Origin of the sequence: Sebaldella sp. S0638 (assembly GCF_024158605.1) — a bacterium.
Lineage (GTDB): Bacteria > Fusobacteriota > Fusobacteriia > Fusobacteriales > Leptotrichiaceae > Sebaldella.
On record NZ_JAMZGM010000027.1, the window covers coordinates 1 to 45,400 of the forward strand.

The following is a 45,400-nucleotide window of genomic DNA, read 5'->3' on the forward strand; positions in this document are numbered from 1 at the left end:
CATTTCGGACACCTGCCTTCTCTCAATTAGTTTACACAATCAAGATTTTTGTGTCCACTTTTTCATACTAACACCAATCCAACTGCCAAAACATTTTTTTACCGCTGTTATTCCACAGGTATCTTTATCTTTAGAAAAACTCTTCATTGTTATTTTTCCGTTTTTTTCATAATGATCTCTCATTTGCTGAATTATCTCTTTTTCACTATATAATATCATTCCAATCTCCTTAAGGCTTTTTATTTTATAAAAAGATTTATTTTCAGCATAATTCAGGTTTTGTGTTCTCCTTCATCTTACTTCAGATTGAGAAATATCCCGATATTATTTATCATATAAAATTTAGCTGAATATTTATATACAGTGATTTTCCACTTTGAAAATCATCTTTTTTCTATGCTCTTAAAATATATATTATTTTATTATCTAAATTTTACTTTCTAATATTTCAAAAATAAATTATATCTGGATCATTATCCCTTTATTAAACTGAAAAATATAAATCAATAAATAATTTTATTGTGACGGCGTATTCAGTCCTCTCATTTAGTTTCTGTTATCAATGTTAATAAATAATTTTTTTCATCAAATATTTTTACACGAGCTCTTTCCTTAGTTTTTTCTCAATTAATTACTGTTTTATTATGTTAATTCCAAGAGCATTTTTCTCATTTGACTTGTTATGAATAGTTTTCTATAGTACCAGAATTGAAAATAATAATATCGGAAATACTGCCGGATCATTACTATCCCTTATATCGGCAATATTCTATATTCAATTTACTTTATAACCCTCTCCCAATGATCAGAACCTTATTTACTCCGATCGACGTTATTGTACCGGTATATTCTTTTATTTCTAAGTTTCGTAAGATATTTCTCCTAGTTTCAAAGTTCTTGAATATATGTCCTACAATTTCTTTTTTTTCTATACCTCTGTATGCGATATTACTGCTATATTTATTATTTTTCCTATAATTTGTAATAATATTTTCAACTTATTGTTTACTTTAAGATTTTTACTGCAATTGTTCCGTTTTTTCAAAATAACAACTGATTTTGGAACCACACTGTTTAAAATATCATTTGTTAGATAAACATAAATCTTATACATGATTTTTTGATATTTTCAGATATTTTTTGGCTATTTTACTGTGATTAATAAAAAATCTATATTATTCATAAAATAAATTTTTTATTTAATTTATCGTACGTTTAATTATTATTTTTTACTAATTACTTACTTTTTACAAATCTTTATTTAAATTTATCAATACGTTTTTATTAGTTTCAAAAATTGTTTTACTAGATGTGTGAATATAAAAGAATAAAATGGTTATACTGCTTTTTGTTAAAAAATATGTTAAAAATAATACTTAATCATAAAATATAAAACTATGATAATTCTTACTGCTTCTTTGGCTGTTTCCTCTTTACCCGCTTTGTTTCCTTATTTTTCGGTTCTGTTTCTGATGAGCATTCTCAATATTTCAATATATAAATTTTAATTACACCTCCCTCATTAAAATTATTTATTTCCTATATAAACAAATATAAATATTGTACACAAGCTTTTAATTCTATCGCCACCACTTTTGTATACCGATTATATTACATTTCTATATTTAATGTCAATATTTTTTTCCCTGATAAAAAATCTATCAACCCGTTACTATATATGCATTTGAAAAATTATACATGTCAAAAATCCAGTTTTTCCAGTCTTTCCAGAACATTTAGTGATATTTTATCCTCATATTTTCTAAGGTAAATATTATTTTACATGCGACAATTAACAAAAAAACCTTGAAAATCAAGCACTTTTTCAAAAACTTTTTTTAGAAAAAACGTTCTAATGTCATTATTCATTAACTTATTCTACATATTTAATTTTTTAAAAAATTATTTTTTGACAAATTTGAAATTATATTTTTTTTTAAAAAAAGAGCGTAAAAAATCTAATATCCAGATAATAAAATATACATTTTTTCCATATTTATTTACATATAAAAAAAAGAGAAATCTTCAAGATCAAAATCTATAAAGCTCTCTCCTGTAATTAATATTCCATCATCAATGCTTCATCCGACCCCGGTTCCACACCATTTTTCACTAACTCTTTCACTACATTTTCTATATCTTCTTTTATTTTCTCTATATTTTCTTGTTTTTTTCCTCTGTAATAAATATTTGCAGGAAATAAACCTATAAATTTCTCCAGACAATTCATGTATATATTCACATTTTCCCTGCTGTTTCTTAAAATATCATAAGTAAATCTCAGTCCGTCATACGGTCCGGGATTATGCCACACTTCTGTTTTCTTAATAAGCGGTATGATCCACAAAATAATATCATCGCCAAAATCATAATTTTCATTTGGAACAGCGAAAAAATCATCAGACTGTTCTATTCCCAGATCAGCCAATTTCAAAAAATTTTCATTTTTCATGGGAAATTTTGAATCTTCTATGCCTGTCATGGCCAGCAGATCACCAAATACAGGTTTTTCCCCTATGAAGCTGATATCAGTTATTATCAGACATTTATCAGTAATTTCTTTATCAAGTTCTTTCATGCTCATACCTCCGGTTTATAATTATTTTTATCTGATGTATTGCCGGATATTCTATTCCGGCTCTTTTACAACTAGAAAATTCCTTATCATTAATATAATAAGGAATTTTGCTTTTTATTTTAAAATATATTCTGAATTATACGGTCCTTCTACCAAATTAAAAGTTACCTCTTTAGGATTATCTAAAAGAGATTTATAACTAAAGAATATACTTCCCTTTACATTTGAAAAATCTCTGTTAAAATAAATCTGGTTTATCAGCTCATCTGAATTTTTCCATTCTTTTACCTTATAAGCTGCCTGCCCTATGTACAGGTCAGTTTTTGATCCTGCCACAACATCACTCCACCATTTTACAAGAGTATTATATTCTGCAAGATTAAATCCCTGATTCCAGTATATCTGAGGTGCCACATAATCTATCCAGCCTTTATCTACCCATAATAGTATATCTGCATATAAGTCATCATAATTCTGAACTCCGGCTCTTGTGTCAGAACCTCTCTCAGGATCAGTACTTTTATTTCTCCATACTCCGAAAGGACTTATTCCAAACTTCACATTAGGCTTTGACTTTTTTATTTCTGCTGATAATTTTTCTACAAGTTTATTAACGTTATCTCTTCTCCAGTCATTTTTGCTGTAAAACTTACCGCCGTACTGTCTGTATGTGCTTTCATCAGGATACTCCTGATTCTTCACCTTATAAGGATAAAAATAATCGTCCATATGCACAGCATCTATGTCATAGTTCTTTACTACTTCCATAATACTATCCACTACATAATCATCTACATCGGGAACACCCGGGTTAAGATAAAGTTTTCCTCCGTATTCTACTATCCATTCTGGTTTTTTGAATACGATGTTATCTCTTGACAGTCTGCTTCTGTCGCTGTTCATTGATAATCTGTACGGATTGAACCATGCATGAAATTCTATTCCACGTTTATGTGCTTCATCTACCATAAATTTCAACGGGTCATATCCGGGATCTACTCCCTGTTTTCCTGTAAGATATTCTGACCACGGACTGTATTTTGACGGATAAAAAGCATCTCCTGTAGGTTTCACCTGAACTACAACTGCATTCATGTTCCATCTTTTCAGATTATCTAATATATTCAGATACTCTCTTTTCTGCTGTTCTGCACTAAGTCCTTTTTTCGAGGGCCAGTCTATATTTGCCACACTTGCTACCCACACTGCTCTAAATTCTTTTCTCGGCTTTGCAGCTGCCGTTTCTGTTTTCTTAGTATTTGCTGCCGGTTTTACAGCTGAAAAACCTGTGCAAAATATAAACAAACTGATTAACAGTATTATTTTTGATTTCATTATTCCTCCACTTTATTACAATGTAAAAAATTTAAAAAGTTATAAAACAAGATATCCTTGCATTATAACTTCTTCATTTTACCTTATTAACCTTAGAAACATCTTAGCCTGCACGTCTAAAAAAATCCAAAACCTTATAATCAGTCCAGTAATAGTCTTTATTAAATTTGGCAAAACCAACATGTCCTCCATATTTTGGATAAAGTATATTTAAATTTTCATTTATTTTTTTTAAATGTTTCGGATAACATTTATTTGACAATATTGGATCATCTTTTGCATTTATTATCAAAGCCGGAATCTTTATATCAGGAAGAAAATTTATTGCACTTTCTTTTTTGTAATAATCTTCCGCATCCTTAAACCCGTTTAATTTTGCAGTATATTTATTGTCCATTTCATTGAAGTCAGTCATCTTATCTATTCCGTCAATATTGATCTTATTCGGCATCAGCTTATGTTTTTCCTTTATCTTTTTTCTGAAACTCAAAATAAATTTCATTCTGTACACATAGTTTCTTCTTTTATTAAGAGTGAATGAAGAATCATAAAGATCCAGCGGACAGGAAATAGCCACACCGGCCTTTAGCTTTTTGTCTCTGCCGGCATCTACACCCATATATTTGAGTATCAGATTTGCTCCCAGACTGTATCCCACCAGATACACCTCATTATATTCAGGCTCTATATGATTTATTACCTCTTTCAAATCATCAGTTGCCCCTGCATGATAAAACTTAGGGAGTCTGTTTAATTCCCCGCTGCACGATCTGTAATTTACAGCAGTTATATCAAATCCGTTTTTGCTCAAAAAGCTCGCAGCAGCTCTGATATAGTTACTGTTTGAGGAACCTTCAAGCCCGTGGCATAAAACTGCCACTTTTTTATTTCCGTTTTTTATTCTGTCTATATCCAGAAAATCGCCGTCTTTCAGCTCAATTCTTTCTCTCTCATAGTCCACTTTTACATTTCTGAAAAAAGTCGGATATACAGTATTTACATCCCCTAATTTAAATAAAAAGTTAGGTTTATATGTTTTCATTTTATCCCTCCTGTGCTAAAACAAGATTCTAAATTGTTTCAAAGTCCACATACAGCGGCAGATGATCCGAGAGTCTCACATCCAGTACTTTAAAATCATTAATTTTTATCCCTTCGGAATATATGATAAAATCTAGTACTTTTTTTGGTTTCCAGCTTGGATATGTGGGAATATTCTTTACATTTGCATTTTTCAGGTTTAATGCTCTCAGAAATAACTCTATCTCTTCCTCACCCCAGAATAAATTAAAATCACCGGCTATAATAAACGGTTTTGTACATGAATCTATTACTTCATACAGTTCCACTATCTGCTTTAGCCGTGTTTTTGCTCCCAGTGCAAGGTGTATCAGAAATATGGAAAAATCTTTTGTTTCCAGTTCTATTACCAGTTTTTTCATTCCATTATTAAAATAATGAAATTTCTGCCCTTCTACCTGAAGGCCTGATAAGAATGCATTTCCCTGTCTTCTCAAGACAGGAACTTTCATAAGACTGGAATTCTGGGAGTATTTATGTTCATAAATCCCATAATGACCCAGCTGTTTTCCCAAAAATGTTGCCTGATTTTTCCTTCTTGTTCTGTAAGAACCAAGGTCGACCTCTACAAGTCCTACTACATCAGGCTTGTATTTCTTTAAAAAATCCCCGATTTTATCAGTCTGTTCTACTGACTTGCCCAAATAACCCCTTATGTGTTTTAAAGGCTGGTGTAAGTATTTTCCTGTTCCATACCGGATATTATATAAAATAAATTTCATATTCTCATCACCATTCTGCGTTTATATTATTATATTACTCCTTTTAAAAAAATTTTACAAGAATCAAATTCAAAATTATTCTGTCTTAGAGAGTTCTAAGTATTTGTTCCGTTAATGAAAGCCCTGAATTCCCAATGCTTTTCACAAATAAAAAATGAGGCTGGTATAATTACATTTTCAGAGTCTTTTTTGATATTACCCTGAATATCTTCATTACCCTTTATAAAAATTATACCACCTCATTAAAAATTATATCTCATTGGTAAGCCTGAAATTTCCTTTTTATATAAAGCAGGAATACAGTGTCAGTTTACCAGTCTCTTTCGCCTATTGCCGTTTCTGTGTCAATATCAATATCGAAATACTTTAATATATAGTCCACTGTTTCCCCTATGGATTCTCTGGCTCCGGTTTCTATCTCGCTGTCGTTTTCATCGAATTCTTCCTGAAGGTCATTTATTGCTATAGTCATATTATCAAATTTTTCCTGTATCTCCTCTGTTTTATGCCCTTCTTCCTCAAGATATTCCACTACTTTTATTATCTCATCCCTTACTTTATCGACTAAAAACTTCGGGAAATAACTGTCATTATACATATCTTTCAAATAGATATAATTTTCGTCGAATTTTTTCATTATTTCTCCTTTTATTACAAAATATCAGATTACTCTACAATAAATTTTGATAAATCCAGATTTTCTTCTTCCGGAGTAAGTACAAGATCTTTGTAAGTATAGTGTTCTACTATATTTACAGCATGATCGCCTATTCTCTCTATATCCGAAATTATATCCACATATATTACTGCCGCACTTCCCACACATTTTCCTTCTCTTGTTCTGTTCATGTGGTTCTTTATGGCTTTTCTTTCCAGCTTATCTATATACTCTTCTTTTTCATTAACAGAAGCACCGAATTTCAGATCTCTTTGTAAAAACATATTTATGGTATCTTTTACTGCAAGATAACATACATCAAGCATTTTCACTATTTCTCCCACTGCTTCGTCAGTTATTTTTTCTTTTGTGCTGTATATATTCTGCATTTTTATAACTGTATTCTGTGCAAGATCAGCTATTCTCTCATAATCTCTAAGCGAATACATAATTACGTTTAATTTTTTTGTATCTTCATTTGATAAAACCGCACCTGATAATTTTATACAGAAGTTATGCAGCTTTTTATCTATTGAGTTTACTGCTGTTTCTATACTAAATACTGTTTTTGCATTTTCCTGATTTTTAGTTTTTATATATTCATTTGTCTCTTCGAGCATTTCCACCACGAGGTTCGCCAGAGCAAGCAGAGTCTTTGAAGCCTGTTCTGTTGCCAGTACAGGTGACTGTACTATTAATTCCTCACTTAGCAGTTTTTCATTAAATTTAGTTTCTCTTTCACCTTTTTTAGATGGTATTATTTTCTTAACTGTTCTTTCCAGTAACGATACAAACGGAAGCAGCATTAATGTCACGGAAAAGTTAAATAATCCGTGTGTAAATGCCAGCTGCATTTCGGGATTCAGATGAAGTACACCTGTCACCAGATATTCATACGGTATAATAGCCTGAAACAGGAATAATACAATACCAAATACTACAGCACCGAATATATTAAATATTACGTGTGCAGTTGCTGCTCTTTTTGCTGCTGTAGCTCCGCCCAGTGCAGATAAAACCGCTGTTATCGTTGTCCCTATATTGTCTCCCAGAAGTACCGGTATCGCACCGACAAATGATATAGTATGCTGTGCATAAAGAGTCTGCAGTATCCCTATAGTAGCAGATGAAGACTGTACTACCATTGTAAGTGCTGTTCCTGTTAATATCCCTAATATTGGATTGTGTGATAATTTTACCATATATTCTGCAAATATTGGTAAGTGTGCCAATGGTTCCAGAGCTTTACTCATTATATCAAGTCCGAAAAACAAAGCACCGAATCCGAAGAAAATCTGCCCCAGGGAGTTTACTTTATTCCCCTGTGCAAACATATATATTATCGCACCAACAAACATTATGGGTAATGCGTAATCCTTTATTTTCAATCCTATTAAAAATGCCGTTATTGTTGTTCCTATATTGGCTCCCATTATTACCCCTATGGCCTGCCGCAGATCCATTAGTCCTGCTCTTACCAGCGATATCGTAAGTGCGGTAGTTCCTGAACTGCTTTGTATCAGCATTGTTGAAAACGTTCCTACCAAAACACCTTTCACCGGCGTATCAGTGTATTTATTTATCAGGTCTCTCATTTTATCCCCGGCGTAATTCTTTAGTGCTTCGCCCATAAATTTAATTCCAAATAAAAAAATACCCAATCCTCCTAATAACATCATCAGAGTCTGCGGGCTGATTGCCCCTTCGTTTCCATCCAGCATATTTTTCTCCCTTCATCTTTCAAAAAGCTTTTACTTTGTAACTAGTCCTACCCCGTCACCAAACGGAAGAAGCACAAAATTGTGATTATCATTCAGATAATTAATGAATTCATTTAATTTTCTTACTATTGTTTTGTATCTTTTCGGTATCTCTGCTTCTGCTACCAATCCTTTGAACATTATATTATCGATAAATACAATACCATTTTCCGATAGTTTCGGATATGCGAGATCAAAAAACTTTTTGTATTGTCCTTTAGCTGCATCTATAAAAATAAAGTCAAACTTTTCATCTATTTCACTTATTTTTTCCAGCGCATCACCTAAAATCAAATTCACATTTTCAAAACTAAATTTTTCAAAATTCTTCTTTGCCTTGCTGTATCTTTCATTGTCTATCTCAATTGTATAAAATTTTCCCCCGTTTTGTTCAGAAATCTCTGCTAAAAATATTCCCGAATAACCAATAGCAGTTCCTATTTCCAAAATATTAGCAGCTTTTCCTGTTTTAGCTGAAAAAATCATAAAGTTCAAAACTTCCTCGGTTATTATGGGAACTTTATTTTCTTCCCCGTATTTTTTTATCTCAAGTATTTTTTCATTATTTATTTTCAGCAATTTTCTGGTATACTCAGAAGCTTTATCAAAATCGACTATCATGCCCACCTCCTCATATTATAATATTTTTTTTCTGATTTTCCTAACATTTTATTTTTTGCTGCCCTTATTATCTGCTAAAATTTTCCTTAATTTTTCCAAATCGCCTTCTATCTCGGAATATTCGAATAAAAAGCACTTATATCTTTGGATATAGAATAAAATTCCATATTTAATTTCTTTTATTTTGAAAAATTCTCCATATTTCAATATTAAAATTTCTGCTTTTGACTTATTTATTATTTCTGCCCTGTCCTGATAAAAAAGCACTCTTGCTCTCAAAAATCTGTTATTCATTGATTTCAGCGTTTTTTTCGGTGTTATAAAATAATTATATAAATATTGAATAGAAGTTCCCAATGCTATTAATATATATAATAATTTAGAAGTATTATTCTTTCCTAAAAATAATCCTGATATCAGAATTACATATGCTGTGATTACTAATAAAAGCCTGTGATTAAACACTCTTTTAAACATTATCTTTCTTATTTTATCTTCTGTATATTCAGAATTTTCTATTTTTGCTATGATTTCTTCCTTTTCTGTTTCATAATATGGTTTCAAAATTTCATCGAGTTTTTTCAGACTCTCAGGCTCAAACTCATCAAACCCATAGAAAAGAAGGCTGTCTTTAGTTACATAAAACAAATATCCTATATCTGTTTTATCTACAGCATATAATTCATTATATAAAAAAGTTGTTTTTTCATCTTTTACAATATTTTGGGAAATAACTCTGTCATCAAAAAATACATCTGAATATTCTTTTTCGCTGTCAGATCTGGAATCATAAATTTCTTGTGAGAATTCTTTATAATTCACCTTATATCTGGCGTAATACAGGCGCATAAGCCTGTCTGCGGTTACTGTATACCGTATCTCTGCTATTTCTTTCACAAAGTATCTCCCCCTTTCATATCCTGACGCTACATGTATCCGGATAAAGCGCTGTTAAGTTTTTCCAGTTCATTCTCTTTGAATTCATCATAAAAAAAGAAATAAAAACTGTATTTTTGAATTAAAAATATATATCCTTTTTTTGTCTTTTTTATTTTATAAAATTCATTATAATAAATCTCTGTAAGTCCCATTTTTCTTTTGGCTATTACTTCTATCTTATCTTCATAAAATAATATTCTGGCATATAAAAAATTCTTATTGGTAGACTTTATTATCCTTTTCCCTATATTTTTGTAATAAAATTTAAGAAAAAACAATATAAAAACTGTATATAATACAATTGTAAGAATACTTATCCAAATACTGCGGTATATCAATTGATGGAGTAATGTTAAAACAATTCCCAATATCAAAAATACAATATTCAGACTTTTATATATAATTTTACTTGCAGCAATGACTCTTTTTTCGTTAAGCTCATAATTTTCCAGTACTGCAAGAACTTCTCCCTGAGTTTTTTCATAAAAATTTTTTAGTATGTCATCTATTTTACCAAGATCTTCAGAAGAAAAATCACTGAATTTAAAGTAAAAAAACTGAACTTTACTTATAAAAAATAAATAACAGTCTTTTTCTTTTTTTATATTAAAAATTTCCTTATACATATAAGTATTTTTCTCATTTTTATCAATAGTTTTTATAACTACTTTTTCATTATCAAACTCTGCTTCGATATTCCTCATTCTGTCTGCTATTGATCTGTCAAGCTCATGCAGATACTCTTCACTTGTTGCACCATATGCTAATAAATATGTATCTTTCAGCCTGTTAAAATCCAGTCTGTATTTTATTTTTATAATATCTTCCACTCTTATATCTCCTTAGCGATTATCCATTCATGTGATGCACCCGCAGAATAATCCGAAATAAAATTATCCTTATATTCCTGCAAACGATTTTCAAGAATTGCAGTTCTTGCTCCTTTCATAAGCTTTATCAGAAAATAAAGATTATGATATGTAGTCAGTCTCTGACCGAGCATTTCTTCTGCTTTAAATAAGTGTCTTATATATGCTCTTGTATAATTTCTGCACACATAACAGTCACAGCCCTCATCAAGGGGTCTTGGATCCCTGAAATACTTGGCATTTTTTATTACAAGTCTTCCGTACTTTGTAAAAACTGTACCATGTCTTCCTATTCTCGTAGGCTGTACGCAGTCCATCATATCCACGCCGTCTTCCACTGCTTCGAGCATATCTACAGGCTCTCCCACACCCATTAAATATCTGGGTTTATTTTCAGGAAGTCTCGGAGTCATATATTCAAGTATTCTGTACATATCCTCTCTGGGCTCGCCGACAGCAAGTCCCCCTATTGCATATCCCGAAAAGTGTTCATCCATCTCATAAAGCTCATTAAAACTCTTGTCACGGAGATCTTCGTATATTCCGCCCTGAAAAATCCCGAAAAGTCCCTGTCTGTCTTTATTTCTGTTAGCCTCTATACATCTTTTTGCCCATCTTGTAGTTCTCTCTATTGAAGGAATCAGATATTCCCTTGTAGAAAGCCCGGGAGGACATTCATCAAGAGCCATCATTATATCGCTCCCCAGATTATTCTGTATATCTATTGACTTTTCCGGTGTAAGAAAGTGTTTTGATCCGTCAATATGCGATCTGAAATGCACACCTTCCTCTGTTATCTTTCTCAGATCACCGAGACTAAAAACCTGAAATCCTCCGCTGTCTGTGAGTATTGGTCTGTCCCAGTTCATGAATTTATGCAGTCCTCCAAAGTCATCTATTAGTTTATCTCCCGGTCTTAAATACAAATGATATGTATTACCTAAGATTATTTCCGCTCCTATTGTTTCCAGTTCTTCTCTTGTCATTGTTTTTACAGTTGCCTGAGTTCCCACAGGCATAAAAACAGGTGTTTCTATTTTGCCGTGAGGTGTTTCTATAACTCCTGCCCTTGCATTCCCGTCTTTTTTCTCTAAAGTATACTTTACAGGTAATTCCATCTGTTTCTCCTTTTATCTTATTATATCAACGATGTCTTTCATTGACTTTAGGTTATTCGCCAGTCTGTCAAAGTCATCACGTTTTTTTATCATAATATCAAATTTCATAAGTGAATATTCTATGCCGTTTTCCTTTGTTACAGTGGTATTCACATTTATCAGATCCATTTTAAAGTCATTAAGCACTTTTATTATATCCATAAGAATATTTGGTCTGTTCAATGCCTTTGCCGTAAATACGAATTCATACTTTGATGTGGATTTTCCTATTTCATCTACATCCCATTCCACGTCAATTGCTCTGTCCGGATCATTTTTCAAAAGATTATGAAGATTTTTGCAGTCTTTTCTGTGGATTACTATCCCTCTTACCTTTGTTACAAAGCCTTGTATTTCATCTCCCGGAAGCGGAGTACAGCATTTTGCGAACTTATACATTGTGTTGTCAGTCCCGCTTATTCTAATACCGCCTGTACTTTTTTCCTTTCTTTTGTTTCCTTTCAGAGTTTCTTCCTCAAGAACCTGTTTCTCGTTAAGCTCTTTCTTTACTTCAAATCTGTTTGTGAATCCTTCCAGAGAAAGCTCCCCTGTTGCAAATTTATAAAATAAAGATTTTGTATCATTAATATTATATTTTTTCATATATAGAAAAAGTTTTTCATCTTCCTCTATATCTTTAAATTTGAGATTTATTTTTTCCAGTTCACGTTCAAGAAGCAGTTCCCCGTCTTTTGTTCTTTCCTCGAATTCCTTATCCTTGAACCATTTTCTGATTTTTACTTTGGAGCTGTTTGCCTTTACCATGTTTATCCAGTCTTTTCCCGGACCCTTGCTGTTTTTTGAGGTAAGTATCTCTATCTTATCTCCGTTTTTCAGCTCATAATCCAAAGGCACGATTTTATCATTTACCTTGGCTCCTATTGTTTTATATCCGATCTGTGTATGTATATGAAAAGCGAAATCTAACGGTGTTGCCGCATTTTGCAGCTCCACTACGTCACCTTTCGGAGTAAATACAAATATTGTCTCGTTTAATACATTATCAGTTACTTCTTTTACAAAACTGTCTACATTCTCATTACCGGCTATTATTTTCTTTACAGCTGCGTAATAATTCTCATCTTTGCTCTTACTCTTTTTCTCTTTGTATTTCCAGTGTGCAGCGACTCCTTCTTCTGCTATCATATGCATAGCATAAGTTCTTATCTGCACCTCTATATTCTGTTTGTCAGGCCCTTCTATAGTCGTATGTATAGATTGGTAGCCATTCGACTTCGGAACGGCTATATAGTCCTTAAAACGACCTGCTACAGGTGTATACAGACTGTGTATTATCCCGAGAACGTTATAGCACTCCACTTCCTTATTAACGAGAATTCTGATTGCAATAAGATCATGAAGATCATTAAAATTTTTCTGTTTCTCCACCATTTTTTTATATATACTGTAAAGATGTTTCGGTCTCCCTGTAACTTCTCCCTGAATATTAAATTTTTTCAGTTCGCCGGATATTTTCTCTATTACTTCATTAGTGTATTTTTCACGTTCTTTCCTCTTTGTTTTTACCAGAGTGCTTATTTCTTTATATTTCTCCGGATAAAGATATCTGAAACTTATATCTTCAAGTTCCCATTTTATCTTTGCCATCCCTATTCTGTGTGCTATAGGTGCATATATTTCCAGCGATTCTTTCGCCTTTTCTATCTGCTTTTCCGGTTTCATATATTTAAGGGTTCTCATATTATGAAGTCTGTCAGCAAGCTTTATTAGTACCACTCTGATATCTTCCGACATGGCTACTACCATTTTTCTTATATTTTCTATTCTTTTGCTGCTGTCTGTTCTGGGAAGATTACGTAATTTTGTCACTCCGTCCACCAGTCTTGCCACTTCTTTTCCAAAATTATATTCTATATCCGGAATTGTAATCAGCGTATCTTCTACCACATCATGCAAAATTCCCGCCACTATAGTGTCGGTATCAAGTCTCAGATCTACCAGAATTTCTGCTACTTCAATAGGATGCAGGATATAATCTTCCCCGCTTTTTCTCTTCTGTCCCACATGTGATTCATATGCCAGCACAAAGGCATTTTCAATTTTGTCTACATCTACATCCAGATTATTTTCTTTAATCTTTTCTTCCAGTTTCGCAAATTTCTCTTTTATTCCCATTTTATCTCCCCAGATTTTAAAAAAAACGACATATTACATGTCGTTATTAGTATTTTAAGATAGAATAAACACTATGACCATCTAATAAATTTCTACCATTTAAATCGTCTAATTCAATTAAGAAAGCCAGCTCATATACTTTTGCCCCGAGTATTTCCACCAGCTTTACCATAGCTGCCGCAGTACCTCCTGTAGCTAATAAATCATCTACTATAAGTACGTTGGCACCATCTCCAAAGGCATCCTTATGAACTTCTATTGTATTTGTTCCATATTCAAGATCGTATTCCACCCGTGCAGTTTCTCCGGGTAATTTTCCAATTTTTCTCGCAGGTACGAATCCCGCACCAATATTATATGCAATGGCCGCACCGAAAATAAATCCTCTTGCATCTGCACCAAGTACATAGTCTATTCCTTTATCTGTGTATCTATCTGAAAAATCTTTAATTATAGCATGAAGCCCTTCTTTATCTTTAAGAGCCGTAGTTATATCTCGAAACATTACTCCTTTTTCGGGAAAATCCGGTATAGTTCTTATTAATTCCTTTAATCTTTTCATTTCTAATTTTTCCATTTGTCCTCCTATTTATCCCAAATCATACCCAAAAAATTTTCATATGACTCTTTTTTCATAATTTTTTTTAAAATACCGTTTACATTCGGGTATATTTTTATTTTTTCCATTTCTTCGAGTGTGAAAAATCTCAGATCGCTCAGCACATCATCATCACCCAGTGCAAGTTCTCCGGACTTCCTCTTTACTCTGAAGTATAAATTTATTACATGTTTAGTCTTATCAGGAGCAAGTGTTTCAGATATAAATAAAAATTCTTCAATTTCCACTACAAGATTAGTTTCTTCCAGAAATTCCCTTTTTACTGCTTCTTCTATTGATTCTCCCCAGTCGACTCCGCCTCCCGGGAGCAGCCAATAGCTTTTATCATTTTTCGTATGTTCTATCAGCAGCAGCTTTCCATCTTCTTCCAGTATTCCTGCGACTCTGACCCTCGGCCTATTATTCTCCATTGTCACCTCAGTTATCTTCTTCATTTATTTCTGTAACCAGTTTTATTACTCTTACTTTATCTATTCTGTGGTTATCCAGATGCAGAACTCTTACGACATAATCTTCGCCGTTTACCTTATCGTTAACCTCTGCGACTTTCCCCAGTTCATAATGCACATACCCTGCTATGGTATCATACTCGTCAGAAATAGGAATGTTTATATCCAGTTCTTTATTTACAGTTTCTATCTCTGTGTCACCCTTTATATCAAATACTTCATCTTTTATCTGATTAATATTTTCTTCCTCAAAGTCATACTCATCTCTTATTTCCCCCACGATCTCTTCAAGAAGATCTTCTATGGTAACAAGACCAAGTGTTCCGCCGTATTCATCTATTACGATCGCCATATGATTCTGCTTTTCCCTGAATTCTTCAAGAAGCTCTATAAGAGTCTTTGTCCCCGGGATAAAATAAGCATCTCTTTTCAGTTCTTTTACCCTTACATCTTTATCCCTTGTTCTGTCGAATTTTAACAGATCCTTAGAATAAAGGATACCCACTACATTATCTATCTGCTCTTCATAAATCGGGATTCTTGAAAATCCCTGATCAATTATGCTGTCCCACACTTCATCAAGACCTTTGCTTCCTTCCAGTGCAAAAATCGATGTTCTCGGTGTTAATATCTCCTTTGCACTTGTGTCAGTAAAATCTATAATGCTGTGTATCATTTCCTGCTCTTCTTCCTCTATTGCCCCGTCTTCTTTTCCCTGGACTACATATGTTTTTATGGAATCTTCCGTAATCAGAAACATATCGTCATTTATAGGAACGTTAAAAAGTCTGCTGAAAAATTTAGAAATAGCTATAAACACCACAACTATGATTTTAGACATTTTCTTTAGTGTATTTATCGGGACAATTACAGCTTTAGAAATCTGTATTGAATAGTTTTTGGCAATTACTTTAGGGGTTATCTCCCCGAATATCAAAAGTAATGCAGTCATAATTACAGTTACCATTAAACCTGCTATCCCCTGGTTTATTCCTAATTTTTGGACAACACCGAATGTAATAATCGTAGCTATAGTAGTAGCTCCTACATTCACTATATTGTTGCCCAGCAGTATTGTAGTAAGGTATTCGTTTGGCTTAGCCAGCCATTCTTTTAATAACTTTACTTTTTTCTTATCTTTTATTTCTCCTATATATATTCTTCTAAATGAAGTTAAGGCTGTTTCCGATGCGGAAAAAAATGCTGAAAGCCCTATCAAAATCACTAATAAAGCTATCTCCATCCAAAACCTGAATTCTTCCAAATTTAAGCACCTTCCTTTAAAATATACCATTTATAAGGTCAGTTTTAGTCAGTATCCCTGCTAAACTACCCTTATCAAAAACGAAAAAGAATTCTTTTTCATTATCCACAATACTTGAAACTGCTTCCTGAAGATCAGCATCTATATCTATTGTGTTAAATTCTTTTGTCATTATTTCTTTTGCTGTTACACCTGTTATTTTATCATATTTTTCTCTGAATTCTTTGTTATTCGGTAATGTTATGAGAAGATCCCATATCGCCAGTACAGGCGGCAGAGGAGCCTTTTCAGTCTTTACCAGAATATCATTTCTTGTTATTACACCTATTAATTTACCGTTTTCCATGACAGGGATTCTCCCTATCCCTTTTTCTTTCATTAACTTTAAAGCTTCTTCAAAACTATCGCCGGCATTTACTGTTACCAGATTTTTATTCATAATATCAGCTATTTTTTTCATAATTCCCTCCTTATTTTATCACCTTATATTCTCAGGATTTTATATCGGCTGAGATGATGAGATACAAGTACTTTATATTGCCATATTTAGTTACTTTGAATAAAACGCCAGAAGAACACATTTTATATTAATTACCTGCTAATTTTATCATATTTTTATTTGATTAACAAGAGTTATAGAAAACTATTTTTTAGTGGCTGATATACCGGTTCATCCGTATTTTATATTCGGGACGCCTGTTATTATATGCTTTTTTTATTGTATCTTTAGTTAACCATTATTTTTATGATTTATTATGTTTTTATTCTTTTTACTCGGGATAAACCCATTTTGCAGTTATAAGCTCATAATTTATTATTTCTTCTTCACTGAAAAACAGTGAAATTTCTCTTAATGCGCTTTCTTTTGAATCAGAAGCATGTATGAGATTATACTCTACATCGAGGGAATAGTCTCCTCTCACTGTACCCGGAAGTGCAGCCTCGGGAGATGTGGCACCTACCAGTTTTCTTACCATATTTATTACATCTTCACCTTCAAAAACCATTGCCAGAACAGGTGATGAAGTAATAAATCTTATCAAATCATCATAAAATCCTTTTCCTTTATGTGCCTCGTAATGTTTTTCAGCGAGTTCAGGGCTGATCATCATAAATTTCATTGCAGCTATTTTTATTCCTTTTTTTTCAAACCTTTGCAGTATCTCTCCTACGAGTCCTCTCTGAATACCGTCAGGCTTTATCATTGAAAAAGTTTTTTCCATTTGCTACCTCCTGAATATTTATATTATATCATATTTGGCTTAGTTTAGTTTTATAATCATTATCTTTGGTGTAATTTTTTTTTAAAAACCATATGTTGTTTTTGGCTTTTTTTTCGGTATCAACAGGAAAACCGGAAGAAATACCAGTATAACAGTAAAATAAGCACTAATAAGCCATGTAATTATATATCCTGCTTTATAAGCTATACCATAAAAAAGAAAACAATTCAGACCTATATTCAGATAATCTCCCATTGTAACAAAATATGCCTTCAAAACTGAAACAGGTAGTGATTCCCCATCGGCAGTAAGATTTATAAACTTGTCCTTTACCGCAGCAGGATAACTGGTACCTATTATAAGTCCGTTTTTCAGTCCTGAAAGAAAACCTGCATTTCTTTTTAATGCTGTTCTGTTATTATATACGTCACTAACAAGCTTATCTTTCATCAGTTCATCTTTTACAGTTCTGTCAAACATAGCCTGCTGTACTGTCAGGTCTACCATTCCGTCATACAGATCTGTGAAAAACTGAGGTTTGCCGTTAAGGGAAACTCCCGCAGCTTCATTTATTCTGCTGATTTTCCCTTTAAGTTCTTTTCTCAATTTTGCAGCTTTGCTTCTTTTGGTCAAAAAGCTGTCATTGGAATTTTTTCCTTCAAGATAAATTATAGTATTCGCATATTTATTCATAAAACTTCTCAAAAATCTGTAACTGTCCACATCATATTTTATGTATTGTAAAAAAAATCCCAATACTAAAACAGATATTGCTGCGGTTACATAATACATTTTTTTCTTCATTATATCTGCCCCTTCTCCCTAAAAAAATAAAACAACCTGACTATACCTGTTAAAAAGCTTCTGAAAAGCTCTCAAGAGTTATAATCAAGCTGATTTTTTGTGCTTACTCTCGCAATATATAAAATGCCTTACTCTATTACCATCAAAACATCGCCTTTTTTTATTGTCATCCCGTCTTTTGCCAGTATTTTTTTTATAGTTCCCCCTGCTGATGCTTTTATTTCATTCATTAATTTCATCGCTTCCACTATGCAGAGTGTATCCCCTTCTGATACCTTATCTCCCTCTTTTACAAAAGCTGACGCTGTTGGTGAAGGTGCTGCATAAAAAGTCCCTACCATTGGTGATTCTATTTTTATTCCGGAAATTTCTTCCTGTACAGGCTTTGCCTCTGTGCTTTCCGCATTTGGTGCTGCAGCAGGCTGAACGGCTTGTACTGCCTGTGGTTCGCTTACTGTAGTATAAACCACTTTTTCCTCTATATTTTTTTTGATTTTTACTTTAAAATCTTCATTTTCATATTCTACACTGTCTACCTCATAAGTATTTATACTCTTAGCAAGCTCTTTTATTAATTTTACCTTTTCTTTCATTACTTAACCTCTCTTCTTCTATTTTTAAATGATTTCAGCGTATTCCCGAGAAGGCTTGTGATAGTCATCGGCCCTACCCCGCCGGGAACAGGTGTTATATACGATGCTTTTTTAGATACACCAGTGAAATCCACATCACCGCATACTTTTCCTTCTACTCTGGAAATACCCACATCTATTACTACTGCTCCTTCTTTTACATTCTCTTCTGTTACCAGATTCGGGACTCCCACAGCTGATATTATTATATCCGCATTTCTCATTTTTTCAAATAAATTTTTTGTCTTGGTATGGCATACCTGAACTGTGGCACTTTTTTGAAGCATAAGCATAGCCATAGGCTTTCCTACTATATTGCTTCTTCCTATTATCACGGTATCCTTTCCCTGAGTTTCTATCTTATACTCATCCAGTAATTGTATTATACCATATGGCGTACAAGGTAAAAAACCACTTTCATCACCTATAACATATTTTCCTATGTTTACGGGATGAAATGCATCTACATCTTTTTCCGGTGATACACTGGTAATTACTTTCAGCTCGTTTATATGCTTCGGCAGAGGCAGCTGCACCAGAATACCGTCTGTATTTTCATCATTATTCAAAGTTATTATCAGGTCCAGAAGCTCTTTTTCGCTTACATCCCCGCCGAGATAATGAACCATTGAATGAAACCCTGCTTTTTCACAGGCTTTTATTTTATTATTTACATATATTTTTGAGGCAGGATCATCTCCTGCAAGAATTACTGCCAGCCCTGCTTTTCTTCCTGATGCTAAAGCCAGTACTTCATGTTCTTTTCTTATCTGCTCTCTGATTTTTGCAGAAACTGCTTTTCCGTCTATTACCACCAAAGCTATTCCCCCTTATTCTTAAGCATATCTTTCCAGAAATTAAGCTCCTGCAGATTAGCACTTATGTTAACATCTACTACTGCTACATCATCAGGTGTTTCCAGTTTATACGTAGTAAAATTCAATATTCCTTTTATATTGTTTTTTACCAGTATATCAGTAACTATCTGTGCCTGTTCCTTTATTACAGATAAAATAGCAGTATCTACGTTTAGTTTGCCAAGCTCGCCGTCTATATCCTTAATATCCTTTATTTTTATATTCAGATCCTTTATTTCTTTTCCTACCTTACTCGGACTTTTATCAAATACTTCCACTATGTTAAAGCTTTTCCCCAGAACTTCGGTATTGGAAGTAAGCATTTCCCCAACTTTTCCGTGTCCTACGAGAATCACTTTATTAATTCTGTCTATCCCGAGTATTCTTTCTATTATTGATATCAGATTTTCAATATCATATCCTTTTCCTCTTATCCCGAATTCCCCGAAAGTGGATAAATCCCTTCTTATCTGAGCAGAAGTAGTATTCATTATCTTTGAAAGTTCAGATGAATTTATATACTCTTCGTATTTCTTCATGTCATGCAAAATCGATAAATATTTGGTTAATCTCTGTATAACTCTGTCCGAAATATCATCTCTCTTTAATTTCATTTTTCCCTCCTAAAATTTAAATAAATTTATCCCCTGTCTGAAATACTCTTCCGTTAAGTAAGTCTACTCCACTTTGATTCTTTTTCCCCTGTAGTTTTACATTTTTTAATATTAGATTCCCGTCTCTCAGCTTTACTACAGGGCCGTGTTTTTTCTTTAAGGCCACTACCTCTCCGAAGTCTCCCTCATATTCTTCATAATCTTTTTCTGTTTCATATATTTTTACCACAGTATCTTTGAAAGTCGTATAAGCTCCCGGAAAAGGATTCAGTCCTCTTACTTTATTGTATACTTCATCCGCGGGCTTATTCCAGTCTATCTTCTCTTCTCCTTTTGTAATAGGTTTTACAAAAGTTGCTTTTGGATGATCCTGAGGAACAGCATGCACTTCTTCTTTTTCTATAAGATCAAGCGCTTTTCCCAGAAGATCGGCTCCGATTACTTTTAATTTATCATGCAGTGTTCCCAGTGTGTCAGTGTCTGTTATTTCACATGACTCCATTAGAATCACATCTCCCGAATCCAGTTCCTCTTCAATATACATAATACTCACGCCTGTTTCTTTGTCACCATTTAATATTGCCGAATGAATCGGAGAAGCACCTCTGTATTTTGGCAAAAGTGAAGAGTGAACATTAATTATCCCGTATTTTGGAATATCTATTATTTCTCTGGGTATTATTTTACCATATGCCACCACTACAATCAAATCAGGAGCCAGTTCTTTTATTTTGTTTACCAGATCACTGTCTTTCAGTTTACGCGGCTGTATAATTTCTATGTTATGATCCAGTCCGAACTGTTTTACAGGGCTGACTATAATTTTATTTCCTCTTGCATTTGGCTTATCCTCTTTTGTAAATATAGCGGCAATATCTGTCATCTCAAAGACTTTTTCCAGACTTGGCACTGCAAATTCAGGGGTTCCCATAAATATTGTTTTCATGTTTACTCCTTTTTCTATAATTAATTTTTGCTTTTTATTTCATTATCCAAAATACTTCTCAGATTTTCCAGTGATTGGTAAGTATTATCTTTTTCTGTACTGAATTCTATGTTTTTTATATATTTTGAAGTATCATATTCTCCTATAATTCCATCAAGAAAAATATATGTAATATAGAGATTGTCCTCTGTTGCCGAAGGATAATGTATTACCAGTTCCAGTCTGCCGTCATCGCTTTTTTTATATGCAAATTCCACAGTTTTGGAATCCAGAATTATTCCTTTGTAATCAATGATTACCGGAAGTTTTACCCTTTGTTTCAAAGCTTCTATTTTCCATAATCTTTCTTTTGGTGCTGCTTTGGCTATTTTTATTACCACCGGAAATAATTCCGGTATACCGCTTGCTGTAATTGTAAGGACTCTTTCCTTATCAGTATTGGGTTTTATTTCCACAGAAAGGCTGGGGTCTATTTCCCTCAGCTTATTATCCAAATCAGCTATATATTTGTTCTGATATTTATCTCCTTCATTAAAACTGTCAAGCATCTGTTTTTCTGTTTTTGAGTATAAATCCCAAAAATCCTTTATATCTTCTTCTTTTACCTCCTGCACAGATCCGCTGCCATTCATATTATCGAGACCTGATCTTATATTTATTTCTTTGTTTTCTTTCCCGCATGAAAACAGGAGCAGAAGAAGAAATAAACAGATTATCTTTTTCATATTTTAATTACCTTCTTTTTTTATTTGTGCCAGTCTTTTTGATATTAATCTTTTATTTAATGGTGATAATTTATCTATGAATAAAACACCGTTCAGATGATCAAGCTCGTGTTGGTATACTCTTGCCCAGATTCCGTCAAGTTCCTCTTCCACAGTTTCACCTTTTTCGTTCATATATTTTACACTTATTTTTTCAGGTCTCTTTACCCTTTTATAAATTCTCGGAATGCTCAGGCATCCTTCTTCCATTTCTATCTCTTCCTCGCTGAATTTGATAATTTCGGGATTAATTATTTTTTTTACATTACCTTCTACTTCACATACGAAAAATCTTTGTGTTAGTCCTACCTGATTCGCTGCAAGTCCCACTCCGCTTTCTTCTCTCATTGTTTCTACCATTTCATCAAGTATTTTTCTTATTTCGTCGGTAACCTCGGTAACTTCTTTTGATGTTTCACGTAATACCGGATTACCATAATATATTATTTTCATTACTTTCTCCTTTATATTTTTATAATAAATTCACGGGATCTACGTCTACGCTTATTCTGACATCTTTTTCCCTGTAATTTATCAGCGAACTTCTGATTTTATATTTAATATTATTTATAGATATTCTATCAGATTTTATAAAAATTTGATACCTGTATCTGTTATTAATACGATAGATGGGTGCTTTAAATGGTTTTGGAATAAAACTATTCTTCTCCCTGATCATATTATAAAACTTTTCCGCCTTATCTTTCAAGCCTGTTTCTGTTTCCGATGATATTACTATATTGATAATTCTCCCGTACGGGGGATATTTCAGTATCTTTCTTATTGCCATTTCATTTTCGTAGTATCCTTCGTAATTATCAGTTATAGTTTTCTTTATTGCATCATTATCAGGATCATAAGTCTGAATCAGTACTTCGCCTTCTTTCTTCTCACGTCCTGATCTTCCAGAAGCCTGTGTAAGCAGCTGATATGTTTTCTCTCCCGCTCTGAAATCAGGAAAATTCAGTATTATATCTGCATTTATTATACTTACCAGAGTTACATCGGGAAAATGAAAGCCTTTGGCTATAATCTGCGTTCCCAGCAGTATATCAAATTTATGATCTTTAAAATCATTGTACATTTTTTCAAACTGTTCCTGTGTTCTTGTATTTTCAGAATCAATTCTCAAAATTCTGGCATCCTTAAATAATTCACCAAGTTCTGACTCTATTTTTTCTGTTCCCGTTCCGAGATGAATGAGATTTTTACTTCCGCAGTTGCCGCATACAGGCTTAAAGTACTTCTCATATCCGCAGTAATGACATTTCAGCTTATTTTCCTTTCGGTAATAATTAAGACTTATACTGCAGTTAGGGCACGTTTCCACTGTTCCGCAGTCTCTGCATTTTATAAATGTAGAAAATGCCTTTCTGTTTAATATCAAAATTATCTGTTCATTTTTTGAAAGTTTTTCTGATATTTTTTCCAGCAGTTCATGAGAAAAATTTCCGTTTACATTCTGTAAATTTACAAGATCGTAAACAGGCTTTTTAGCATCATTATATCTGTTATTCAGCTCCAGAAGCTCTATGACTCCTTCTTTAGCCTGATAGTATGTATCAAATGAAGGTGTAGCTGATCCAAGCACTACTTTTACATTTTCTAACAGATTTGCCCTTTTTATTGCCACATTTTTAGTGTGATATCTGGGATTACTCTCCTGCTTATAAGTAGTTTCATGTTCTTCATCCAGAATTATGTATTTCAAATTCTGCACAGGTGCAAAAACAGCTGATCTTGCTCCTATTACTACTTTTTTATTTCCGCTCTTTATGGAATACCATTCTTCTTTTCTTTCCTTTGCAGTAAGACGGCTGTGAAGAAGAGCAACATTATTGCCAAACTCTCTTCTTAGTCTGTGCATCATCTGAGGTGTAAGAGATATCTCAGGAACCAGAAATATGGAACCTTCGCCGGATTTCAGCGCATTTTTGATCAGTCTTATATACACTTCTGTTTTTCCTGAACCTGTTATTCCCTTTATAAGATAATAGTTATTATTTCCATTTTCTATTGCATCCACTGTATTTTTCTGTTCTTCATTAAGCTCAATATCAGTTTCGTTGATTATTCCGTCAGTTTCTATTTCTTTTATTTTATTTTCTTTTGTAATAAGATGTTTTTCTATTTTTACCGCATCTTTTGACTGTGCATAAGAAACAATATCTTTGCCGAACTTTTTTATAAGTGTGGCAGAAGTGACTATTTTTTTCTTTTTCATGTAATCATTGAATTCTTTTACTATTTCTATATCATATTTTTCTGTATTTTCAAGCTCTTTAAAAAAAACTGCCTTTTGTGAATAGTTCAGCTTTAGTATTCCGGGAAAGACTGTTTTTATTACATTATAGTAGTCACTTATGTAATAGGCAGCCATCCAGTCTACCAGCTTTATAATATCTTCGGGAATAGACAGTATATCTGCTCTGCTGTCTATTTCCTTTATTTTTTTTATATCAAAATCTATCTTTTCTTCTTCTGTTTCTCTTAATATAACGGCCGATCTTTTACGGCCTGAAAAGTCTACTATACACCATTCTCCAGGTTTGTATTCCTCTTCTGATTTATATGTAAAGAAACTTTTCGTATTTTCCACATAAAGCACGTAATATTTCATTTATACTCCCGGTCATTCCAAATTAATAACTATTTTTGATTTACCGTCTATTTTGGCTCCTTTTGCAGGTGACTGTGTTCTTACCCTGCCGCTGCCGTTGATCTTAAAATTAGGATATACATTGGCAGGCATTATCGCCAGAACCTCTCTCAGACTCAGCCCCGTAAAATCAGGCATAAATCCGCTTAGCAGAGACTTTTCCAGTTCCTGATGGTTTTGCGCTGCGGTTCTTTTGTCGTCTCCCACATTCAGGTTTACTATTATATTTTCTTCGCCGTTTGGCTTTATTCCCTTATATTTTATAATTTTTTCTATCATTGCCTTAACAGTGGGAAGTGCTACCTGTGCCCCGTAATACTGTCCTCTGGGCTCATCTATGGTAACAAGAATAGTATATTTAGGATTATCCACCGGAAAAAATGCAAAAAACGAAGATACATAACCGCCGCCTGCATAACCTTTGCTTCCGGCTTTTTGTGCAGTACCTGTTTTTCCTCCTATTTTATATCCTTCTATTCTTGTTCCTTTTCCTGTCCCTTTATCTACAACACTTTCCATTATTCTTCTTACTTCTCTTGCTACCTCCGGCGAGAAAACTGTTTCTTCCACCACAGGTTTTGTCAGTTCCAGCACTTTTCCGTTTTCATCTACTATCTTGTCCACTACATACGGTCTTACTCTTTTACCGTCATTTACTATAGTATTAAGTGCAGTGATTATCTGGATCTGTGTCATGGAAATTCCCTGTCCGAAAGACATATTTGCCTTCCTTACTCCGTCCCATTTATTTGGCGCGGGAACTTTTATAGATGTTTCCGAATAAAGGTCTATCCCTGTTTTGCTGTCCAGACCGAATTTTTTCAGATATTCATAAAATGTTTCATCTTTTATTCTCTCTGCAATTTTTACCATCGCCACGTTTCCTGAAAGCGAAATTATTTTTTCCAGAGTAAGATCACCTGTTGTCGAATTATCGTGATCTTTTATTATTCTGTCTTTTACCTGAATCTGCCCTGATGAATTTATTATGGAATTTTTATTTATTACACCTTCCTGAAGTCCTTCTGCCACTATAAGAGGCTTAAAGATGGAACCCGGCTCGAATAAATCCGAAATATTGTTATTCTTTATTTCAGAATTGTCTTTTGCTTTTGGGTAGGAAGACATTGCTATAATCTTACCTGTGTCGCTTTCCATTATTATCCCTGTTGCTGTTTTAGCATCAAATTCCACAAAGGCCTTTTTTAATTCCTCATCTAATGTATACTGTAATACTGAATCAATTGTAAGCACAAGGTTTTTTCCGTCCTCTGCATACTTCTTTTCTGCTCTTCTTTTGGCAGTGGGAAGTTCAAAATCCCTGTATGTAGCTCTGTATGTGGCTATTACCCCGTTTGTCCCTTCAAGAGTATCTTCATAGTGCTTTTCAAGACCATATACACCTTTTCCTTCAGAATTCAAAAACCCGATTATAGGCCCGTATAATTCTTTTCCCGGATCTTTTCTTTTATATATTGTTTCAAAGAAAACACCGAATTTCAGTCCTGTTTCTTTGGAAAGCTCGCTGTTAAGCTTATTTTTCATATTATAATCAATAGGTTCCCCTACTTTCATATATTTTCTGCTCAACTTTTTTTTATCACTTATTTCCTTTTTCAAAGTCTCGAATTTTACTGATTTCAAATCTTCAGAAATTATCTTTGATATTTTCTCTATATTTTCAGTTTTCACTAAAGTCGGATCAAGTATAATCTGATATGCTTCCACATCATAAGCTATATCCTGTCCGTCTGCTGTTACTATTCCTCCTCTTTTGGCCTTTGTGATTACCTCACTGTAGTATTGTCTGTAGCCTACTTCGGACCAACGACGCCCTTCCATTACCTGTATTTTAAATAATATAAACAGCAGAAACAGAAAACTGAAGAAAAAAAACATACATACTATTATGAATCTGCCTTTAAAGCTATATTTTCTTTTCATATATTCACCTAATCAGAGATTTTTGACAAAATAATATCTGTTACCATTTTTGGGTTAGCCTTCCCTTTTGATAATTTCATAGCCTGTCCTACCAGAAATCCCATTGCCTTATCTTTTCCGGCTTTATAATCTTCCACAGACTGTGCATTTTCACTTAAAACCATATCCACTATTTTTTCTATCTCATTATTGTCTGTTATCTGAACCAGACCTTTTTCTTTTACTATTTCTTCTGGATCTCTGTTATCCGTGAGAAGGACTTCAAAGATATCCTTTGCTATTTTCGAACTTATTGTATTATTTTTTATTAAAAGTATTAATTTCCCCAGATTTTTCGGCGAAACTGTAAATTCTTCTATTGATATATTTTTATCTTTAAGTATTCTCAACACTTCTGTCAAAACCCAGTTTGAAGAAAGCTTAGCATCTCCCGAAGTTTTTACGACACTCTCATAATAATCGGCAAGTTCGATCTCTCCTGACAAAATACCGGCATCATACTCAGGAATTTTGTATTCATTGATGAATCTTCCCACTTTATCTTCAGAAAATTCAGGCATATCACCTTTTACAGCTTCAAGTCTGCTTTCTGAAATGTGCACTCTTGGAAGATCAGGTTCAGGGAAGTATCTGTAGTCCATAGACTCTTCCTTACTTCTCATTGTTCTTGTTATTCCGTTTTCCTCATCCCACAGTCTTGTTTCCTGTACTATTCTACCGCCGTTTTCAAGTATTTCAATCTGTCTCGCAGCCTCGTACTCTATAGCTCTTACCACTGCCTTGAAAGAGTTCAGATTTTTAGTTTCTGTTCTTGTTCCCAGTTCAGTTTCGCCTTTTACTCTTACAGATACGTTGGCATCACATCTCAGCGACCCCAGCTCCATGCTTACATCACTGATTTTTGTATACTTTAATCTGTCTCTTAATGTAGTCAGATATGCATATGCCTCTTCCTGATTTTTTATTTCAGGTTTTGAAATAATTTCAATCAGAGGAATAGATGCTCTGTTAAAATTCAAAAGCGATTCGCTTTCTGTATGTATATTTTTAGCTGTATCTTCTTCTATCTGGATTCTTTCTATTCCTACCTTTGCTTCTTTTCCGCTGTTTGTTTTTACATTCAGATACCCATTTTCCGCATATGGTTTAAAATACTGCGTAATTTGGTAATTTTTTGGAGAATCAGGATAAAAATAGTTTTTTCTGTCAAACTGACTGTTTGAGTTCACATCACAGTTCAGTGCAAGTGCAGCCTTTATTGCATAATCCAGTACCTTATCATTTAGTTTCGGAAGTGCCCCCGGCTGTCCTGTACACACAGGACACGCTGATGTGTTCGGATCTTTATGATCATAGTCTGCGTCACAGCCGCACCATACCTTTGTCTTTGTCTTTAGCTGGCAGTGTACTTCCAGACCTATTACCGTTTCGTATTCTTTGCTCATTTTTCCTCCTATAGCTCAGGATATGTTATTTTTCCTCTTATTTTTTCAAATTTGTCAGATACTCTGAATAATGTTCCTTCATCAAAAAACTTTCCTATTATCTGCAGTCCCACGGGAAGTCCATCTACAAAACCTGCAGGCACTGATATTCCCGGCAGTCCGGCCAGATTTATTGACACTGTAAATATATCAGCAAGATACATCTGTACAGGGTCTTCCATTTTCTCACCTTTTTTAAACGGAAGAACAGGTGATGTCGGTGTAAGAATTACGTCCACTTCTTCCAGTGCTTTATCAAAGTCATTCTTTATAAGTCTTCTTACCTGTGATGCCTTTTTATAATAAGCATCGTAAAATCCGCTGCTTAATACATAATTTCCAAGCATTATTCTTCTTTTTACTTCTTTACCGAGTCCCTGTGTTCTCGATTTCACATACATGTCCTCTACACTGCTGTTGTCCCCTCTGTAGCCGTATCTAACCCCGTCATATCTCGCAAGATTCGATGCTGCTTCAGCACAGGCTATTATGTAGTATGTAGGAACAGCATATTTTGTGTGGGGTAATGATATCTCCCTGATTTCAGCCCCCTGTTCCTTCAGCATATTTATTGAATTATCTATTACTTTTTTTATTTCCGCATCAAGGCTTTCCGAAAAATATTCCTTCGGTATTCCTATTTTCAGCCCTTTTATGTCCTCTGTAAGATATTCTGTATAATTATCCACAGCTACATCTGCAGAAGTAGAATCCATTTCATCATATCCAGCTATTATTTTCAGTGTTTCAGCTGCATCTCTTACAGTTTTGGAAAATACTCCTATCTGGTCAAGCGAAGAACCAAAAGCCATCAAACCATATCTTGATACTCTTCCGTAAGTAGGTTTTATTCCTACTACACCAGATAATGCCGCAGGCTGTCTTACACTTCCTCCGGTATCAGTTCCCAGTGCTACAGGTGCTTCTCCTGCTGCTACTGCCGTTGCAGAACCTCCGCTGCTTCCCCCAGGTACTCTGTCCATGTCCCAGACATTGGAAACCGGCTTTATTCCCGAGTTTTCATTTGACGATCCCATTGCGAACTCGTCCATATTAGTTTTTCCCAGTATCGGCATGCAGCTTTCTTTTATTTTTTTAACAACAGTAGAATCATAAATTCCAATGTAGTTATCTAAAATTTTTGATGCTGATGTTGTCAAATCACCTATAGATAAAATATTATCTTTTATTGCTATAGGAACACCATGCAAAGGACTGCTGTTTTCTTTATCTCCGTATTCTTTTGCTTCTTTCAGGGCTTTCTCTCTGTTCACACTCACAAAAGCTCCTGTTTTTTCATCTATTGAATCAATTCTGTCTAAGAATGTCTTAGTTACTTCTTCAGAAGTGGTACCGGAATTTTTTATTTTTTCCGACAGCTCTACTGCTGATAATTCATGTAGTTTCATATAATCTCACCTAACCTATAATTTTTGGTACTATTATAAAATTTTCATCTTTATCGGGAGCATTTTTCAACACTTCTTCCTGCTTTAAGCTATCTCTGACCTCGTCTTTTCTCGTTACATCGTCCAGATCCAACACGTTAAACAAAGGGTTTATCCCTTCTGTGTCCAGTTCATTCAGTTCGTTCATATAATTTAATATCTCGCTCAAGTCGCTTCTGAAGTTTTCTATCTCGTCGTCGTTAAACTCAAGTTTTGATAATATTGCTATTTTTATTACGTCTTCTTTACTTAATTCCACAATGTTCCTCCTTATACTGCCTTATTAAATCTTCAAAATCTGTAAATTCCTTAAATTCTATATTATTTTCATTACAGTGATCTACCAGCCTTGACGAACTTCTGGCAAAAACACAGTCTGCTACTTTTACCGCTTCATAATCAGACGGTCCGTCGCCTACGAAAATTACTTTTTTCCCGTTGTTTTTATAATCCAAAACAAGAGATCTTTTGTCCAGTCCAAAATATCTCTCTTCATCTAAATAAGGGAATTCCATTTTTACTTTTCCGTCTTCAAACTTTAGTTCATTAGATATAATCAGATCGCCGTCCACGAAGATATCTTCTTTTTCAAGTGATCCCGTTACATTGGTTCTTGTACCTGCACTTACTATTCTAAAGTCAAAGCCGCTTTCCAGAAATGTCTTAAATGTCCTGTCTATTCTTACATCTTCCAGAGAATTTATATACTCTTCCTCTGATAATTCGAGAGATTCCAGACAGGATTTCATAAATCCCATTATTCCCACCTGTTTATTTCTGAATTTTTCTCTTACTTTTTTCAAAAACTCAGGATTGTGCTTTCTCATTATTACATCTGTACTATCATTAAAGGAAATCGTTTTATCGAAATCCACTAAAAAAATACTTGTCATTTTCTTTATCACCTGATATTATTATAAATTTTTTATGTATTTTACCTCATCTTCAGTAAGTTTTCTGTATTCTCCCGGCTTTAGATTACCGATTTTGAATTCCCCTATTGTAACCCTTTTTAATTCTTTCACATTATAATGAAGATTCTCAAACATTTTTCTTATTTGTCTGTTTCTTCCTTCATAAATAGAAACCTTTATCTCTGCTTCGTCTATTTTCTTTATCTTCGCAGGAGCTGTTTTCTGACCGTCTATAAGTATTCCTTTTTCAAGTCTGGCAAGATCTTTTTCTTCCATAGGTTTATCCAGCTTTGCTATATATGTCTTGAAGAGTTTCTTTCTCGGATGCATGACTTTATTATATGTATCTCCGTCATTACTCACAAGAATAATTCCCTCTGTCATGTAATCCAGTCTTCCGTATGTGAAAAGTCTTTTTTTTGATCTGATAAAGTCCACTGCTATTCTTCTTCCGAAAGTATCTGCATTAGTACATATTACCTTTTTAGGCTTATACAAAAGGTAGTATTCATAACTCGTGTCCAGCTTTATTCTCTCTCCGTCGACCCTTACTATATCAGTGTCGCTTACTTCCATACCAAGCTTAGCTGTGTCTTTATTTACTGTTACCCTGTTTTGAGATATTAATTCATCTGCCTTTCTTCTTGAACAAAAACCGCTCTCGGCTATATATTTATTTAATCTCATTATTTTCCTCGTTTTCTTCTAATATATTATTCTCGTTAATAACTGCTGTTTCAGGAACTTCATTATCATCTTCGCTGTTTACACTTTTTTGTGTAAGAAGATTTATTTTCCTGAATTCCTCATATCCCGGGAGACTTTCTTCCTTATCTATATTCAGATAGCTGTAAAAGTCTTCTGTTACGTTGTACAGATTCGGAGTCCCTATGGACTTTCTCTTCCCTGAGACATATATAAGATTTTTTTCCAAAAGATTCCCGATAGCTTTCTCAGCACTTACTCCCCTGATGACTTCTATCTCTCCTTTGGTAATAGGTCCTTTATATGCTATTATTGCCAGAGTCTCCATGGTTGACTTTGATAATTTTTTTATCTTCAGCTCAGGATGAAAAAAATTCTTTATCTCTTCACCGCAGGAAGGATTAGTAACGAAACTCAGTATATCTTTATCTGTTTTCAGATTTATTCCCGTATTTTTTTTATCTTCCTTAAGCTCATTAACTGCATCTTCTATCTGCTGTTTCTCAAGTTTGAAATATTTAGATAATTCATCTATTGACAAAGGTTCTTTTGAAAGAAAAATCAGTGCTTCTATTTTATTCTTCAAATCAAGCATATCTCTTTCCTCCTGAAAATTTTATGCTCTAATACTTTAATTAAAGATTCTATGTCTAAACACGTCAGATTAAGCATAAACTCCCTGACAATCAAAATATTTAAAACATAAAATTCTGACTTACCAAAGTATTAGTACCCTGTCTTATTCACATTTGATATTTGAATAAGGTTATTCCGGTATAAGCGGTCAGACAGAATTATTCTCTTCTGAATTATTACAGCCTTGATGCTTTTTACCTGAAAAAGGATACGAATGTTTTGACTTCGTCATTTTTTTAAATTTAAATAAGACAAAACATTAAATCTCAGCCGTAAAAAATCCCATGATCAAACCTGCCTGATAAAATAAAAATTATCAAAATGCAGCAGATTTTGAAAATAAAAATCCGGCCTTTGTTTATTTGTAAATGCAGAACTAATACTCTGAATGTGATGAAATAATAACATTTTTGTACATAGCAAAATTCTCAAGTATTATCGCAATTCCTTTTATTACTGCATAAATAGGCTCATCTGCTATTGTTACAGTAAGATTAAATTCTTTTTCCAGCTTTCTTGTAAGCTCTTTTATGGCAGCACCGCCTCCTGAAAGAAATATCCCTGTTTCGTAGATATCCGCTGATACTTCCGGCTCTATTCCTTCAAGTGCAAGTTTTACAGTTTCTATTATAGTATCTATATCTCTTGTAATAGCTTCATCTATGTCGTGCCCGTGAACTTTCATACTCTTTGGAAGTCCTGTTACCAGTTCTCTTCCTCTTATTTCAAAAAGATCTTTCTCGCTTGCTGAATTGCTGGCATCTATCTTTAGTTTTTCAGCTGTTGTTTCTCCTATAAGAAGATTATATTTCTGTCTTATAAAATCTATAATATCCTCGTTAAATCTGTCTCCTGCCACTTTTATCGAAGTCGAGTAAGCAACTCCTCCTGATACTATAAATGCAAGTTCTGTAGTTCCTCCGCCTATATCGATTATCATGTGTCCTTTTGGTTCAAAAATGTCTATTCCTGCTCCTATTGCTGCTGCTACCGGCTCTTCCACCAGATATACCTCTTTAGCTCCCGAGTCTTTTACTACGTCCATAACGGCTCTTCTCTCTACCTGTGTTACGCCGCTCGGAACACAGATAATTACTCTTGCACTCTGGAACTTATCTTTTTTTATCTTATTCAAAAATCTCTCAAGCATTTTTTCAGTAATTTCATAGTTTGAGATTACTCCGTTTTTCAGAGGTCTTATGATTTTTGTGTGTGAAGCAGTTCTTCCTATTACTTCTTTTGCTTTTATCCCTATGTTTTCTATACTTTCAGTTTTTAGGTTTATTGCTATATATGTCGGTTCATCTATTAATATTCCTTCGTTTCTTACATACACTACTGTGTTCGCCGTCCCCAGGTCAATTCCTACATCTTTAGATGCAGATTTTACAAAACTTCTCATTACTTTTTTAATTTTAAACATTTTTCCCTCCATGAATTTTAATGTAATATTCTATTCTTCATCCATCATTACCTGTTTATCTTCATTAATTACCCCACAGTCCATTAATTGTTCATAAATTCTGGATGCCCTGTTAAATCCTATTTTCAGTTTTCTCTGTATCAGAGAAATTGATGCTTTCCCCTCCTGTCTTATTACCTCTACAGCCTCATTAAATAATTCGTCTTTTTCTATATCATTTTCCATTTCAAACAATATTCCCTCATTGTAATCTGTCTCATAGTTTGCCTTAAGCTTTGTAGTGAGCTTATGCACTTCCTCGTCTGAAATAAATGCTCCCTGTATTCTTTCCAGTTTTGACGAACCATTTTCCAAAAGAAGCATATCCCCTTTTCCGAGAAGTTTTTCCGCACCGGGACTATCTAAAATTGTTCTTGAATCTATCTGCGATCTCAGTGCAAATGATATTCTGCTTGGCAGATTTGCCTTAATCATTCCTGTTATTACATCTGTCGACGGTCTTTGTGTTGCCACTACAAGGTGGATACCTACTGCTCTTGCTTTCTGTGCGATTCTTGCTATTGATTCTTCCACACTTCCGGCGGCTACCATCATCAGGTCTGCCAGCTCATCTATTATTATAATTATGAATGGCATCTTTTCTATGCCGCCCAGTTCATTATAACTCTGAATATTTCTTACTCCTACCTCCATTAACGTTCTGTATCTGTTTTCCATTTCGCTTACAGCCCATTTCAGTGCAATAGAGGCCTGTTTAGGATCTATTATTACCGGCAGGAGCAGATGTGGTATTCCGTTAAACGGCATCAATTCTACCATTTTAGGGTCCACCATTATGAATTTTACATCTTTGGAGGATCTTTTTGTAATCAGGGAAGCTACCAGTGTATTTACCGCCACACTTTTCCCTGAGCCTGTCTGCCCTGCTATAAGCAGATGAGGCATTTTGGCTATGTCTATTATTTTATCTCTTCCTACTATATCTTTTCCCAAAATTACCTTTAGGGATTTTCGTTCTTCCAGTTCTTTATTCCTTATTAGATTCGAGAAATAAACCGGTTCCTTGACTTTATTCGGCGTTTCTATCCCTATGGTATTTTTCCCTGGAATAGGAGCCTCTATTCTTATGCTTTCTGCTGACAGGTTCATTGCGATGTCGTCTGCCAGTGCAGTAACCTTATTTACTCTTATTCCTTTTGGTATTACCAGTTCATACCTTGTAATCGTGGGTCCTCTCTGATAATCTACCACCTGTGCATCTATTCCGAATTCTTTCAGTACTGATTCCAGATGAGCTACATTTTCCTGTATGATTTTTTCCATTTCCATTCTTTTATTTTCGTCAGGCTCTCTCTGTACAAATATATCATCAATGGATATCTTATGAAATTCCTCTTGTACATATTGTGCTTTCTGCGGCTCCTGAACAGGTGCCGTCTCTTTCTGAATAAGTGTTTCCGGTGAGAAAGTCTTCTGTACCGGAGGCATTTCTTTTTCCAGAGAATGAATACGCATTTTTTCATACTTGTTCATGCCGCCCTGTGTGTCATCCTGTGTATTATCGGCTGCCGGCATGCTGCTGTATGTTTCCTCACTGTCTTCTGTATAGTCTGATTCATTCATAAGTATATTTTCATTTAACTCTTCTTCAATAAGTTCGTTTTCCGCAAACTGATCCTGTATACTCTGCTCTTCGTCATAAAAATTATTATCATCTGTCAGTTCTTCAGGATAATCAGGCATTTCCTGCGGTTCTTCCTGCTGATCCGATATTTTGAATTCCTCCTGAAAGTTATGCACTGTCCTTATGGGTGAAACATCTTCTTCCTGTTCGCTGTCACTGCCCTCCTGTCTTGGAGCGGCTGTTTTTCTTGTCAGACCGAATGCTTCGGCTTTTTTCTTTCTTTCTTTATCTCTTCTTATTTCTTCGAGGTAATCAAGCCATTCTTTCTGCTTTCTTTCCAGCTCTGAATTACTGTAATGTTCCTCTCCGTCCTCTGTTTCTGTCTTAGGTTTTCTCGACAGCTCGAAACTGAGTTTTTCTTTTCTTGCATTTATAATTTTATTTTTAAGTTCTTCTCTTTTATCCAGACGCAAATTCTGCTGTTCCTTTTTCTCTATAATCTTCTTCGCCTTAAGTATCTTCGATTTCTTCCTGTATTCATCACTTCTGTAATATTTTACTAGAGCTAAGATCAGCAAAGCACCGAAAGCAATAAAATCCTTCAGAAGGAATAGTATCGCCGTAGTAACTATTATCAACAGAATTACAGAAATACTTCCGGAATGAATTATTTTGTAAAACGGAAAAGCCAGAAAACTTCCGATCAGACCGCCGCTGTTAGGAAATCTGTTAACATTAAATCCTATTTCAAGTAATTTTCTTCCGGATTCAAAAAAGTTTCCCGGAAGCTTCACGCTGATATATTTTTGTGTAAAATACAGCGACATGCTTAAGAATAAGATTATATAAGCGTATAATTTTCCTTTATCTACTTTTATTTTTGATTTACTTGTGTATATATTAACCAGCCCGAAAAAAATCAATGAAAAAACTGTAAATAACAGCATTTTCCCGAAAATTATCTCAAATAAATTTAAAATTGATAAAAGTGCATTCTCCTCAATTTTATCATTTTTATATATTAATATTTTTTTATATAAAAGCAATAGTAGGACTACCAGTCCGATAGTAGTAAAAACAGTTCCCCGAAGCATCTTTCTTCTACTATTATTCATTATTTTTCTCCTAAATAAATTTTCAAATTATTTTATCATAAAAATAGTATTTTTACAATTATTGAATTACGTTCACTATCAATAAAAATTACCAATTTTCAAAAATAAAACACCTGTATTTTTTTATACTTTGTTCTATATGCTGTAAACGCATATTTTTCGCCATTTCCAAATAAAGCATGTATTAAATAAATCATTCATACTAAGATGTGTAAAAAAAACGTTAAATTACCCGCTTTTGATATTATGCAAAGACATTAAAAAATGCTTTTCCTGCTTTATTTTATGTAAATTTGCCTGTTTTACCGCTGTTTCAATTTCTGCATAATTTACCATAATACAATTATTATATCATGTTTGAACATTAATTTTAACTATTTTAACAGCTTTTTTCATATAAATAATTTATTATTACGATATAAAAAATCCAGACTGGATTTACATAAAAAATTCAAGACTTATTTTTTATTAATTAAGTATAATTTTAAAAAATCAACAAATAAATTTGTATATTATTTTATATCTCACATGTTTTTTTAATTAATTCCGTAAAAAAGCATCTGAACCTGCGAAAATATTTCTTTTTCCCTTTAAAAATTAATTATAACATATTTTCCTGTGTTTTTTCAGTTTTATTATTTCAAAAGTAAAGCGGTACTTTCTTTAGTCAAAGCTCAAAGCCGCAGATAACTGTCAACATTTTGTCATTGACATAAAAAATAAGGCACCGGACTAATTTTTAATCCGGCACCTTTTCTGTCAGCAGACGAAATATTCATACTCAGGCCGATTTTTTCTCTACATCATTACCAGCCCGGCATTTATACTCGAAGGGTACAAGTGTCCGGATATTAACCCGCAGTTATTATTCTGATCATTGATGTATCAGACACACCAGTTACCCCGATAACAGAATTTTATATGAAGGTATAAAAAACAAATACCTCGGCAGACTTAGACGTTAAATATCTAATATTGCCAAGGTACCATATATATATCCCTAAAATATTATATTATTTTACAAGGTCTACCAATTTTGCAAATTCTCCTGCATTATTCACAGCTAAATCAGCCAGAACTTTTCTGTCTAATTCAATTCCTGCTTTTCTCAGACCATTCATAAATTTAGAGTAAGATAATCCGTTTAATCTTGCTGCTGCATTTATTCTGATTATCCATAATTCTCTCATTTTTCTTTTCTTTAATTTTCTATGCTCTGTAGCATAAGCCATTGCTTTTTTTACAGCTTCGTTTGCTTTTTTATAATTAGTTCTGCTAGACCCTCTAAAACCTTTAGCTTCCGCTAAAACTTTTTTATGTCTTTTTTTTCTTACTATTCCTGTTTTTACTCTTGGCATTTTATTCCCTCCTTATCGATTATCTTCCTTCTTGTCCTGCTAACAATTTAGCTATTTTTCTGCTTCCTCCAACAGGTGCTTCTATATCTTTTCCTAGTCTGTTCTTTCTCTTTTTACTTTTCTTAGTCAAAATGTGACTTTTTCCAGAATGTCTCAGCACAAACTTTCCTGTTCCCGTAACTTTTACTCTCTTTTTCGTCCCTTTATGAGTTTTCATTTTAGGCATTGCTTCATTCCTCCTTATTCGTTATTTTTTAGGTGAAAGCAAAACAAATTTCTGTATTTGGTCTTTCCCGTATTTTTTTTCTATGATCGCTTTATCTTTAAAATGATCAGCTAGTTCATCCAGTACTTTTATTCCCTGATCAGCATATAACTTTTGTCTTCCTGCAAGTCTCAGACTGATTTTTATCTTATATTCTTTTTCAAGGAATTTTTCGATTTGTGAAATCTTTGTATCTTTATCATGAGTATCAATATGAGGTTTTACTCTCATCTCTTTTGTAACTACCTGTTTTTGCTTCTTTTTGTTTTCCTTATCTTTTTTTGTTTTCTCATATTTAAATTTCCCATAATCCATTATTTTACATACTGGCGGATCGGCATTCGGAGATATTTCTACTAGATCCATACCTGCCTCCTGTGCTTTTTCCAAAGCCTCTCTAAGCGTCAAAACTCCGTATTGTTCACCATCATCAGATACTACTCTTAGTTCCTTTGCTCTTATTGCCTCGTTTATTCTTGTAGTATCTTTATTAGTTCCTTTAAATATATAGAACACCTCCTAAAATAATAAAAACAGGGTAATAGAAAACCCTGCTATCTCTCATATAAAAATAAGATAAACATATTCATTTACCCGGATATCTCGGAATAGACATATTCCAGCATGTATAATTAACTATACACGGATATCAAGGTGAGAAACAAAGTTTCTACTTCTACTATAACCTGTTATTCAATTGACTTGAATATAATACACTAATATTTCCGCTTTGTCAAGAATTATTACTCTTCTTTGATAAAATATTCTGCTCCCTGCTGGATTTCTGCTTCTGTATTCTGCTTTTTAAATAAAAAAAATTCAAAAAATAAGGTGCAGATATTCCTGTAACAAAAATATAATTTTTGTCAGCCGGAGCATTGCACCTGTACTGTATATAATCATTACCTTTTAGAAGGTAGTATTACCATAGATATTTCTATAATTTGAAACCGTATTTGGCAAATATTTCTTTTGAAGCATCGTTTTGAAGATATTTCAGGAATTTTTCCGCTTCTTCTTTATTTTTTGCTTCTTTTATAATAGCTGCAGGATATACAATAGGATCATGCGTATCAGCTGCAAATTCTTCAATTATAAATCCGTTTTTCAGAGTCAGTGCATCAGAAGAGTAAACCACTCCTGTTTCTATTTCTCCGGAATCCACTATAGTAAGCACTGCTGTAACATCTTTTTGATAAATAGCTTCTTTTTCTATTTCAGTCCACATACCCAGTTTTTCAAAAGCTTGTTTTGCATACTTTCCTGCCGGCACTGTATTCAGTTCTCCCAAAGCTATCTTTATTCCTCCGGCTTTCAAATCTTCTATACTTTTTATTTTGTCTTTTACATCGCTGCTTCCTATTAATACAAGACTGTTTTTCAAAAGATCCTGTCTTGTCCCTTCAAGAAGAAATCCTTTTTCTTCCAGATTATCCATATTTTTCTTACTTGCCGACAGGAATATATCTACAGGGGCTCCTCCTGTAATCTGTTGTTCCAGTGTTCCCGAACCTCCTGAATTAATTTTTATTTTTACTCCGGGATTTTCAGTTTCATAATTTTTCACTATTTCATCAATTGCATTTTTTGTACTGGCAGCTATACTTACAGTAAGTTCTTTCTGCTCTGTTGCTGGTTTTTCCGCGGCTGCCTCCTTTGCATCTTTTCCGCTTCCACATGCTGTTGTCAGCACTATAATACTTAATGACAGCAGAATCCCCAATATTTTTTTCACCATACCTGATCTCCTTTATATTTTAGTTTTATTACCAGTTTTATATTGCATGTCTCACTCGGAACTTTCTTTTGTTATTTCGTTTCTTTTAAGAAGTTTGTTTGTTACCAATACAAGCGACATGCTTATTACCATAATAAGTATTACCAGTATATTTGCTGTTCTGTTATCCCCGCTTCCAATAGAAAAATAAATCAGGAGAGGTATTGTCTGTGTCTGTCCCGGAATATTCCCCGCTACAATCAGTGTAGCCCCGAATTCTCCCAGCGCTCTTACAAATGCAAGTATAACCCCGCCTATTATTCCGTTTAATGCAATTGGTATTATTATAAACCAAAAAAGCTTCAGTTCGCAGGCTCCGTCCACTCTTGCCGCATCTTTTACATCTTCTCCCACATAAGTAAAAGCATTCTTGGCATTTTGGTATATCAGCGGAAAACTTACTACTATTGCTGCGATACATGCTGCCTGCCATGTAAATAATATATTAATTCCAAAATTTTTATAAAGAATCTGGCCGAACATACTTTTTCTTCCGATCCCGAGCATTATCAAATAACCGACCACAGTAGGCGGCAGTGCTATAGGCATAAGAAATAATGTCTCCAGTATGCTTTTTCCCCTAAAGTCATGTTTACTAAATATATATGCTGTAATAATCCCCAGAAAACTGGTTATTAATGTTGAAATCCCCGTAACCTTCAATGATAAGAATATTGCTTCATACATTAATATTAGCCTCCGCCCTTTTTTATGTTATTTCACTTCATCATCTTTCGTCATGTTTCATAACGTTTAATACATTATAGTTAGGAAAGAATAATTTGTCAAGTGTCTGATATTCAAATAATTGCATTTACGCCCCAAAAAAGCTATAATAAATTAAAAAACTTATTCATACGGAAAGGTTGGATTATATGGATAATACTAAAGCCCTTACTGTACAGGATGTAGCCGACATGTTGAAAATAGCCAAAAATACAGTTTATGAACTGGTAAAACGCGGCGAGCTGAATTCCTACAAAGTAGGGAGAAAAGTCCGTTTTACATTAGTAGATGTGGAGTCCTATATTGAAAATTCAAAAAAAATACAAAATCCCCAGGAAAAGGGAAGCACCGGTCTTTCGGATTTATACTCGGATAATCTGGGCGGTCTTAATAAAATTCCTGCGGGAAATGATTTTATAGTATGTGGTCAGGATCTTATGCTGGATATTCTCACAAGTTATATGGGAAAATATTGTAAAAATATCTCTGCACTTCGTGCTTATATAGGCAGTTACAGCAGTCTTGTCGCCTTATATCACGGATATATTCAGGCTGCTACCACACATTTATGGGACGGGGATACAGGACAGTATAATGTTCCTTTTGTAAGAAGACTCCTTCCGGGAATTCCCGCTGTTATAATTCACCTTACCTGTCGTATGCAGGGATTTTATGTAGCTAAAGGAAATCCTAAAGGTATAAAATCTTGGGATGATCTGAAACGTGACGACATTACCCTTATCAACCGTGAAAAAGGTGCAGGTTCACGTGTTCTGCTTGATGAGCATCTCCGTCTTATTAATATTTACGGAAGCTCAGTAAAAGGCTATAATAACGAAACTCAGTCCCACCTTACCGTAGCAAGTACAGTAAGCCGGGGAGCTGCCGATGTGGGAGTAGGTATAGAAAAAATTGCTTCACAGGTCGAGGGAATTGAGTTTATTCCTCTTCAAAAAGAAAGATATGATTTGGTGGTAAAAAAAGAGATTTTTGATACATTTACTGTTCAGAGTATTCTGAAAATTTTACGTTCCGACGAGTTCAGAGCTGAATTTAAGGATATCGGCGGCTATGATATAAGTGAAATGGGCGAAATCGTCGCATGGACATAAAAGAACGATTGGATATTTTTATTGCTTCTCTTGTGTTATTATGTTAGAATTATGCTAATTTTATATTAGGAGGGTATTGATGAAAAAACTATTTATTTTTGTTATGATGTTCTTTTTAGTAATAAGCTGTGGCAAACCAAAGTCACAAAAAGATTTTGAAGGCCGTATGTCTGAGATTCAGTCGGCTGATAATGAAAAAGCGTTGAACTTTCTTGAAGAAGGTACTGATAATGCAGCTGTTCAAAATTTTGAAGACTTTTATCTGAATTTTTTCAAAAAAGTCGAATATAAGGTGTTAAGCGCTGAAGAAAAAGAGAATGAAAGTATACTTCAGGTAGAAATAAAAGCTCCAAATGTAGTGGAACCTTTTATTGATATCTTTCAAGAAGGAATTGGTCTGGCTTTTAGCGGTGCTTCCGAAGAAGAAATGGAAAAATTCTTCAATGACAGCATGAACGGCATTTTACAAAAAAAAGACATAACCTACTTATCAGGAACTATTCCTGTATACATGACAAAAAATGAGGATGGAGAATGGGAAATCGACACAGAAAGGAATTCTGAGTTATTCGTATATCTTACTGGCGGGTTAAGTACTTTTGCACAGCAATAAAATTTGAATCTATATGAAAAACAGGCTCTTTAAGATAAAAACTTAAAAGCCTGTTTTTCATATTTGCTTATTAATAAGACATTTTCATTTTATATGACATATCCCAAAATAAAAATTCAAATTCCATGCTTGTTCTGAATATTTCCTCTATTTTCTTTAACTCTTTTTGTTTTTTATTCTCGCATAATACATCAAGGTAATCGCAAAACCAGCTGAAAGATTCTCCGAATTCGTCACTTGCGTAAGTATCTATCCATTTATTATAAAAATCATTCTTCGGAAGATTTCCGTATTCCTGCTTCAGTCTTTTGGCAAAGTCGTGATAAGACCATGCACAGGGGAACACCACTGCAATAATTTCGGCAATTGTTCCTGTATATGCAGTGGAAAGCATATTTGAAGTATAGGCTTTATTAAACAGAGACTGCCCTGCATTTGCCGCTTCTTCCTCGGTAATCCCGAAATCTTCCATATATTTCCTGTGAATATTCATTTCTTCACATAAAATATTATGTTGAATTTCTGCAAATTTTGCCATATATTTTTCTTCATTACATTTTACCATTCCTGCGGCAAATACCTTGGCATATTCCATTAGATACTGATAATCCTGTATAAGATAAAATTTGAATTTTTCCTTTTCCAGAGTTCCCATCCCCAATTCCTGTAAAAACGGATGTTTGTAACATTCTTCCCAGATTTTCCCGGCTTTTTCTTTTAAAGTTTCTGAAAATGACATATAATTTCCTCCCTGATTTAAATCTTCTTTAGTTTTTTTAATTTCAAAGCAGCTTCTTTCATATCTTTTTCACCTAATATTGCTGATACTACAGCTATTCCATCTGCTCCTGCCTTAAAGATTTCTTCTGCATTGTTTATATTTATTCCTCCTATTGCTACTACCGGAATTTTGGTTTTTAATTTTATTTTCTCTAATTCATTGATTCCTACATACTTTGCATCAGATTTCGTCCTTGTAAGAAACATCGCTCCGGCTCCCAGATAATCGGCACTGTTTCTTTCGGCCTCCAGTGCTTCTTTTACATTTGATACTGATACACCTAATATCTTATTTTCCCCTATTAATTTCCTTACTTCTCTTGCCGGCATGTCATCCTGCCCTACATGCACACCTGCTGTATCTGCTGCCATTGCCACATCCACTCTGTCATTTATTATCAGCGGAATATTATAACTGTCAGTAAACATTTTTATTTTTAAAGCCATATTGTAAAATTCCGCTGTAGAAATATCCTTTGCCCGCAGCTGTATTACGGTAACTCCTCCCTCTATTGCTTCACTTATGCTCTTTTCGGCATTTTCCAGTGTAATAAAACTGCTGTCTGCTACGAGATACAGAGAGTAATCAACATCTGCCTTGTATCTGTTTTCTTTATTCATCTCTATTTTCACCTCATCCTTCAAAAATTTTTGTATTTTCTCCGATAATTCCGTGTGAAATCTTATATACTTCATCAAGAAGTGCAGTCCTGAAACTTCCGCTTCCATATTGCCCTGCCAAAGCAAAAGCTCTCTCTCCTGCGAGACCCATACACATTATCCCCGCTGCCGTCCCCAGCAGCAAATCATTAGAGATACTGCAAAACACTGCTGTTAACGATGTTGTCATGCAGCCTGTTCCTGTTATATCCGACATCATTTTATGCCCGTTCTCCACATATATAACTCTTTTCCCGTCAGAAATAATATCCTTTTCACCTGTTGCGGCTACTATACAGCCTGTATCTGCTGCCAGTTTCATCACTTTTTCCCTGATGATATCCTCATTTATATTTTTATCATCATCAGAGACATCTACCCCCTTTGCTCCGGCACTTACACCCGAAATGAACAGTATTTCCGATACATTCCCTTTCAAAACCGACGGCTTTACTTCATTAAGAATTCTGTCCGCAGTTTCATTTCTGAAAGTTCCTGCTCCTGCACCCACAGGATCAAAAATCACCGGAATATTTTTTTTCTTTGCGGCTTTACCTGCTTTTATCATTGACTCTATAGTTCTTTTATTTAATGTCCCCATATTTATCACCAATGCCGCAGCTAAAGACACAATATCCTCTGCTTCTTCGGGATCATCAGCCATAACAGGCGACGCTCCTGCTGCAAGTGTAATATTGGCACAGTCATTTACAGTTACATAGTTGGTTATATGATGAATCAGCGGTTTCTTCGCTCTCACGATATCAGGATATTCCTTTATTATATCTGTTATTTTATTATTCATGATCTTCCCCTCCGCTTTCAAGTCCGTTTTTATATAAAGAATAAAAATGATTTGTCGGTCCGTGGCCTTTTCCTATATCAAGCGAATGCTTTATTGCTGTTGTAACATATATTTTTGCTTTCCTAACCGCGTTCTCCAAGTCCATTCCCAGTGCAAGATTTGAAGCAATTGCCGACGAATACGTACAGCCTGTTCCATGTGTATTTTTAGTATTTATTCTCTTGGCATTAAAATAATGATAGTTTTTCCCGTCATACAGGATATCAAGCGCCTCGCTCTCAAGGTGTCCGCCTTTTATCAAAACATTTTTACTTCCCATATCATGTATTTTTACAGCGGCTTTTTTCATATCATCTGTAGTTTCGATTTTTATTCCTGCTATTCTTTCAGCTTCGGGAATATTCGGCGTAAGCAGATCAGCCGCCGGGATTATTATCTCTATTAACGCACCCACAGAATCAGGATCCATGAGCGGACAGCCGTTTTTAGCATACATTACAGGATCAGCTACAATATTCTGTGCTTTATACTCCGAAAGTTTCTCTGCTACTGCCTTCATGCTTTCCTCTCCTGAAAGCATGCCTATTTTCACCGCATCTGCTCCAATATCTTCAAAAACTGCATCAATCTGCTTTTGGATCATATCAGTTCGTATGTCCTGAATATCAATAACTCTGCTGGTATTTTCCGCCACTACAGATACTATTACACTCATTCCAAAAAGACCGTGAGCCGAAAAAGTTTTCAAATCTGCCTGTATTCCAGCTCCGCCGCTGCAGTCAGATCCTGCGATACTCAAAATTTTTTTCATTATGTTCCTCCTAGGTAAAAAATTTATATAAAAAAAACTTCCCTCTATAGGAAAGTTCTCTCTTTATATCTCATAATATTTTACCTCAAAATAAAAAGACTGCTTCCCTGCACTAGTGTAGTAACCACAATATATTCTGTGAAACGATGCCGGATATTTTTTCACTCTGCAAGGAAGAAGATGAAGATGTAGCGGGTCTACATCGACTGATGATAACGCCGCAGATGGAAAAATAGACAATGTCGTTTGGCAGAATATATTGTGGTTGCTACACTAATATTAACTGACAGGTTCTATGGGTCAGGTTTTAGCCTTCTCAACTGCAAGCAGTCCCCCCGCATAATATTTAATTTTATTAAAATAAAAAAGGTGCCTCAAAAATATAGAAAGCACTTAATCAAAAAAATTATAGTTTTGTAACTGCTTCCCTACTCCAGTATTAACTGACAGGTTCTATGGGTCAGGTTTTAGCCTTCTCAACTGCAAGCAGTCCCCCCGCATAATATTTAATTTT

45 protein-coding genes and 1 riboswitch are annotated in these 45,400 nt (G+C 34.1%); of the genes, 2 read left to right on the top strand and 43 right to left on the bottom strand.

Features of this window, described 5'->3' with window-relative positions; genetic code table 11:
- Positions 1-39: 39 nt before the first annotated feature.
- From NK213_RS09070 to modB, 39 genes are all read right to left on the bottom strand, one after another.
- A complete protein-coding gene (locus NK213_RS09070; RefSeq protein WP_253348633.1) occupies positions 40-219 on the bottom strand; it encodes a hypothetical protein in 180 nt (59 codons plus the stop codon).
- A gap of 1,840 nt (positions 220-2,059) precedes the next feature.
- Entirely contained in the window at positions 2,060-2,578 is a 519-nt protein-coding gene (locus NK213_RS09075; RefSeq protein ID WP_253348634.1) for a hypothetical protein, read from the bottom strand.
- Positions 2,579-2,692: 114 nt separating this feature from the next.
- Positions 2,693-3,913: a glycoside hydrolase family 10 protein gene (locus NK213_RS09080; protein WP_253348635.1), complete on the bottom strand. Its 1,221-nt coding sequence runs from the start codon at positions 3,911-3,913 to the stop codon at positions 2,693-2,695.
- A 103-nt stretch (positions 3,914-4,016) separates the two neighbouring features.
- Positions 4,017-4,955, bottom strand: a complete 939-nt coding sequence (locus NK213_RS09085; RefSeq protein ID WP_253348636.1) for a YheT family hydrolase — start codon at positions 4,953-4,955, stop codon at positions 4,017-4,019.
- A 28-nt stretch (positions 4,956-4,983) separates the two neighbouring features.
- Positions 4,984-5,715, bottom strand: coding sequence for an endonuclease/exonuclease/phosphatase family protein (locus tag NK213_RS09090; protein ID WP_253348637.1), 732 nt, complete (start codon positions 5,713-5,715; stop codon positions 4,984-4,986).
- Between the two features lie 310 nt (positions 5,716-6,025).
- Positions 6,026-6,352, bottom strand: a complete 327-nt coding sequence (locus tag NK213_RS09095; RefSeq protein ID WP_253348638.1) for a DUF5713 family protein — start codon at positions 6,350-6,352, stop codon at positions 6,026-6,028.
- Between the two features lie 29 nt (positions 6,353-6,381).
- Positions 6,382-8,094: a Na/Pi cotransporter family protein gene (locus tag NK213_RS09100; RefSeq protein ID WP_253348639.1), complete on the bottom strand. Its 1,713-nt coding sequence runs from the start codon at positions 8,092-8,094 to the stop codon at positions 6,382-6,384.
- Positions 8,095-8,124: 30 nt separating this feature from the next.
- Positions 8,125-8,754, bottom strand: coding sequence for an O-methyltransferase (locus NK213_RS09105; RefSeq protein WP_253348640.1), 630 nt, complete (start codon positions 8,752-8,754; stop codon positions 8,125-8,127).
- Positions 8,755-8,802: 48 nt separating this feature from the next.
- Positions 8,803-9,651 (bottom strand): hypothetical protein, encoded by an 849-nt coding sequence (locus NK213_RS09110; protein ID WP_253348641.1) that lies wholly within the window; start codon positions 9,649-9,651, stop codon positions 8,803-8,805.
- A gap of 29 nt (positions 9,652-9,680) precedes the next feature.
- A complete protein-coding gene (locus tag NK213_RS09115; RefSeq protein ID WP_253348642.1) occupies positions 9,681-10,523 on the bottom strand; it encodes a YcxB family protein in 843 nt (280 codons plus the stop codon).
- A gap of 2 nt (positions 10,524-10,525) precedes the next feature.
- A complete protein-coding gene (gene tgt, locus NK213_RS09120; protein WP_253348643.1) occupies positions 10,526-11,680 on the bottom strand; it encodes a tRNA guanosine(34) transglycosylase Tgt in 1,155 nt (384 codons plus the stop codon).
- Between the two features lie 12 nt (positions 11,681-11,692).
- Positions 11,693-13,855 carry a bifunctional (p)ppGpp synthetase/guanosine-3',5'-bis(diphosphate) 3'-pyrophosphohydrolase gene (locus NK213_RS09125; RefSeq protein ID WP_253348644.1) on the bottom strand — a complete coding sequence of 721 codons (2,163 nt, stop codon included), beginning with the start codon at positions 13,853-13,855 and terminating at the stop codon, positions 11,693-11,695.
- 46 nt (positions 13,856-13,901) lie between these two features.
- Complete coding sequence (locus NK213_RS09130; protein ID WP_253348645.1) at positions 13,902-14,432, bottom strand: adenine phosphoribosyltransferase; 531 nt, start codon at positions 14,430-14,432, stop codon at positions 13,902-13,904.
- 8 nt (positions 14,433-14,440) lie between these two features.
- Positions 14,441-14,884 (bottom strand): NUDIX hydrolase, encoded by a 444-nt coding sequence (locus NK213_RS09135; protein ID WP_253348646.1) that lies wholly within the window; start codon positions 14,882-14,884, stop codon positions 14,441-14,443.
- A gap of 7 nt (positions 14,885-14,891) precedes the next feature.
- Positions 14,892-16,187 (bottom strand): hemolysin family protein, encoded by a 1,296-nt coding sequence (locus NK213_RS09140; protein WP_253348647.1) that lies wholly within the window; start codon positions 16,185-16,187, stop codon positions 14,892-14,894.
- Between the two features lie 16 nt (positions 16,188-16,203).
- On the bottom strand, positions 16,204-16,647 hold the full coding sequence (locus tag NK213_RS09145; protein WP_253348648.1) for an HPP family protein: 444 nt from the start codon (positions 16,645-16,647) through the stop codon (positions 16,204-16,206).
- A 310-nt stretch (positions 16,648-16,957) separates the two neighbouring features.
- Complete coding sequence (gene ndk / locus NK213_RS09150) at positions 16,958-17,410, bottom strand: nucleoside-diphosphate kinase (protein WP_253348649.1); 453 nt, start codon at positions 17,408-17,410, stop codon at positions 16,958-16,960.
- Between the two features lie 81 nt (positions 17,411-17,491).
- Positions 17,492-18,214 (bottom strand): hypothetical protein, encoded by a 723-nt coding sequence (locus NK213_RS09155; protein ID WP_253348650.1) that lies wholly within the window; start codon positions 18,212-18,214, stop codon positions 17,492-17,494.
- Between the two features lie 128 nt (positions 18,215-18,342).
- On the bottom strand, positions 18,343-18,807 hold the full coding sequence (gene accB / locus NK213_RS09160; RefSeq protein WP_253348651.1) for an acetyl-CoA carboxylase biotin carboxyl carrier protein: 465 nt from the start codon (positions 18,805-18,807) through the stop codon (positions 18,343-18,345).
- The gene (gene folD, locus NK213_RS09165; RefSeq protein WP_253348652.1) at positions 18,807-19,664 is read right to left on the bottom strand and encodes a bifunctional methylenetetrahydrofolate dehydrogenase/methenyltetrahydrofolate cyclohydrolase FolD; all 858 of its coding nucleotides are present in this window, start codon (positions 19,662-19,664) and stop codon (positions 18,807-18,809) included. The genes accB and folD overlap by 1 nt, the downstream gene beginning before the upstream one ends.
- A gap of 2 nt (positions 19,665-19,666) precedes the next feature.
- Positions 19,667-20,317, bottom strand: coding sequence for a redox-sensing transcriptional repressor Rex (locus NK213_RS09170; RefSeq protein ID WP_253348653.1), 651 nt, complete (start codon positions 20,315-20,317; stop codon positions 19,667-19,669).
- A gap of 16 nt (positions 20,318-20,333) precedes the next feature.
- On the bottom strand, positions 20,334-21,263 hold the full coding sequence (gene fmt, locus NK213_RS09175; RefSeq protein WP_253348654.1) for a methionyl-tRNA formyltransferase: 930 nt from the start codon (positions 21,261-21,263) through the stop codon (positions 20,334-20,336).
- A 20-nt stretch (positions 21,264-21,283) separates the two neighbouring features.
- Positions 21,284-21,988 (bottom strand): hypothetical protein, encoded by a 705-nt coding sequence (locus NK213_RS09180; protein WP_253348655.1) that lies wholly within the window; start codon positions 21,986-21,988, stop codon positions 21,284-21,286.
- A 3-nt stretch (positions 21,989-21,991) separates the two neighbouring features.
- Complete coding sequence (gene def, locus NK213_RS09185) at positions 21,992-22,480, bottom strand: peptide deformylase (protein ID WP_253348656.1); 489 nt, start codon at positions 22,478-22,480, stop codon at positions 21,992-21,994.
- A gap of 19 nt (positions 22,481-22,499) precedes the next feature.
- Positions 22,500-24,647: a primosomal protein N' gene (priA, locus tag NK213_RS09190; RefSeq protein WP_253348657.1), complete on the bottom strand. Its 2,148-nt coding sequence runs from the start codon at positions 24,645-24,647 to the stop codon at positions 22,500-22,502.
- A 12-nt stretch (positions 24,648-24,659) separates the two neighbouring features.
- On the bottom strand, positions 24,660-26,630 hold the full coding sequence (locus NK213_RS09195; RefSeq protein WP_253348658.1) for a penicillin-binding protein: 1,971 nt from the start codon (positions 26,628-26,630) through the stop codon (positions 24,660-24,662).
- An 8-nt stretch (positions 26,631-26,638) separates the two neighbouring features.
- Positions 26,639-28,075: an Asp-tRNA(Asn)/Glu-tRNA(Gln) amidotransferase subunit GatB gene (gene gatB / locus NK213_RS09200; RefSeq protein WP_253348659.1), complete on the bottom strand. Its 1,437-nt coding sequence runs from the start codon at positions 28,073-28,075 to the stop codon at positions 26,639-26,641.
- 8 nt (positions 28,076-28,083) lie between these two features.
- Positions 28,084-29,523, bottom strand: a complete 1,440-nt coding sequence (gatA, locus tag NK213_RS09205) for an Asp-tRNA(Asn)/Glu-tRNA(Gln) amidotransferase subunit GatA (protein ID WP_253348660.1) — start codon at positions 29,521-29,523, stop codon at positions 28,084-28,086.
- Positions 29,524-29,533: 10 nt separating this feature from the next.
- Entirely contained in the window at positions 29,534-29,821 is a 288-nt protein-coding gene (gatC, locus tag NK213_RS09210) for an Asp-tRNA(Asn)/Glu-tRNA(Gln) amidotransferase subunit GatC (RefSeq protein ID WP_253348661.1), read from the bottom strand.
- Positions 29,808-30,455 carry an MtnX-like HAD-IB family phosphatase gene (locus NK213_RS09215; protein WP_253348662.1) on the bottom strand — a complete coding sequence of 216 codons (648 nt, stop codon included), beginning with the start codon at positions 30,453-30,455 and terminating at the stop codon, positions 29,808-29,810. Before NK213_RS09215 ends, gatC begins: the two co-directional genes overlap by 14 nt.
- 21 nt (positions 30,456-30,476) lie before the next feature.
- Positions 30,477-31,163, bottom strand: coding sequence for a pseudouridine synthase (locus tag NK213_RS09220; protein WP_253348663.1), 687 nt, complete (start codon positions 31,161-31,163; stop codon positions 30,477-30,479).
- Positions 31,150-31,776 carry an SMC-Scp complex subunit ScpB gene (scpB, locus tag NK213_RS09225; protein WP_253348664.1) on the bottom strand — a complete coding sequence of 209 codons (627 nt, stop codon included), beginning with the start codon at positions 31,774-31,776 and terminating at the stop codon, positions 31,150-31,152. The genes NK213_RS09220 and scpB overlap by 14 nt, the downstream gene beginning before the upstream one ends.
- 417 nt (positions 31,777-32,193) lie before the next feature.
- Positions 32,194-33,240: a rod shape-determining protein gene (locus tag NK213_RS09230; RefSeq protein WP_253348665.1), complete on the bottom strand. Its 1,047-nt coding sequence runs from the start codon at positions 33,238-33,240 to the stop codon at positions 32,194-32,196.
- Between the two features lie 30 nt (positions 33,241-33,270).
- Positions 33,271-35,979, bottom strand: coding sequence for a DNA translocase FtsK (locus NK213_RS09235; RefSeq protein WP_253348666.1), 2,709 nt, complete (start codon positions 35,977-35,979; stop codon positions 33,271-33,273).
- Positions 35,980-36,992: 1,013 nt separating this feature from the next.
- Positions 36,993-37,337, bottom strand: a complete 345-nt coding sequence (rplT, locus tag NK213_RS09240) for a 50S ribosomal protein L20 (RefSeq protein WP_253348667.1) — start codon at positions 37,335-37,337, stop codon at positions 36,993-36,995.
- A gap of 19 nt (positions 37,338-37,356) precedes the next feature.
- Complete coding sequence (gene rpmI, locus NK213_RS09245) at positions 37,357-37,563, bottom strand: 50S ribosomal protein L35 (RefSeq protein WP_253348668.1); 207 nt, start codon at positions 37,561-37,563, stop codon at positions 37,357-37,359.
- Positions 37,564-37,584: 21 nt separating this feature from the next.
- The gene (gene infC / locus NK213_RS09250) at positions 37,585-38,118 is read right to left on the bottom strand and encodes a translation initiation factor IF-3 (RefSeq protein ID WP_253348669.1); all 534 of its coding nucleotides are present in this window, start codon (positions 38,116-38,118) and stop codon (positions 37,585-37,587) included.
- A gap of 421 nt (positions 38,119-38,539) precedes the next feature.
- Positions 38,540-39,340 carry a molybdate ABC transporter substrate-binding protein gene (modA, locus tag NK213_RS09255; protein ID WP_253348670.1) on the bottom strand — a complete coding sequence of 267 codons (801 nt, stop codon included), beginning with the start codon at positions 39,338-39,340 and terminating at the stop codon, positions 38,540-38,542.
- 51 nt (positions 39,341-39,391) lie between these two features.
- Positions 39,392-40,066 (bottom strand): molybdate ABC transporter permease subunit, encoded by a 675-nt coding sequence (modB, locus tag NK213_RS09260; RefSeq protein WP_253348671.1) that lies wholly within the window; start codon positions 40,064-40,066, stop codon positions 39,392-39,394.
- Positions 40,067-40,254: 188 nt separating this feature from the next.
- Here modB and NK213_RS09265 point away from each other — a divergent pair, with 188 nt between their 5' ends.
- Positions 40,255-41,217 (top strand): helix-turn-helix transcriptional regulator, encoded by a 963-nt coding sequence (locus NK213_RS09265; protein WP_253348672.1) that lies wholly within the window; start codon positions 40,255-40,257, stop codon positions 41,215-41,217.
- 79 nt (positions 41,218-41,296) lie between these two features.
- Complete coding sequence (locus tag NK213_RS09270) at positions 41,297-41,830, top strand: DUF5105 domain-containing protein (protein ID WP_253348673.1); 534 nt, start codon at positions 41,297-41,299, stop codon at positions 41,828-41,830.
- 70 nt (positions 41,831-41,900) lie between these two features.
- Here NK213_RS09270 and tenA read toward each other — a convergent pair whose 3' ends face one another.
- The 4 genes from tenA to thiD are packed head-to-tail and all read right to left on the bottom strand — an operon-like array spanning position 41,901 to position 44,886.
- Positions 41,901-42,569 (bottom strand): thiaminase II, encoded by a 669-nt coding sequence (tenA, locus tag NK213_RS09275; RefSeq protein ID WP_253348674.1) that lies wholly within the window; start codon positions 42,567-42,569, stop codon positions 41,901-41,903.
- Positions 42,570-42,586: 17 nt separating this feature from the next.
- Entirely contained in the window at positions 42,587-43,231 is a 645-nt protein-coding gene (thiE, locus tag NK213_RS09280) for a thiamine phosphate synthase (RefSeq protein WP_253348675.1), read from the bottom strand.
- 13 nt (positions 43,232-43,244) lie between these two features.
- A complete protein-coding gene (gene thiM, locus NK213_RS09285; RefSeq protein WP_253348676.1) occupies positions 43,245-44,075 on the bottom strand; it encodes a hydroxyethylthiazole kinase in 831 nt (276 codons plus the stop codon).
- The gene (gene thiD / locus NK213_RS09290) at positions 44,068-44,886 is read right to left on the bottom strand and encodes a bifunctional hydroxymethylpyrimidine kinase/phosphomethylpyrimidine kinase (RefSeq protein WP_253348677.1); all 819 of its coding nucleotides are present in this window, start codon (positions 44,884-44,886) and stop codon (positions 44,068-44,070) included. Before thiD ends, thiM begins: the two co-directional genes overlap by 8 nt.
- A gap of 407 nt (positions 44,887-45,293) precedes the next feature.
- Positions 45,294-45,393, bottom strand: a riboswitch (TPP riboswitch).
- Positions 45,394-45,400 lie beyond the last annotated feature (7 nt).

Excerpts from the sequence above, each read along its gene's own strand:
- gatA (WP_253348660.1), bottom strand. The coding sequence starts at position 29,523 with ATGAAACTACATGAATTATCAGCAGTAGAGCTGTCGGAAAAAATAAAA.
- tgt (WP_253348643.1), bottom strand. The coding sequence starts at position 11,680 with ATGGAATTACCTGTAAAGTATACTTTAGAGAAAAAAGACGGGAATGCA.
- NK213_RS09220 (WP_253348663.1), bottom strand. The coding sequence starts at position 31,163 with ATGAGATTAAATAAATATATAGCCGAGAGCGGTTTTTGTTCAAGAAGA.
- NK213_RS09155 (WP_253348650.1), bottom strand. The coding sequence starts at position 18,214 with ATGAAGAAAAAAATGTATTATGTAACCGCAGCAATATCTGTTTTAGTA.
- def (WP_253348656.1), bottom strand. The coding sequence starts at position 22,480 with ATGAAAATAATATATTATGGTAATCCGGTATTACGTGAAACATCAAAA.
- priA (WP_253348657.1), bottom strand. The coding sequence starts at position 24,647 with ATGAAATATTACGTGCTTTATGTGGAAAATACGAAAAGTTTCTTTACA.
- rpmI (WP_253348668.1), bottom strand. The coding sequence starts at position 37,563 with ATGCCTAAAATGAAAACTCATAAAGGGACGAAAAAGAGAGTAAAAGTT.
- rplT (WP_253348667.1), bottom strand. The coding sequence starts at position 37,337 with ATGCCAAGAGTAAAAACAGGAATAGTAAGAAAAAAAAGACATAAAAAA.
- NK213_RS09235 (WP_253348666.1), bottom strand. The coding sequence starts at position 35,979 with ATGAATAATAGTAGAAGAAAGATGCTTCGGGGAACTGTTTTTACTACT.
- NK213_RS09085 (WP_253348636.1), bottom strand. The coding sequence starts at position 4,955 with ATGAAAACATATAAACCTAACTTTTTATTTAAATTAGGGGATGTAAAT.
- NK213_RS09135 (WP_253348646.1), bottom strand. The coding sequence starts at position 14,884 with ATGGAGAATAATAGGCCGAGGGTCAGAGTCGCAGGAATACTGGAAGAA.
- NK213_RS09270 (WP_253348673.1), top strand. The coding sequence starts at position 41,297 with ATGAAAAAACTATTTATTTTTGTTATGATGTTCTTTTTAGTAATAAGC.
- NK213_RS09215 (WP_253348662.1), bottom strand. The coding sequence starts at position 30,455 with ATGACAAGTATTTTTTTAGTGGATTTCGATAAAACGATTTCCTTTAAT.
- fmt (WP_253348654.1), bottom strand. The coding sequence starts at position 21,263 with ATGAAAACAATATTTATGGGAACCCCTGAATTTGCAGTGCCAAGTCTG.
- NK213_RS09070 (WP_253348633.1), bottom strand. The coding sequence starts at position 219 with ATGATATTATATAGTGAAAAAGAGATAATTCAGCAAATGAGAGATCAT.
- NK213_RS09230 (WP_253348665.1), bottom strand. The coding sequence starts at position 33,240 with ATGTTTAAAATTAAAAAAGTAATGAGAAGTTTTGTAAAATCTGCATCT.
- NK213_RS09170 (WP_253348653.1), bottom strand. The coding sequence starts at position 20,317 with ATGAAATTAAAGAGAGATGATATTTCGGACAGAGTTATACAGAGATTA.
- scpB (WP_253348664.1), bottom strand. The coding sequence starts at position 31,776 with ATGCTTGATTTGAAGAATAAAATAGAAGCACTGATTTTTCTTTCAAAA.
- thiE (WP_253348675.1), bottom strand. The coding sequence starts at position 43,231 with ATGAATAAAGAAAACAGATACAAGGCAGATGTTGATTACTCTCTGTAT.
- NK213_RS09145 (WP_253348648.1), bottom strand. The coding sequence starts at position 16,647 with ATGAAAAAAATAGCTGATATTATGAATAAAAATCTGGTAACAGTAAAT.
- thiM (WP_253348676.1), bottom strand. The coding sequence starts at position 44,075 with ATGAATAATAAAATAACAGATATAATAAAGGAATATCCTGATATCGTG.
- thiD (WP_253348677.1), bottom strand. The coding sequence starts at position 44,886 with ATGAAAAAAATTTTGAGTATCGCAGGATCTGACTGCAGCGGCGGAGCT.
- NK213_RS09265 (WP_253348672.1), top strand. The coding sequence starts at position 40,255 with ATGGATAATACTAAAGCCCTTACTGTACAGGATGTAGCCGACATGTTG.
- modB (WP_253348671.1), bottom strand. The coding sequence starts at position 40,066 with ATGTATGAAGCAATATTCTTATCATTGAAGGTTACGGGGATTTCAACA.
- NK213_RS09080 (WP_253348635.1), bottom strand. The coding sequence starts at position 3,913 with ATGAAATCAAAAATAATACTGTTAATCAGTTTGTTTATATTTTGCACA.
- NK213_RS09130 (WP_253348645.1), bottom strand. The coding sequence starts at position 14,432 with ATGGAAAAATTAGAAATGAAAAGATTAAAGGAATTAATAAGAACTATA.
- NK213_RS09105 (WP_253348640.1), bottom strand. The coding sequence starts at position 8,754 with ATGATAGTCGATTTTGATAAAGCTTCTGAGTATACCAGAAAATTGCTG.
- NK213_RS09090 (WP_253348637.1), bottom strand. The coding sequence starts at position 5,715 with ATGAAATTTATTTTATATAATATCCGGTATGGAACAGGAAAATACTTA.
- NK213_RS09095 (WP_253348638.1), bottom strand. The coding sequence starts at position 6,352 with ATGAAAAAATTCGACGAAAATTATATCTATTTGAAAGATATGTATAAT.
- ndk (WP_253348649.1), bottom strand. The coding sequence starts at position 17,410 with ATGGAAAAAACTTTTTCAATGATAAAGCCTGACGGTATTCAGAGAGGA.
- NK213_RS09195 (WP_253348658.1), bottom strand. The coding sequence starts at position 26,630 with ATGAAAAGAAAATATAGCTTTAAAGGCAGATTCATAATAGTATGTATG.
- accB (WP_253348651.1), bottom strand. The coding sequence starts at position 18,807 with ATGAAAGAAAAGGTAAAATTAATAAAAGAGCTTGCTAAGAGTATAAAT.
- NK213_RS09125 (WP_253348644.1), bottom strand. The coding sequence starts at position 13,855 with ATGGGAATAAAAGAGAAATTTGCGAAACTGGAAGAAAAGATTAAAGAA.
- modA (WP_253348670.1), bottom strand. The coding sequence starts at position 39,340 with ATGGTGAAAAAAATATTGGGGATTCTGCTGTCATTAAGTATTATAGTG.
- NK213_RS09180 (WP_253348655.1), bottom strand. The coding sequence starts at position 21,988 with ATGAAAAAGATAATCTGTTTATTTCTTCTTCTGCTCCTGTTTTCATGC.
- tenA (WP_253348674.1), bottom strand. The coding sequence starts at position 42,569 with ATGTCATTTTCAGAAACTTTAAAAGAAAAAGCCGGGAAAATCTGGGAA.
- NK213_RS09100 (WP_253348639.1), bottom strand. The coding sequence starts at position 8,094 with ATGCTGGATGGAAACGAAGGGGCAATCAGCCCGCAGACTCTGATGATG.
- NK213_RS09075 (WP_253348634.1), bottom strand. The coding sequence starts at position 2,578 with ATGAAAGAACTTGATAAAGAAATTACTGATAAATGTCTGATAATAACT.
- gatB (WP_253348659.1), bottom strand. The coding sequence starts at position 28,075 with ATGAGCAAAGAATACGAAACGGTAATAGGTCTGGAAGTACACTGCCAG.